General features: G+C 61.6%; 44 protein-coding genes and 3 pseudogenes. 19 read left to right on the forward strand and 28 right to left on the reverse strand.

The annotated features are described in order from the left end of the window. Positions 1-84: 84 nt before the first annotated feature. The 14 genes and pseudogenes from CKW24_RS14405 to pedF all read right to left on the reverse strand — a co-directional run. A pseudogene (locus tag CKW24_RS14405) lies at positions 85-269 on the reverse strand (TetR/AcrR family transcriptional regulator); the annotation flags it as partial. Positions 270-359: 90 nt separating this feature from the next. Then, positions 360-2087, reverse strand: a complete 1728-nt coding sequence (locus CKW24_RS14410) for a NahK/ErcS family hybrid sensor histidine kinase/response regulator (RefSeq protein WP_095168853.1) — start codon at positions 2085-2087, stop codon at positions 360-362. Beyond that, entirely contained in the window at positions 2071-3234 is a 1164-nt protein-coding gene (gene ercA / locus CKW24_RS14415) for an alcohol dehydrogenase-like regulatory protein ErcA (protein ID WP_095168854.1), read from the reverse strand. Before ercA ends, CKW24_RS14410 begins: the two co-directional genes overlap by 17 nt. Before the next feature lie 109 nt (positions 3235-3343). After that, entirely contained in the window at positions 3344-4486 is a 1143-nt protein-coding gene (pqqE, locus tag CKW24_RS14420; RefSeq protein ID WP_095168855.1) for a pyrroloquinoline quinone biosynthesis protein PqqE, read from the reverse strand. After that, positions 4464-4736: a pyrroloquinoline quinone biosynthesis peptide chaperone PqqD gene (gene pqqD, locus CKW24_RS14425; RefSeq protein WP_095168856.1), complete on the reverse strand. Its 273-nt coding sequence runs from the start codon at positions 4734-4736 to the stop codon at positions 4464-4466. Before pqqD ends, pqqE begins: the two co-directional genes overlap by 23 nt. Then, on the reverse strand, positions 4733-5485 hold the full coding sequence (gene pqqC, locus CKW24_RS14430; protein WP_095168857.1) for a pyrroloquinoline-quinone synthase PqqC: 753 nt from the start codon (positions 5483-5485) through the stop codon (positions 4733-4735). The genes pqqD and pqqC overlap by 4 nt, the downstream gene beginning before the upstream one ends. 91 nt (positions 5486-5576) lie before the next feature. Continuing rightward, a complete protein-coding gene (gene pqqB / locus CKW24_RS14435) occupies positions 5577-6491 on the reverse strand; it encodes a pyrroloquinoline quinone biosynthesis protein PqqB (RefSeq protein ID WP_095168858.1) in 915 nt (304 codons plus the stop codon). 55 nt (positions 6492-6546) lie between these two features. Beyond that, positions 6547-6618 carry a pyrroloquinoline quinone precursor peptide PqqA gene (gene pqqA / locus CKW24_RS14440; RefSeq protein ID WP_003253598.1) on the reverse strand — a complete coding sequence of 24 codons (72 nt, stop codon included), beginning with the start codon at positions 6616-6618 and terminating at the stop codon, positions 6547-6549. Positions 6619-6889: 271 nt separating this feature from the next. Next, on the reverse strand, positions 6890-8410 hold the full coding sequence (locus tag CKW24_RS14445; RefSeq protein ID WP_095168859.1) for an aldehyde dehydrogenase family protein: 1521 nt from the start codon (positions 8408-8410) through the stop codon (positions 6890-6892). Between the two features lie 139 nt (positions 8411-8549). After that, positions 8550-10325 (reverse strand): PQQ-dependent methanol/ethanol family dehydrogenase, encoded by a 1776-nt coding sequence (locus CKW24_RS14450; protein ID WP_095168860.1) that lies wholly within the window; start codon positions 10323-10325, stop codon positions 8550-8552. A gap of 151 nt (positions 10326-10476) precedes the next feature. Next, positions 10477-11409 (reverse strand): quinoprotein relay system zinc metallohydrolase 1, encoded by a 933-nt coding sequence (locus tag CKW24_RS14455; protein WP_095168861.1) that lies wholly within the window; start codon positions 11407-11409, stop codon positions 10477-10479. 16 nt (positions 11410-11425) lie between these two features. After that, positions 11426-12187: a quinoprotein dehydrogenase-associated SoxYZ-like carrier gene (locus CKW24_RS14460; RefSeq protein WP_095168862.1), complete on the reverse strand. Its 762-nt coding sequence runs from the start codon at positions 12185-12187 to the stop codon at positions 11426-11428. An 8-nt stretch (positions 12188-12195) separates the two neighbouring features. Further along, positions 12196-13071 carry an ABC transporter substrate-binding protein gene (locus CKW24_RS14465; protein WP_095168863.1) on the reverse strand — a complete coding sequence of 292 codons (876 nt, stop codon included), beginning with the start codon at positions 13069-13071 and terminating at the stop codon, positions 12196-12198. Positions 13072-13075: 4 nt separating this feature from the next. After that, positions 13076-13537: a cytochrome c-550 PedF gene (gene pedF, locus CKW24_RS14470; protein WP_095168864.1), complete on the reverse strand. Its 462-nt coding sequence runs from the start codon at positions 13535-13537 to the stop codon at positions 13076-13078. Between the two features lie 253 nt (positions 13538-13790). Between pedF and exaA the strand changes: the two genes are divergently transcribed. Both exaA and CKW24_RS14480 read left to right on the forward strand, forming a co-directional pair. After that, on the forward strand, positions 13791-15677 hold the full coding sequence (gene exaA, locus CKW24_RS14475) for a quinoprotein ethanol dehydrogenase (RefSeq protein ID WP_095168865.1): 1887 nt from the start codon (positions 13791-13793) through the stop codon (positions 15675-15677). Between the two features lie 81 nt (positions 15678-15758). Continuing rightward, a complete protein-coding gene (locus tag CKW24_RS14480; RefSeq protein WP_095168866.1) occupies positions 15759-16406 on the forward strand; it encodes a pentapeptide repeat-containing protein in 648 nt (215 codons plus the stop codon). Positions 16407-16560: 154 nt separating this feature from the next. Here the strand turns inward: CKW24_RS14480 and CKW24_RS14485 are convergent, their stop codons facing one another. From CKW24_RS14485 to CKW24_RS28445, 3 genes are read right to left on the reverse strand one after another with little or no spacing between them, the layout of a single operon-like run. Continuing rightward, positions 16561-17199 carry a response regulator transcription factor gene (locus CKW24_RS14485; protein WP_095168867.1) on the reverse strand — a complete coding sequence of 213 codons (639 nt, stop codon included), beginning with the start codon at positions 17197-17199 and terminating at the stop codon, positions 16561-16563. Then, the gene (locus tag CKW24_RS14490) at positions 17196-18458 is read right to left on the reverse strand and encodes a sensor histidine kinase (protein WP_095168868.1); all 1263 of its coding nucleotides are present in this window, start codon (positions 18456-18458) and stop codon (positions 17196-17198) included. The genes CKW24_RS14485 and CKW24_RS14490 overlap by 4 nt, the downstream gene beginning before the upstream one ends. A 2-nt stretch (positions 18459-18460) precedes the next feature. Continuing rightward, on the reverse strand, positions 18461-18583 hold the full coding sequence (locus tag CKW24_RS28445) for a hypothetical protein (protein ID WP_256585469.1): 123 nt from the start codon (positions 18581-18583) through the stop codon (positions 18461-18463). Between the two features lie 157 nt (positions 18584-18740). On the opposite strand from CKW24_RS28445, the gene CKW24_RS14495 reads away from it, so the two are divergent. The 6 genes from CKW24_RS14495 (at position 18741) to CKW24_RS14520 (ending at position 23841) form a co-directional block, all read left to right on the forward strand. Beyond that, positions 18741-19925, forward strand: a complete 1185-nt coding sequence (locus CKW24_RS14495; RefSeq protein WP_095168869.1) for an ABC transporter substrate-binding protein — start codon at positions 18741-18743, stop codon at positions 19923-19925. Positions 19926-19961: 36 nt separating this feature from the next. Next, positions 19962-20921 (forward strand): YVTN family beta-propeller repeat protein, encoded by a 960-nt coding sequence (locus CKW24_RS14500; RefSeq protein ID WP_095168870.1) that lies wholly within the window; start codon positions 19962-19964, stop codon positions 20919-20921. After that, positions 20918-21649, forward strand: coding sequence for an ABC transporter ATP-binding protein (locus CKW24_RS14505; RefSeq protein ID WP_095168871.1), 732 nt, complete (start codon positions 20918-20920; stop codon positions 21647-21649). Before CKW24_RS14500 ends, CKW24_RS14505 begins: the two co-directional genes overlap by 4 nt. Continuing rightward, the gene (locus tag CKW24_RS14510; RefSeq protein ID WP_095168872.1) at positions 21646-22437 is read left to right on the forward strand and encodes an ABC transporter permease; all 792 of its coding nucleotides are present in this window, start codon (positions 21646-21648) and stop codon (positions 22435-22437) included. The genes CKW24_RS14505 and CKW24_RS14510 overlap by 4 nt, the downstream gene beginning before the upstream one ends. A 123-nt stretch (positions 22438-22560) precedes the next feature. Continuing rightward, positions 22561-23118 carry a PQQ-dependent catabolism-associated CXXCW motif protein gene (locus CKW24_RS14515; protein ID WP_095168873.1) on the forward strand — a complete coding sequence of 186 codons (558 nt, stop codon included), beginning with the start codon at positions 22561-22563 and terminating at the stop codon, positions 23116-23118. A 57-nt stretch (positions 23119-23175) separates the two neighbouring features. Continuing rightward, positions 23176-23841, forward strand: a complete 666-nt coding sequence (locus CKW24_RS14520) for a response regulator transcription factor (RefSeq protein ID WP_095168874.1) — start codon at positions 23176-23178, stop codon at positions 23839-23841. A gap of 576 nt (positions 23842-24417) precedes the next feature. On the opposite strand, the gene pgm is transcribed toward CKW24_RS14520, so the two are convergent. From pgm to CKW24_RS14540, 4 genes are all read right to left on the reverse strand, one after another. Continuing rightward, the gene (gene pgm, locus CKW24_RS14525) at positions 24418-26061 is read right to left on the reverse strand and encodes a phosphoglucomutase (alpha-D-glucose-1,6-bisphosphate-dependent) (RefSeq protein ID WP_095168875.1); all 1644 of its coding nucleotides are present in this window, start codon (positions 26059-26061) and stop codon (positions 24418-24420) included. A gap of 110 nt (positions 26062-26171) precedes the next feature. Next, complete coding sequence (locus tag CKW24_RS14530) at positions 26172-27572, reverse strand: PLP-dependent aminotransferase family protein (protein ID WP_095168876.1); 1401 nt, start codon at positions 27570-27572, stop codon at positions 26172-26174. 105 nt (positions 27573-27677) lie between these two features. Next, complete coding sequence (locus tag CKW24_RS14535; protein ID WP_095168877.1) at positions 27678-29126, reverse strand: hypothetical protein; 1449 nt, start codon at positions 29124-29126, stop codon at positions 27678-27680. Positions 29127-29725: 599 nt separating this feature from the next. Further along, positions 29726-30748, reverse strand: a complete 1023-nt coding sequence (locus tag CKW24_RS14540) for a zinc-dependent alcohol dehydrogenase family protein (protein ID WP_095168878.1) — start codon at positions 30746-30748, stop codon at positions 29726-29728. Between the two features lie 267 nt (positions 30749-31015). On the opposite strand from CKW24_RS14540, the gene CKW24_RS14545 reads away from it, so the two are divergent. Both CKW24_RS14545 and CKW24_RS14550 read left to right on the forward strand, forming a co-directional pair. Next, entirely contained in the window at positions 31016-31930 is a 915-nt protein-coding gene (locus tag CKW24_RS14545; RefSeq protein WP_095168879.1) for a LysR family transcriptional regulator, read from the forward strand. Between the two features lie 172 nt (positions 31931-32102). Beyond that, a pseudogene (locus CKW24_RS14550) lies at positions 32103-32297 on the forward strand (integrase); the annotation flags it as partial. Here CKW24_RS14550 and CKW24_RS14555 read toward each other — a convergent pair. After that, entirely contained in the window at positions 32287-32850 is a 564-nt protein-coding gene (locus CKW24_RS14555) for a LuxR C-terminal-related transcriptional regulator (RefSeq protein ID WP_095168880.1), read from the reverse strand. The pseudogene CKW24_RS14550 and the gene CKW24_RS14555 overlap by 11 nt on opposite strands. Positions 32851-32996: 146 nt before the next feature. On the opposite strand from CKW24_RS14555, the gene CKW24_RS14560 reads away from it, so the two are divergent. Genes CKW24_RS14560 through CKW24_RS14570 form a run of 3 tightly spaced genes read left to right on the forward strand, consistent with a single transcriptional unit; the run spans position 32997 to position 37113 of the window. Beyond that, complete coding sequence (locus CKW24_RS14560) at positions 32997-34175, forward strand: acetyl-CoA acetyltransferase (protein ID WP_095168881.1); 1179 nt, start codon at positions 32997-32999, stop codon at positions 34173-34175. A 2-nt stretch (positions 34176-34177) separates the two neighbouring features. Continuing rightward, a complete protein-coding gene (locus tag CKW24_RS14565) occupies positions 34178-35719 on the forward strand; it encodes a class I adenylate-forming enzyme family protein (RefSeq protein WP_095168882.1) in 1542 nt (513 codons plus the stop codon). 59 nt (positions 35720-35778) lie between these two features. Continuing rightward, positions 35779-37113 carry an MFS transporter gene (locus CKW24_RS14570; protein ID WP_095168883.1) on the forward strand — a complete coding sequence of 445 codons (1335 nt, stop codon included), beginning with the start codon at positions 35779-35781 and terminating at the stop codon, positions 37111-37113. Between the two features lie 95 nt (positions 37114-37208). On the opposite strand, the gene CKW24_RS14575 is transcribed toward CKW24_RS14570, so the two are convergent. Both CKW24_RS14575 and CKW24_RS14580 read right to left on the reverse strand, forming a co-directional pair. Next, complete coding sequence (locus CKW24_RS14575) at positions 37209-38216, reverse strand: aldo/keto reductase (RefSeq protein WP_095168884.1); 1008 nt, start codon at positions 38214-38216, stop codon at positions 37209-37211. Positions 38217-38301: 85 nt separating this feature from the next. Then, the gene (locus CKW24_RS14580; protein WP_095168885.1) at positions 38302-38862 is read right to left on the reverse strand and encodes a PaaI family thioesterase; all 561 of its coding nucleotides are present in this window, start codon (positions 38860-38862) and stop codon (positions 38302-38304) included. A 57-nt stretch (positions 38863-38919) separates the two neighbouring features. Here CKW24_RS14580 and CKW24_RS14585 point away from each other — a divergent pair, with 57 nt between their 5' ends. Together CKW24_RS14585 and CKW24_RS14590 are read left to right on the forward strand one after the other, a co-directional pair. Continuing rightward, positions 38920-39375, forward strand: a complete 456-nt coding sequence (locus CKW24_RS14585) for a MarR family winged helix-turn-helix transcriptional regulator (RefSeq protein ID WP_095168886.1) — start codon at positions 38920-38922, stop codon at positions 39373-39375. Between the two features lie 198 nt (positions 39376-39573). Beyond that, positions 39574-40800, forward strand: coding sequence for a multidrug effflux MFS transporter (locus CKW24_RS14590; protein ID WP_095168887.1), 1227 nt, complete (start codon positions 39574-39576; stop codon positions 40798-40800). 142 nt (positions 40801-40942) lie between these two features. Here the strand turns inward: CKW24_RS14590 and CKW24_RS28260 are convergent. The 3 genes and pseudogenes from CKW24_RS28260 to CKW24_RS14605 form a co-directional block, all read right to left on the reverse strand. Further along, positions 40943-41317: pseudogene (locus CKW24_RS28260) on the reverse strand (transferase); the annotation flags it as partial. Between the two features lie 176 nt (positions 41318-41493). Continuing rightward, on the reverse strand, positions 41494-42687 hold the full coding sequence (locus CKW24_RS14600; protein WP_095168888.1) for a diguanylate cyclase: 1194 nt from the start codon (positions 42685-42687) through the stop codon (positions 41494-41496). A 111-nt stretch (positions 42688-42798) separates the two neighbouring features. Continuing rightward, positions 42799-43281 carry an Lrp/AsnC family transcriptional regulator gene (locus CKW24_RS14605; protein WP_095168889.1) on the reverse strand — a complete coding sequence of 161 codons (483 nt, stop codon included), beginning with the start codon at positions 43279-43281 and terminating at the stop codon, positions 42799-42801. 233 nt (positions 43282-43514) lie between these two features. Between CKW24_RS14605 and CKW24_RS14610 the strand changes: the two genes are divergently transcribed. Further along, complete coding sequence (locus CKW24_RS14610; RefSeq protein WP_095168890.1) at positions 43515-44555, forward strand: zinc-dependent alcohol dehydrogenase family protein; 1041 nt, start codon at positions 43515-43517, stop codon at positions 44553-44555. 44 nt (positions 44556-44599) lie between these two features. On the opposite strand, the gene CKW24_RS14615 is transcribed toward CKW24_RS14610, so the two are convergent. Next, a complete protein-coding gene (locus CKW24_RS14615) occupies positions 44600-45187 on the reverse strand; it encodes a TetR family transcriptional regulator (protein WP_177440653.1) in 588 nt (195 codons plus the stop codon). A 149-nt stretch (positions 45188-45336) separates the two neighbouring features. Between CKW24_RS14615 and CKW24_RS14620 the strand changes: the two genes are divergently transcribed. From CKW24_RS14620 to CKW24_RS14630, 3 genes are all read left to right on the forward strand, one after another. Beyond that, positions 45337-46437 (forward strand): alkene reductase, encoded by a 1101-nt coding sequence (locus CKW24_RS14620; protein ID WP_095168892.1) that lies wholly within the window; start codon positions 45337-45339, stop codon positions 46435-46437. A gap of 53 nt (positions 46438-46490) precedes the next feature. Continuing rightward, positions 46491-47279 (forward strand): SDR family oxidoreductase, encoded by a 789-nt coding sequence (locus CKW24_RS14625; RefSeq protein WP_095168893.1) that lies wholly within the window; start codon positions 46491-46493, stop codon positions 47277-47279. Between the two features lie 73 nt (positions 47280-47352). Continuing rightward, complete coding sequence (locus tag CKW24_RS14630; protein WP_095168894.1) at positions 47353-48351, forward strand: NADP-dependent oxidoreductase; 999 nt, start codon at positions 47353-47355, stop codon at positions 48349-48351. Positions 48352-48910 lie beyond the last annotated feature (559 nt).

Consider the following 48910-nt stretch of genomic DNA (forward strand, 5'->3'; position numbering starts at 1 on the left):
TAGCTGCTCAGGACCACCCGCGGATCGTCGAACATCTCGAAGCACAGCGCGTCCTGCTTCCACACTTCCAGCAAGTCGAAGAGCACCGCGCTGTAGAGTTCGGTCTTGGTGCTGAAGTAGTAATGCAGGTTGGAGCGTGGCAGTTGCACTTCCCTGGCGATGTCCGCCATCGCGGTGCTGCCAAAGCCTTTTTCGGCGAAGACTTTTTCCGCGGCCAGGAGGATTTTCTCGACGTTGCTGCGACGGATCTCGATCTTGTGATTGCCCATGGGGGCTCCCTGTCAGCGGCATTGTCCAAGACTAGCATTGGCGACACACGAAACGAAACGTGTACGCCCAGGGCCGCCAATGATTACCGCTCAACCCAGCAACTGGCTCAACACCGCGCGCAACTTGCCGGGCTTCACCGGTTTGTTCAGCAGCGGCGCATCGAGTTTCTGCAAGGATTGCCGGCATTGGTCAGTGCGGTCGGCGGTGATGATCACTGCCGGGATCACCTGCTGGAAATGCTCGCGCAAATGCCGCACCACCTCACAGCCCACTACCCCGTGGTCCAGGTGATAGTCCGCCAGAATCAACTCCGGAGCCTGGCCCATCAAGTTGCTCAGGGCCGAGCTTTCATCGGTGGCCGTGACCACTTCGCAGCCCCACTGCCCGAGCAACGCGCTCATGCTCTGCAGGATGCTCACTTCGTTGTCCAGCACCAGCAACCGTCGGCCCGGCAGCGGATTGCCGGTGCCCGCCTGGGGCACCGCGAGGCTGATGGGCAGAGGGATGTCGTCGGAAATCGGCACATCGATGCTGAACATCGAACCGCGTCCTGGCAAGGAATGCACCTGGACCCGGTAATCGAGGATCTTGGCGATCCGCTCGACGATCGCCAGCCCAAGGCCGACGCCCTTGCGGTCGGCCGCGCGGCCGACATCCAGTTGATTGAATTCGAGGAAGATCGATTCCAAGCGATCTGCCGCAATCCCACGCCCGGTATCCCAGACTTCCAGGCGCAACAGCGCGCCCCGCCGGCGAGCGGCCAGCAGGATGCTGCCCTGCTCGGTGTAGCGGCAGGCGTTGCTGAGGAAGTTGCGCAGGATGCGGGTCATCAGTCGCAGGTCGGTACGGATCCCGAAGTCACCCATGCGCACCCGCAAATTCAGCCCGGCGGCTTCAGCCACCGACTGGAACTCCGAGACCAGCGGGCCGAGCAATTCGTCGAGCCGATACAGGGCGACGTCGGGTTTTACCGCTGCCTGATCCAGGCGCGAGATATCCAGCAAGTCAGTGAGCAAATCCTCGGCCCCTTCCAGGGCCTGGTGAGTGCGCTCCACCAACACCTGCTCGACCTCGGGCAGATGCCGCTCGCGCAGGGTCGAAACCAGCAGCCGCGCGGCGTTTAGCGGTTGCAGCAGGTCGTGACTGGCCGCGGCCAGGTACTTGTCCTTGCTGTGGTTGGCGGCCTGGGCGGCGTCCCGGGCATCACGCAGGGCTTGCTCGATCTGCTCGCGCTCGGCGATCTGCTGTTGCAGGTTGCGGTTGGCCTCGAGCAATTCGTCGGTGCGTGCGGTGACCCGTTGCTCCAGTTGGTCATTGAGCTGTTGCAGGCGCTCCTGGGCCAGCTTGCGTTCGGTGATGTCGGCGACAAACCCTTCCACCAAGCCCTCCTGATCGGGCTTGAGCAACAGGTTCATCAGCACGTCCAGTGCGCTGCCGTCCTTGCGCCGCAGTTGGGTTTCGTAGCCCAGCAGGCTGCGCTCGCGCTGCAGGATCTCGCGGATCTGCTCCAGCTCGCGGGCGCCGCCGACAAACAGCGTGTCGGCCAGGTCCGTCAGGGAGAACAGGACATCCTGCGGGTCTGTGTAGCCGAGCATCCGCGCCAACGCCGGGTTGGCCGCACGCATGCCTTCCAGCAAGCTGGCCTGGAACACACCGTGCACGGCGTTTTCAAACAGCCACTTGTAGCGATTGCGCTCGGCTTCCAGCTCTTGCAGGCGCGCCGCCAGTTCCGGGTAATGACTCTTGCGGGCCGAGTGGTTGCCCAGCCCCAGCAGCCCGGCCAGCGCCTGTTGCTGCTGCTCAGAGGGCTTCGCCATAGACGACCTCGACATCCCGCTGACTGGACTCGCGCGGATTGGTGAGGATGCACGGGTCATCCATCGCGTGTTGCGAGAGAAACGGGATGTCCGCCGTACTGACCCCATGCAGGCCCAGGGTTTCGTGGAAACCGATGGCGTGCTTGAGCGCGATCAGGTGCTCCACCAGGCGCCCGCAGATCTGCCGGTGATTGAGGCCACGGCAGTCGATGCCAAAGGTCTCGGCGATCACCTTGAAGCGCTCCGGCGCCGAGCTGTAGTTGAACGCCACCACGTGCTCCACCAGCACCGCGTTGCACAGCCCGTGCGGCAGGTCGAGAAAGCCGCCGAGGCTGTGGGACATGGCATGCACCGCCCCCAGGATCGCATTGGAGAACGCCAGCCCGGCCTGCATGCTGCCGAGCATGATTTTTTCCCGCAGGGCGATGTCCGCCGGGTTGGCGATCATCTGCACCAGGTTGCCGTTGATCAGCCGCATCGCTTCCAGGGCGTGGGGGTCGGTCAGCGGCCCGTGCCCGGTGGACACGAAGGCTTCGATGGCATGCACCAACGCGTCAATGCCAGTACAGGCCGACAGGAACGGGTCCATGCTCAGGGTGGTTTCCGGGTCGATCAGCGACACGTCAGGCACCACCGCCTTGCTGACGATGGAAAACTTCATGCGCTCCTGCTGGTTGGAAATGATTACGAACTGCGACACGTCCGCCGAGGTGCCGGCAGTGGTCGGGATCAGGATCAGCGGCGGGCTGGGGACACGAATGGTGTCCACGCCTTCGAACTCGAGAATGCTGCGGCCGTGGGCGACCACAATGCCAATGCCTTTGCCGCAGTCCATCGGGCTGCCGCCACCGACCGCGACAATCACGTCGCAGTGATTTTCCCGGTACAGCTCGGCGCCGAGCATGACTTCTTCGACCCGCGGATTGGGCGACACGTCGCTATAGAGGAAATAATCGATGCCCTGGGCCTGCAGGCTGGCCTCGACATCGGCCACCCAGCCGGCGGCAATCACCCCCGGGTCGCTGACCACCAGTACCTTGCGGGCACCAAAGGTCTTCGCATAGTTGCCGACGTTGTGCCGGCAACCGGCACCGAAGATGATTTCAGGGGAAACGAACTTACGCAGTTGGCTGAGACTCTGGCTCATTGGAAAGCCTGTTTTTTATTGTTTTGAAAGGTAACAGCCACACTAACCGATCCGGTGGTGAATGCAATCAGACCATTGGGTACCCCCAGAGCGAACCAGATCTGACTATCTATCCGCGATAAATCAACCGTGAAGCCTTTTCGTTGCGCAGCGTCAGCGCCTCCATGCCCGGCCCGGGTGCCTCGGCTTCTTCCCGGGCCTTGAGGATCACCCCGTGGTGCGCCGACTTGCTGCACACCGGATCAGCATTGGCGGCGTCGCCGGTGAGCATGAACGCCTGGCAACGACAGCCGCCCAGGTCCTTGTGCTTTTCATCGCAAGAGCGACACGGCTCCTTCATCCAGGCATCACCGCGAAAGCGGTTGAAGCCGAACGAGTCATTCCAGATGTGCTCGATGCTGTGCTCGCGCACATTGGGGAACGCCACGGGCAACTGCCGGGCGCTGTGACACGGCAGCGCGGTGCCGTCGGGGGTGATGTCGAGAAACAGATTGGCCCAGCCGTTCATGCAGGTCTTGGGACGCTCCTCGTAGTAGTCCGGGGTGACGAAAATCAGTTTGCACGGATGGCCTTGCGCCTCAAGCCGCTTGCGGTACTCCTTGGTGATCGCCTCGGCGCGCTGCAACTGGTCGCGGGTCGGCAGCAGGCCCACCCGGTTGAGTTCGGCCCAGCCGTAGAACTGACAGGTGGCCAGCTCGACAAAGTCGGCCTCCAGCTCCAGGCACAGCTCGATGATCTGCTCGATGCGGTCGATGTTGTGCCGGTGCGTGACAAAATTCAGCACCATCGGGTAACCCTGGGCCTTGACTGCCCGGGCCATCGCCAGTTTTTGCGCAAAAGCCTTGCGCGAGCCGGCGAGCATGTTGTTCACCGCTTCGTCGGCCGCCTGGAAGCTGATCTGGATATGGTCCAGCCCGGCCACTTTGAAATCCCGCACTTTCTGTTCGGTCAGGCCAATGCCCGAGGTGATCAGGTTGGTGTAGTAGCCCATGTCCCGGGCGGCCTTGATCAGCTCGGCGAGGTCCTGGCGCACCAGCGGTTCGCCACCGGAAAAGCCCAGTTGCGCGGCGCCCATGTCGCGGGCCTCGCGGAATACCCGAATCCACTCGGCGGTACTCAGTTCCTCGCCGTGCCGGGCAAAATCCAGCGGGTTGGAGCAATAGGGGCATTGCAACGGGCAGCGATAGGTCAGCTCCGCCAGCAACCACAGCGGTGGACCGGGTGGCGTTTCACTCAATCCAGAATTGCGCATGGGCTACCTCCAGGAACGCCAGGACATCCTCGTCGATCCCCGGCACCCCGGGGAAACTGGCGCTCAATTGAGTAATGATCGCCGCCACACTGCGTTGGCCGTCCACCAGGCTGAGGATCTGCCCGGCGCTGGTATTGAGCTTGATCATGCCCTCGGGGTACAGCAGCACGTGACAGTCCTGGCGCGGTTCCCATTGCAGGCGAAAACCACGGCGCAGCACGGGTGCCTGTTCGTGTTTGATCAGGTTCACAAGGCGATCCCCCGGTGCCAGACATTGGCGCTGGTCACCGTGTGGTACGGCGGGCGCTCCAGTTCGTAGGCCAGGCTCATGGCATCGAGCATGCTCCACAGCACATCGAGCTTGAATTGCAGGATGTCGAGCATGCGTTGCTGGCCGGCGGCGGTGACGTAATGCGCCAAGGTAATCTGCAGCCCATGCTCGACGTCGCGACGGGCCTGCCCCAGGCGCGTGCGGAAATACTGGTAGCCGGCCGGGTCGATCCAGGGGTAATGCTGGGGCCAGGCGTCCAGGCGCGACTGGTGGATCTGCGGGGCGAACAGCTCGGTCAGCGAACTGCTCGCTGCCTCCTGCCAGCAGGCGCGCCGGGCGAAATTGACGTAGGCATCCACGGCAAACCGCACCCCCGGCAGCACCAACTCCTGGGACAGCACTTGTTCGCGGGTCAGCCCGACGGCTTCGCCGAGGCGCAACCAGGCCTCGATCCCGCCTTCGCTGCCCGGCGCGCCGTCGTGATCGAGCAAGCGTTGCAGCCACTGCCGCCGCACCTCGCGGTCTGGACAATTGGCCAGGATCGCTGCGTCCTTCAGCGGGATGTTCAACTGGTAGTAGAACCGATTGGCGACCCAGCCCTGGATCTGCTGGCGAGTGGCACGCCCGGCGTACATGGTTTGGTGGAACGGGTGATGGATGTGGTAATAGGCACCCTTGGCACGTAGGGCGGCTTCGAATTCGCTGGGGGTCATTGGCTGGTCAATCATTGTGCTTCTCCTGGCGGTTCGGTGAGGTCTGGGGGCATCGCGGGCAAGCCCGCTCCCACAAGGGTCCGAGTCAGCCTGCTGGCGAAAGGCCCTACAGGTCGATGTGCATGCCGTCGTAGGCCACTTCGATTCCGCGCCGCTCAAGCTCCGCCCGCTCGGCCGAGTCCGGGTCGAGGATCGGGTTGGTGTTGTTGATGTGAATCAGCACCTTGCGCTGGCGTGGAAAGCCCTCCAGCACCTCAAGCATGCCCCCCGGGCCGCTTTGCGCCAGGTGCCCCATCTCGCGGCCCAGGCTCTGGCCGACTTCGCACAGGCGCATCTCGTCATCGCGCCACAGCGTGCCATCGAGCAACAGGCAATCGGCGCGCTGCATCCAGCCGAGTAATTCGTCGTCGACCTGGCCCAGGCCCGGGGCATAGAACAACGACGCACCGCTGCGCCGGTCCTCGATGAACAGACCGATGGTGTCACCCGGCTGCGGGTTGCCACGATTCGGCGAATACGGTGGTGCGTTGCTGACCAACGGGATGGCCCGGAACTCAAGGTGCGCGCAAGCAGCGATGCTGAACGGCGCGCGGTCCAGGCCGATGGGTGACCACTGCAGGCCGCCGTTCCAGTGGGCCAGCATGTCAAACAAGGGAAACCCGCTGCTCAGGTCCTGATGAACCCGTTCGGTGCACCACACGGTGTGCGGACAGCCTTCGCGCAGGCTCAACAGGCCGGTGCAGTGGTCGATCTGGCTGTCCATCAGGATGATTCCGTTAATCGCCGTATCCCGCAGCCGGCGCGCCGGTTGCAGCGCGGGGAAACTTTCCAGCTGCGCGCGAATGTCTGGCGAAGCGTTGCACAGCAACCAGTCCACAGCGTTGTCACTCAGGGCAATCGAGGACTGCGTACGCCGTTGCGCACGCAGGCTGCCCGCGCGCACGCCAGCGCACTGGCGGCAATTGCAGTTCCACTGCGGAAAACCGCCACCGGCGGCGGAACCGAGGACACGGATGTGCATGGGCATTGCTCCAGAAGGCAGGCCCGGCCAACGCTATGGCTGGCCGGGTGGACAATCAACGGTTGGCGAAATACATCGTCACTTCGAAGCCAATGCGCAGATCGGTAAACGCGGGTTTAGTCCACATGGGTCATTCCTCTTCTTGTGCCGGGCGATTCCGGTACAGGCATTAATGCACGGGGCTTGAGGTGACCGAATGCTACTTTCGAAGGAGTTGGCGGGGTGATTTGGTAGGGGGTGTTGCGCAATTTTTCAGTAACACCTTCAGACCTGTGGGAGCGGGCGCCCGCTTGCGGCTTGCCCGCGATAGCGGTCGTACAGTTCAACATTGATGTTGAATGTGCTGGCCCCATCGCGGGCAAGCCCGCTCCCACAGGTTTTGTGTCGTGTTTAAGGAATCAGAAGAACCCCAGCGGATTGATGTCGTAGCTCACCAGCAGGTTCTTGGTCTGCTGGTAGTGGTCAAGCATCATCTTGTGGTTTTCCCGGCCGACCCCGGACTTCTTGTAGCCACCGAATGCGGCATGGGCCGGGTACAAGTGGTAGCAGTTGGTCCACACGCGGCCAGCCTTGATCGCCCGGCCCATACGGTAGGCGCGGTTGATATCGCGGGTCCACAGGCCGGCACCGAGACCGAACTCACTGTCGTTGGCAATCGCCAGGGCCTCGGCTTCGTCCTTGAAGGTGGTGACACCGACTACCGGGCCGAAGATTTCCTCCTGGAACACGCGCATCTTGTTGTGACCCTTGAGCAGGGTCGGCTGGATGTAATAGCCGCTGGACAGATCGCCCTCCAGACGCTCGGCCGCACCGCCAGCAAGCAGTTCGGCGCCCTCCTCCTGGGCAATCTGCAGGTACGAGAGGATCTTGTCGTATTGCTGCTCGGAAGCCTGGGCGCCGACCATGGTTTCGGTATCCAGCGGGTTGCCGCGCTTGATCTTGACGATCTTCTTCATCACCTGGGCCATGAACGGCTCGTAGATCGACTCCTGCACCAACGCCCGGGACGGGCAGGTACAGACTTCGCCCTGGTTGAAGAACGCCAGCACCAGGCCTTCAGCGGCCTTCTCGATGAACGCAGGCTCGGCATTCATGATGTCTTCGAAGAAGATGTTCGGCGACTTGCCACCCAGCTCCACCGTGCTCGGAATAATGTTCTCGGCGGCGCAATGCATGATGTGCGCGCCCACCGGGGTCGAGCCGGTGAAGGCAATCTTGGCGATGCGCTTGCTGGTGGCCAGGGCTTCACCGGCTTCGCGACCAAAACCCTGGACGATGTTCAGCACGCCGGCGGGCAGCAGGTCGGCGATCAGTTCGGCGAAGACCATGATCGACAGCGGCGTCTGCTCGGCTGGCTTGAGCACGATGCAGTTGCCGGCCGCCAGCGCCGGGGCGAGTTTCCAGGCGGCCATCAGCAGCGGGAAGTTCCAGGGGATGATCTGCCCGACCACGCCCAGGGGTTCGTGGAAGTGGTAGGCGGTGGTCAGCTCGTTGATTTCTGCGGCGCCGCCTTCCTGGGCGCGGATGCAACCGGCGAAGTAGCGGAAGTGGTCGGCGGCCAGCGGCACGTCGGCGTTGAGGGTCTCGCGCACGGCCTTGCCGTTGTCCCAGGTTTCGGTGACCGCGAGGATTTCCAGGTTCTGCTCGATGCGGTCAGCAATTTTCAGCAGCACCAGGGAGCGATCCTGGGCCGACGTCTTGCCCCAGGCATCTGCCGCTGCATGGGCGGCATCCAGGGCGCGGTCGATGTCGGCGGCGCTGGAGCGCGGGAACTCGGCGATCACCTCGCCGGTGACCGGCGAGGTGTTGGTGAAGTACTGGCCATTGATCGGCGCAACAAATTCACCGCCGATGAAATTGCCATAGCGCGGTTTGAAGGAAACAACAGCGCCTGGGGTACCGGGTTGTGCGTAGATCATGCTGGGCCTCTGTCTTGGTCAATGCCTGTCGGGCAAACAGGCGATGCACCGATAGTAGAGAGCCCCTCGTGCCAGACGTATGCGCCGTTGGCAGGGGGGCTCTCGTTATTTGGTACTGGGTTATGCGGTGAACTCCGGATCAATGCTTGGCGACGAGCTCCTTCGGCAACTTGAAGGTCCAGAGCATGCCGCCCTGGTTGAAGTCCTTGACCCGCTTGGCCACTTCGCCGCCCCACAGAGGTACGGCACCGCCCCAGCCCGAGAGCACCGAGACGTATTGTTCGCCGTCCATTTCCCAGGTCACGGGTGAGCCCAGGACCCCGGAGCCGGTCTGGAACTCCCAGACTTTTTCCCCGGTCTTGGCGTTGAACGCCTGCAGGAAGCCTTCCGGCGTACCGGTGAACACCAGGTTGCCCTTGGTGGTCAGCACCCCACCCCACAGCGGCGCGAAGTTCTTGTGGCGCCAGACTTCCTTGCCGGTTTTCGGATCAATTGCCCGCAGCACGCCGATGTAGTCTTCGTTCAGCGGCTTGATGGTGAAGCCGGCACCGAGGAATGCCGCGCCTTTTTTGTAGGCGATGCCTTCGTTCCAGATGTCCATGCCCCACTCGTTGGAGGGCACATAGAACAGCCCGGTGTCCTTGTTGTAGGCCATCGGCATCCAGTTCTTGGCCCCCAGGAACGCCGGCGCGACAAACACCGAGCTGCCCTTGGCCTCGCTGCCCGGAGCACCCGGTCGGCTGGCTTCGTTGTAGATTGGCCGGCCATTTTTATCCAGGCCCGTGGCCCAGGTGATCTTGTCGACAAACGGGAAGCCACGGATGAACTTGCCGTTGGTGCGGTCCAGCACGTAGAAGAACCCGTTGCGGTCGGCGGTGGCAGCAGCCTTGATCTCTTTGCCGCCTTCGTTGTAGTTGAACGACACCAGTTCGTTCACCCCGTCATAGTCCCAACCATCGTGGGGCGTGCTCTGGAAGTGCCACTTGATGGTGCCGTCGTCCGGGTTGAGGGCCAGGCGCGACGAGGAGTAGAGGTTGTCGCCAGGACGCAGGTGCGAGTTCCACGGAGCCGGGTTGCCGGTGCCGAACAGCAGCAGGTTGGTTTCCGGGTCGTAGTAGCCGCCCAGCCACGGCGCGGCGCCACCGGTCTTCCACAGATCGCCCGGCCAGGTCTTGCCCGCTTCGCCACCGGAAATGCCGTTCTCGACCGCCTTGCCGTCCTTGTAGACGTAGCCCATGTGACCTTCGACCGTTGGCCGGCTCCACAGCAGTTCGCCGTTTTTCGGGTCGTAGGCTTCGATCTTGCCCACCACGCCGAACTCGCCACCGGCGACCCCGGTGATCAGCTTGCCGTTGATCACCAGGGGCGCAGCGCTGATGGAGTAGCCTTCCTTGTGGTCGGCGACTTTTTTGCTCCAGACCACTTTGCCGGTGTCCTTGTTCAAGGCCACCAGCTTGGCGTCGAGGGTGCCGAAGAACACCAGGTCGCCGTACAGCGCCACGCCGCGGTTAATCACGTCGCAGCAGGGACGGATGTCATCGGGCAGGCGCGCATCGTATTGCCAGAGCTTCTTGCCGGTGCGCGCGTCCACCGCAAACACCCGCGAGTAGGAGCCGGTCATGTACATCACGCCGTCCTTGATCATCGGCTGCGCTTGCTGGCCACGCTGTTTTTCGCCACCGAAGGAGAATGCCCAGACGGGGCGCAGGTCCTTGACGTTATTCACGTTGAGGGTGTCCAGCGGGCTGTAGCGCTGACCCTGGACGCCCAGACCGTTGGTGACGATCTGCTCCGGGTTTTTCGGGTCCTGGAGAATGTCCTGGTCGCTGACGGCGGCCAGGACCGTGCCGGACAGCAGCATGGCGCTGAGCAGTGCACACAGGACGAAGGGTTGGCGACGTGCGGGTTGGGTCATGGCGGCTACCTCTGCGGTTTTTGTTATACCCGGGAAATTTTCCCGGTCTGGAGCAGATTCTTCAGCGCCACGACCCTGGCAACAATTGCCCGCAGTGTGGAGATTGTTAGTTCCTTGGTAGGGGGTCGAGCCCGTAGCCGATGCGACGGGGTTACGGGGTGGAGTCAATCCGCTGCATCTGCTCGCGCTCATAGCGCGGATACAAATGACTGACGCTGCGGATCAATTCATAGCGGCTCAGGTTGATGGCGGCGAAGCGCTCGGGGATCGGGCTGCGGATCATCTCGCCCATGTCGCTGCCGTTGGCGGCACCGTCACGCAGCAGTTGGTCGAGCCAGGCCAGGTAGTCGCGCATCTGCTCGAACGGACGCGCATCGCTGGCCACCGGGCCGTGACCGGGCACCACTTGCGTCCAGGGCAAACCCTGCAGCGTGGCAATGTCGGCCAACCACACCGACAACCCCGGGCTGTTGGGCGTGGTCAGGGCTCGCTGATAAAACACCAGGTCACCGGCAAACAGCACGCCGGTTCGCTGGTCGAGAATAGCCAGATCTGCGCCGGTATGCCCACCCAGGCTCAGCAGTTGCAAATCGTGATTCCCAAAACTTTTCAGCCCCGGCGCCAGGGTCTGGGTTGGCAGCACCACTTCGGTGCCGCGCATCCAGTCGCCGACCATCCGGTACATGTTCTCGGCCATGGCGTCACCCTGCTGTTGCAGGAGCTCGGTGGTCCCGGGCAAGGCGCCAATGGGCACATCACTGAACGCCTGGTTGCCCAGCACGTGGTCAGGATGGTGATGAGTCAACAGCAGCTGGATCACCGGCTTGTCAGTGACCGTTGCGATCGCCTTGCGCAGGGCCTCGCCGTAGCGTTTGGAGGGCCCGCTGTCGATCACCACTACTCCTTGGCGGGTGACGATGAACGCGGTGTTGACGATATTGCCGCCGTTGGCCTTGGCAAAATTGTCGGTGCTGCCCTCCAGCAGCCAGGTGTCTTCGGCGATCTGTCGCGGGCTGAGCACATAGTCGAGATCCGCCAGGGCCGGCAGGCTCAGCGACAGGCACAACAACAGCATCCAGCGCATCAGGTACTCCTTGGGCTCAGGGCAGGGTTGCGGAAAATTGGTTGCCGCTGTTGTCACGCAGCAGCAGGCGCGTCTGCCCTGCCCCTTCGATATCGAAGGCCAGACTGGGGTTTTCACTGACCGCAGGGAACAGCTCCAGGCGGGCCATGAGCTGGTCGTCCTGGTCACGCAGTTCAGCGTGGTTGAGGAAGAATTCCGGGATCCCGCCCACCATGCCGTTGTCCATCGGATGGGCTACCTGCAGGCGCAAGCGGCTGAAGCTGTCCCGCGGATAACGGCCACCGAGCACTTCGCCAATGTGTTCTTCCCAGCCTGGCTGGCTGCGCACCACACTCGGCGCCGTGCAGCCGCCACCCGCGGCGTCGATCAGGGTCGAGCCAACGTGCCACAGGCCGTCCCGAGTCTGCACCGCCGCGCGCAGGGGTGTGGCCTGCTCGATACGGATACGGATCGCCAGCCACGGCAGCACCCCGCCGAGCGGTTCGAAGTCGACGATCTTCGGCAACGGATTCAACTCGGCCCAGGCGAGGATTCTCACCACCTCGCCCTTGAATGCCCGGGCGTCGATTTCCAGTGGCACCTGGCGCGCATCCTCGGCAAACGGTGGCGCCAGCAGCTTGACCCGCTCATCGAACACGAACGGCGCATCGCCGAGCATCTGCTTGTGATAGAAGGCCCACATCACCGACGGCACCGGATCCTTCCCTGGGTCGACCGGCGCAGCCACCGCCAACAACGGCAGCCAGCAGGCCAACAGACAACTCGCTCGCCAGTTCATCGCAGCTCCTATTGATACATCTCGGGCACGTCGTAGCGCAGGCCGTAATGGCTATACAGGGCTTGCACCGCACCCTCGCGGATCAAACCTTCCAGCGCCTCTTCGACGGCGTAGGCCAGTTGACGGTTGCTCTCGTGCACCGCCATGCCGATTTCCCAACGTTGCTTGCCCATGTTCGGGTAGGCGTTCTCTGCCAGCGCCAACTGCGGGTCGGCGGCTTGGTGCAATTGCCAGTCGATCTCGCCGCGCATGGCCATGACCGCATCCACTTCTCCAGCCTGCATGGCGGCAAAGGCCTGCGGCACACCGGGATAGTGCCGGGTGTTTTTCGCCAGCATGCCGTTGAACACCGAGGTCAGGTAGAACGAGGGCACGCTGTCGACCTCGACCCCGATCGGCTGGTATTCGAACACCGCCACACTGGCCACCTTGTCCAGCCGCCGGCGGTCAAAAGCCACCTGCCACTGTTCGCTCTGGTACGGCCCGAACATCACCACATGGCCGTTTTCCAGCTCGCCCAGCTCATTGCGTTTCTGCGCGAAGTCGCGGTCGTAGGGCACGCGCATCATCAGGTCGGCCAGTTGCTGGTTGTGCAACGCACTGGCACGCCAGATGTAATCGCGCAGGTCGTCGTCGAGCTTTTCCCCGGCCGGCGCCCAGATCAGTTGCAGCTGCACGCCCAGAGCCTTGGCCAATGCCTGGGCCAGCTCCACATCGACCCCACGGGGCTGCCCGGCTTCCTCGAAGCTGTAGGGGGCAAAGTCCTTGTACACCGCCACCTTCAACTCCCCGGCGGCGATCATCTCGTCATACGTCCGGACCTGAGCCTGCGCCGCCGGGCAACACAGCAGCAGCGCACTGATCAACACCGCGAGCAGGCGCATGGGCTCACTCCTCGACGTGCACGCTATCCAGGTAGGTGCGTACCGCCCACAGGGCTTCCTGGCTCAGGTAGTCGGCCATCTTCGGCATGTACACCCGACCGTCACGCACGGCGCCGTGGCGCACGCGCTCGACGAACCATTCGTCCCCGGCATCGCCGGCGTCGAGCATGCGCAGGTCGGGGGCAATCCCCCCGGACTTGGCTTCCAGGCCATGGCAGGCGGCGCAGTTCTGGTTGTAGGCCGATGAACCGATGGCCACGGCCTTGTCGTGTTCCGGCGAAGTGCGGTATGGGTTCACTGCGGCCCAGCCATCGCCATCCAGCGTCACGCCGGCATCCTTGATCGGGGTCAGGCCCTGGGTCTCGACGGCTTGTGGCACCACGTTGCCGTGGGCCCAGGCCGAACCTGCACTGATAAAGCCGGCCAGCAGTCCGGCAACGAGCAAGGCGTTGCGTTTTGTTGTCATTGTTATGCCCTCAGGATTGCACGCAAAACCTCTTGGCAGAGGCTATGGCAGCCATCTTAGAAAGGCCTTGGCACAAGCCCCATGCTGCTTTGGTGGCCGCGCTCTACTCCCTTGGTAGTAGGGCTTGTGACGCACACCCAATTCATAGCCCGACCGGGAAGTCTTCCCGGCCACAGCGGGACTTTTTCCGTAGGCGCCACCGACACGGCGCAGCACCCTGTGCAGGCCAAAACCTCCACTGGGAACTGCAACCATGACAATAAGATCGCTACCCGCCCTTTCCCCCCTGACCCTCGCCGTGCAGGCCTTCCTGCTGGTAGGCGGCCTGTCCCTGGGCACCACCGGGTACGCTGCCACCGCCCCGACCAGCGCCAAGGTGAGCTGGGAAGACATTGCCAACGACCACCTGACCACCAAGGACGTGCTGCAATACGGCATGGGCACCAACGCCCAGCGCTGGAGCCCGCTGGCCCAGGTCAACGACCAGAACGTGTTCAAGCTCACCCCGGCCTGGTCCTACTCCTTCGGCGATGAAAAACAGCGCGGCCAGGAATCCCAGGCCATCGTCAGCGACGGCGTGGTGTACGTCACCGGTTCCTACTCCCGGGTCTTTGCCCTCGACGCCAAGACCGGCAAGCGCCTGTGGACCTACAACCATCGCCTGCCGGACAACATTCGTCCGTGCTGCGACGTGGTCAATCGTGGCGCGGCGATTTTCGGCGACAAGATCTACTTCGGCACCCTCGACGCGCGGCTGATCGCCCTCGACAAGAACACCGGCAAAGTCGTATGGAACAAGAAGTTTGGCGACCACGCCGCCGGCTACACGATGACCGGCGCCCCGGTGCTGATCAAGGACAAAACCAGCGGCAAGGTGCTGCTGATCCACGGCAGCTCTGGCGATGAATTCGGCGTGGTCGGCCAACTGTTCGCCCGCGACCCGGACACCGGCGAAGAAGTCTGGATGCGACCTTTCGTCGAAGGCCACATGGGCCGCCTGAACGGCAAGGAAAGCACCCCCACGGGCGATGTCAAGGCGCCGTCCTGGCCCAATGACCCGACTACCGAGACCGGCAAGGTCGAGGCCTGGAGCCATGGTGGCGGCGCTCCTTGGCAGAGCGCCAGTTTCGACCCGGAAAGCAACACTATCATCGTCGGCGCTGGCAACCCCGGGCCCTGGAACACCTGGGCGCGTACCTCCAAGGACGGCAACCCGCACGATTACGACAGCCTCTACACCTCAGGCCAGGTCGGGGTCGACCCGAGCACCGGCGAGGTCAAGTGGTTCTACCAGCACACCCCGAACGATGCCTGGGACTTCTCCGGCAACAACGAGCTGGTGCTGTTCGATTACAAGGACAAGGACGGCAAACTGGTCAAGGCCACCGGCCACGCCGACCGCAACGGCTTCTTCTACGTGGTCGACCGCAACAACGGCAAACTGCAGAACGCCTTCCCCTTCGTCGACAACATCACCTGGGCCAGCCACATCGACCTCAAGACCGGACGTCCGGTGGAGAACGAGGGCCAACGCCCGGCCAAGCCCCTGCCAGGGGAAACCAAGGGCAAGCCGGTGGAAGTCTCGCCGCCGTTCCTCGGCGGCAAGAACTGGAACCCCATGGCCTACAGCCAGGACACCGGGCTGTTCTACATCCCGGGCAACCAGTGGAAAGAGGAATACTGGACCGAAGAGGTCAACTACAAGAAGGGCTCGGCCTACCTGGGCATGGGTTTCCGCATCAAGCGCATGTACGACGACCACGTCGGCACCCTGCGCGCCATGAACCCGACCACCGGCAAAGTGGTCTGGGAGCACAAGGAGGCCTTGCCGCTGTGGGCCGGCGTGCTGGCGACCAAGGGCAACCTGGTGTTCACCGGCACCGGCGACGGGTTCTTCAAGGCCTTCGATGCGAAAACCGGCAAGGAGCTGTGGAAGTTCCAGACCGGCAGCGGCATCGTCTCGCCGCCGATCACCTGGGAACAGGATGGCGAGCAGTACATCGGCGTGACCGTCGGTTACGGCGGTGCTGTGCCGTTGTGGGGCGGCGACATGGCCGAGCTGACCAAACCCGTGGCCCAGGGTGGCTCGTTCTGGGTGTTCAAGATCCCGAGCTGGGATAACCCGACCGCCAAACGCTGATCCTCGCTACTGACACATACTTTGTAGGAGCGAGCGCCCGCTTGCTCCTACAGGGAAATCGGCACCTCCGAGAACCTTGCGATGAACTATCTACCTCTGCTGCTTCTCCTGAGCCTCACCGCCGCCCACGCCGACGACGGTGAGGACACCCCGCTGATCATCAACGGCTGCACCATCGCCGACCACAGCCAATGCCCCGGCGCCAATCTGCGTGGCGCCAACCTGAGCAACCAGGACTTGCGCAACATGAACCTCAGCGGCGCCGACCTGCGCGATGCCGATCTGCGCCACGCCCGCCTGGACCTCGCCAACCTGGAAAAGGCCCAACTGCAAGGCGCTAACCTGACTCGCGCCAGCCTGCAACAAAGCAACCTGCGCCTGGCCGACTTCACCGGCGCGACACTGCTGGCGGTCCAGGGCTGGGGCCTGTTTGCCCAAGGCGCGCAATTCCAGGATGCCAACCTGGGCGGCGCCTACCTGCAATTCGCCCGCCTGTCCGGCGCCAAGCTGCACAACGCCAACCTGCGCGCCGCCGACCTGGAAATGACCTGGCTGAGCAAGGCCGACCTGCAAGGCGCCAACCTCAGCGACGCCAACCTGCAGGAAGCCAAGTTCGGCGAAAGCAACCTGGCCCAGGCCAACCTCAGCGGCTCGCGCCAGCATTACGGCAACTTTCAGGATGCGAACATGGAGGGGTGTATCGGCTGTCCAACAACCTGGGACAAATGACTGGCTTTACCCACGATCTACGAACACCTGGCTCGTGCCCACAGTGGGATTTTTCGATAGCGGCAGATTTTGCATACGTCCACTAAACCCCTAGCAGCTGCCGAGCTTGCTCGCGATGGCGGTGTGTCAAGCGACATCGATGTTGAATGCTCCGTCAGCTAGCCACCCGCACCACCCCCATATCAATCCCCAGGTGCACCAGTTCGGCATGAGAGCTGACCTGCAGCTTGCTCTTGAGCAAGGTCAGGTGATTGGAAACAGTCTTGCTGCTGATGCTCAACTGCTCGGCAATCAGCCGTGCCGGGGTGCCTTTGGCGAGCATCACGAAGATCTCCAGTTCACGCTGGGTCATGCTTTGCAGGCGCGGATCGCTGGCGTCCTGTTGCGGGTGGCACGCCAACTGGGTAGCCAGGGGCTGCTCGATATAGGCGTGACCGGCGAGAATTCGGCGCACCGCCTCGATCAACACTTCAGGCGCCGAGCTTTTGGTCAGGTAGCCCGACGCCCCGGCATCGAGGGCCTGGCGCACCAGCGGCAGTTCATCGTGCATGCTGAAAAACAGCACCCGCAGTTGCGGCAAACGATGGCGCAGGCGGCGGGTGGTTTCCAGGCCACTGATGCCCGGCAGGCCAAAATCCATGATCACCAGGTTCGGCAGCGCCTCCTGGACCCGGCTCAACGCCTCCTCGCCAGTGGCCGCTTCGCGCACTTCGATCGCCGGCAACAACGCCCGCAACAGGCTGGCGTAGCCTTGGCGGACTACCGCGTGATCATCGACCAGCAAAATGTTCATGACACCTCCAAAGGCATGCTCAAGGCCAGCGCCCAACCGGCGCCGGGCTGACTGATGATGCGCAGTTCGCCGCCCAGGCAACGGGCCCGTTCGAACATTGAATACAGGCCGACACCCGGTTGCTGTGGTTGCTGAGCACCACGACCGTTATCGCGCACCAGCACCCGCAATCGTCCGCCGCAATGATGCAGGCGCACCCGCACCTGACTGGCGCCAGCATGACGGGCAATGTTGGTCAGGGCTTCTTGCAGCAGCCGATACAGATGGGTCTGGTGCGGTGCGGACAGCAGCGGCAGATCGGCGCTGACCCGCAACCGACAATCGATGCCCTGCCGGGTCTGCCACTGCTGCACCAGCAAGCCCACGGCCGCGCTCAACGGCAGGTGCTGCAGGACTACCGGATAGAGATCCTGGACCAGGGCGCGAAAGCCCTGCTGCAGGTGTTCGCAGTTGTGCTCCAACTCGCGCACTGTGCGCTCGATGGTCTGGGGCTGGTTCGCGACCAGGCGCAGCAGGCAGGCCTGGGCGCGAATCCCCGCCAGGTACTGGCCAAGATCGTCGTGCAGGGTCTGGGCCAAATGGGTGCGCTCCTGCTCCTGCACGGCCAACAGGGTGCGGGTCAACCGGGCATTGTCGGCATGGGCCTGTTCCAGGGCCTCGGTCATGCGGTTGAATTGCTGGGCCAGTTGGCGCGCTTCCGCCAGGCCGGTACCGCGCAGACGGACCTTGAGCTGGCCAGCGCACACTTGCTGCAAGGCCCGCAGCAACTCATCGAGCAGGTTCATGCCACGGCGTACCGCCCAGCGAATACTGACCAGGCTGACGAGCAACGCCAGGGCGCACAGGCCGAGCAGTTGCTGCACCGAGTCCCAGACTTCATCGAGTTCGTCCCGCGGGTCCAGGGCAATTTGTACCCGCCGGCCGTCGCGCAGATCAAGCAGATGGGGGCTGTGCAGGCGCTCGGCAAACAGCAGTCGGGCGAGCCAGGCATCCATTCCTTTGTGCACCGGAGCCTGTGCCGCCTCCCCCGACTGCAACCAGCGTACCCGCACGTGACGCAGGCCCTCGGTCAGCCGGGGCTGCAGGCTGACCGGGTCGCGTGCGGCGCTTTCGCTCAGATACTCGACCACCGCCTCTGCCGACTGCAGTTCCCGCTCGACATCTGCCAGCGCCTGATGCAGCAGCAAGCCCATGCACCCCAGGGTCACCAGGGCAAAAAAGCCGCAGACCCACAGGTTGATCCGCCACAGGGCCGACACGCCTAGCGCCCCGGTAGAGCGGGCATGACCCGCGCTGCGACCGGTTGCGGACCGTGCAGGCGGTCGACGCCGATCATGCTCAGGATCAGCAACAACGGCAGGAGCAGCGCCTTGAGAATTCGCATGATCAATCGCCTCCACTGAAATAGCCGTTATTGCCCATGCTAAAACCACGCCGCCTTGGCGCAGTTACTACCTTGGTACTGGCTGACTGGTACTTTCTGCATATTTCCCCCTGCTCGTGGGCTTCCTATGCTGGCGCTACCTGGAACGGAGTGCCCTATGCGCCAGCTTGCCCCCTACGCCCTGATCTACCTGCTGGCGATTGCCTGCGCCGCCGGCGTGGCGAGCCAAAGCCAGGCGGCGGCCCCACCGTTGCCGGTGCAGATCGGCTACCTGGGCTATCGCCCCGACCCGGGTCCGCTGTTGTCCAACGTGATTGGCGAACCGACTGACGCCGGCCTGCGCGGCGCCGAACTGGCGATCACCGACAGCAACAGCACCGGGCGCTTTCTCAACCAGAGCTACCACTTGCTCAGCGCCAGCGTCGTCACCCCGCAAGCCCTGCTGGACGCCGCCAAGGCCCAGCATGAGCAAGGGCTGCGGCTGTTTGTGGTCAACGCCCCGGCGTCCAGCCTGCGCCAGCTGAGCGCGGCATTGCCCGACAGCCTGCTGTTCAATGCCGGGAGTCCGGATGACAGTTTGCGCAGCACCGACTGCCTGCCCAACGTGCTGCACAGTCTGCCGAGCCGGGCGATGCTCGCCGATGCCCTGGGGCAATTGCTGGTGCAACGCAAATGGCAGCGGGCCTTGCTGATCGTCGGCCCGACCGCAGACGACCAGGCTTATGCCGCCGCCCTGCGGCGCGCCGCCAAGCGCTTTGGCCTGCAACTGGTGGCAGAAAAGGCCTGGAGTTTCGACAACGACCAACGCCGCAGCGCCCAGGCCGACATGCCGCTGTTCACCCAGACCGCCGAGTATGACGTGGTGCTGGTGGCCGATGAGCGCGGCGATTTCGGCGAGTACGTGCCCTACCAGACCTGGTACCCGCGCCCGGTCGCCGGCACCCAGGGCCTGACTCCCGTGGGCTGGCACAAGACCGTGGAAACCTACGGCGCCGCGCAGCTGCAAAAACGCTTCGAGGCCCTGGCCGGGCGCTGGATGAACGACCGCGATTTCGCCGCCTGGATGGCCGTGCGCAGCATCGCCAGTGCGGTGAGCAAACTGCGCAACGCCGACCCCATGGCGATCCGCGAGCTGCAACTCAGCGACCAACTGCCACTGGACGGCTTCAAGGGCCGCAAGCTCAGCTATCGCCCCTGGAATGGCCAGTTACGCCAACCCATCCCCATCGTGCAGCCCCGGGCGCTGGTCAGCACTTCACCCCAGGAAGGTTTCCTGCACCCCTTCAACGAAATGGACAGCCTGGGTTACGACAAGCCCGAGGTCAGTTGCCGCTTTCCCTGAAATTGCCCACCCCACAACAACCAGAAGGTATCCGCCATGCGCCGCACCCTGCTCTCATGCGCCCTGTTGCTCGCCGCCGGGCACGCCGCGGCCAGCACCGCCTGGGTCTCCAACGAGAAGGACAACAGCCTGAGCCTGATCGACCTGCAGACCCTGCAAGTCACCGACACCCTGCCCGTCGGCCAGCGCCCTCGTGGCCTGTTGCTGTCCCACGACAATAAGCTGCTGTACATCTGCGCCAGTGATTCGGACCGGGTCCAGGTGATGGACGTGGCGACCCGCAAGATCATCAAAGAGCTGCCTTCCGGCAAGGACCCCGAGCAGTTCGCCCTGCACCCCAACAACCGCTGGCTGTACGTCTCCAACGAAGACGATGCGCTGGTGACGGTGATCGACACCGAGACCGCCAAGGTACTCGGGCAGATCAGCGTCGGCGTCGAACCCGAAGGCATGGCCGTCAGCCCCGATGGCAAGTGGGCGGTGAACACCAGTGAAACCACCAACATGCTGCACTGGATCGACACCAGCACCCAGACCCTGGCCGACAGCACCCTGGTGGACCAGCGCCCACGATTTGTCGAGTTCTCCCCGGATGGCCAGCAGCTCTGGGCCTCGGCGGAAATCGGCGGCACCGTGACCATTCTCGAGGTGGCCAGCCGCAAGGTGCTCAAGACCCTGAACTTCCAGATCAAGGGCGTGCACCCGGACAAGGTCCAGCCGGTGGGGGTCAAGCTCAGCGCCGACGGCAAGTACGGGTTTGTCGCCCTCGGCCCGGCCAACCATGTGGCGGTGATCGACGCCAGGACCTTTGCAATCCTCGACTACCTGCTGGTGGGACGCCGCGTCTGGCAGATGGCGTTCACCCCGGATCAAAAACAGTTGCTGGCCACCAACGGCGTCAGCGGCGATGTCTCGGTGATCGATGTCGACAGCCTCAAGGTCGTCAAGTCGGTGAAGGTCGGGCGTTACCCCTGGGGCGTGGTGGTCACGCCATGAATGCCCTGGACGTCAGCGACCTGAGCTTCGCCTACGGTGCCCGCCAGGCGCTGAACCAGGTCGGCTTCAGTCTGGCACCAGGGCGTTTTGCCGCGTTGCTGGGGCCCAACGGCGCAGGCAAGTCGACCTTGATTGCCCTGCTCACCCGGCTCTATGACCTGCAGCGCGGCGAGATCCGGGTCGGCGGCCATTCATTGCGCGACCGCCCGCGTCCGGCGCTCAAGCAATTGGGCGTGGTATTTCAGCAAAGCACCCTGGACCTAGACCTCAGCGTCGAACAGAACCTGCGTTACCACGCTGCCCTGCATGGCCTGTCCCGGCGCCAGAGCAGCCAGCGGGTGGACGCCGAACTGGCGCGCCAGGGTCTGACCGAGCGCCGCAGTGAACGGGTGCGCGAACTCAACGGTGGCCACCGTCGCCGGGTAGAGATCGCCCGCGCCCTGCTACACGAACCGCGCCTGTTGCTGCTCGACGAAGCCAGCGTCGGCCTCGACCCGGCCAGCCGCCTGGCCCTCAACCAGCACCTGCGTAGCCTGTGCCGCGAGCAACAGTTGAGCGTGCTGTGGACCACCCACCTGCTGGACGAGGTGTCGCCCAGCGACGACCTGCTGATTCTCCATCAGGGTCGCCTGGTGGCCAGCGGGCAGGCCGCGGACTTGAGCCTGGAACATGGCGGCGACCTCGGCACGGCCTTCAACCGCCTGACCACCATGGGAGCCACCCGATGAACGCCTACTGGCAATGCTTGCGCGGAATCGTGCTGCGCGAATGGCTACGGTTCGTGTTGCAGCGCACGCGCTTTCTCAGCGCCCTGGTACGCCCGCTGTTGTGGCTGCTGGTGTTTGCCGCCGGCTTTCGGGCGGCGCTGGGCATCGCAATCATCGAGCCCTACGACACCTACATCCCCTACGAGGTCTACATCATCCCCGGTCTTGCCTGCATGATCCTGCTGTTCAACGGCATGCAGGGTTCGCTGTCGATGGTCTACGACCGGGAAATGGGCAGCATGCGCGTACTGCTCACCAGCCCCCTGCCACGGACCTTCCTGCTGTGCAGCAAGTTGCTGGCGACCGCGCTGGTTTCGCTGTTGCAGGTGTATGCCTTCCTGGCGATTGCCTGGCTGTATGGGGTGCGCCCGCCGGTGGCGGGCCTGCTGCTGGCCCTGCCGGCGCTGTTGCTGGTGGCGTTGATGCTCAGCGCCCTGGGGTTGCTGCTGTCCAATGGGATCCGCCAGTTGGAGAACTTCGCCGGGGTGATGAATTTCGTGATCTTCCCGCTGTTTTTCCTGTCGTCGGCGCTGTATCCGCTGTGGAAAATGCGCGACTCCAGCGAGTGGCTGTACTGGCTGTGTGCGGTCAATCCGTTCAGCCATGCGGTGGAGCTGGTGCGGTTTGCCCTGTATGAGCGGTTCAACCCCCTGGCATTGGCGGTGTGCGCCGGGCTGACGCTGCTGTTCGGCCTGCTGGCGGTGCTGACGTTCAACCCGCAGCATGCAGCGTTGCGCAAGGCAGGTTAGGCGGTATTTGCCAACAAAGGCGCAAAACTACTACTTTGGTACTGGTTTTCCTGTCTATCGTCGCATTCCCAAGGCACAACGACTGGCATGTAATAGGTTCATAACGATAAGGACTGAACCGCTATGCTGCGTGCCTGCCATCGCCTGTTGCGCCCTCCTCTCACTGCCCTGTCGCTGTGCCTGCTGCTGGGCGTGGCCCACGCCGACAGCCCACTGTTTTCCGCCCAGGGCTACCGCATCAGCCTGTACCGCAGTCCGACGCCCGACCAGGCGCCGGGCGCGAGTATTGTCGATACCGCCAGCCTGCAAACCCTGCTCGGCCAGACACCGCGTCCGCTGCTGATCGACGTCTACCGTCGGCAATGGCTGCATGAGCGTTTCATTGAAGACCAGCCCCACGAAAACCTGCCCGGCAGCCACTGGCTGGCCAACACCGGTGACGGCGATCTGAGCCCTGCCTGGCAGGCCTACTTTGCGCGTAACCTGCAAACATTGACCGCGGGCGATACCCGGCGTGCACTGGTGTTTTACTGCCGCTCCGATTGCTGGCTGAGCTGGAACGCGGTAAAACGCGCCGCAGCCTTGGGCTATCAGTCGGTGTACTGGTACCGCGACGGCCTGGATGCCTGGCAGGCAGCAAACCTGCCCGTGACCCTGGCCCAACCGGAGCCCTTTCCCTGACGTTGCACCCTTGCGTGTTGTTGCCACACCATAATCAAAATAACGAGGTGAAAGGCTATGTACAAAATTCTGATTGCCGACGATCACCCACTGTTCCGCGAAGCCATTCATAACGTCATCAGCGATGGTTTTCCCGGCAGCGAGGTGATGGAAACCGCCGACCTGGACAGTGCCCTGGCCCTGACCCAGAGCCATGACGACCTGGACCTGATCCTGCTGGATCTGAACATGCCGGGCATGCACGGCCTCAATGGCCTGATCAACCTGCGCAACGAAGCGCCGACCATCCCGGTGGTAATCGTCTCCGCCGAACAGGACAAGCAGATCGTCCTGCAAGCCATTACCTATGGCGCGGTGGGTTTCATCACCAAGTCCTCGCCCAGGGCGCAGATGACCGAAGCCATCGAGCAGATTCTCAACGGCAACGTGTACCTGCCGCCCGATATCATCCGCACGCAAAAAAGCAGCAGCCAGCGGCGCATGAACGACACCCCGAGTTTCCCGCCGGAACTGCTCCAGGCTTTGACTCGCAAACAGTTGCTGGTACTCGAACGGATGACCAAGGGCGAATCGAACAAGCAGATTGCCTACACCCTGGAAATCGCCGAGACCACGGTCAAGGCCCACGTCTCGGCCATCCTGCGCAAGCTCAACGTGCACAACCGGGTACAGGCGATCCTCAGTGCCGGGGACATCGATTTCGGCTCGTACCTGCGCCGCTGAGGCCCTTTGCGGGTTCGCGGTTGGGGCGTGTGGATCAAGATCAAGAGCTGCAGGCGAGCTAACACTCGGCCTGTTGAGTGGTAAGGGTGGGCGAGACGGCCTACCGGCCGGCCTGGCTTTTCCTGGTGTACGAATTTCCCATGAGCTAGCGCCCACAAGTTGGCTGTGGCGCATGCAAAATCTGCGAGCACCTCCAGACCCCCTGTGGGAGCGGGCTTGCCCGCGATGGGGCCGGCACAGCCAACATCGACGGTACCTGGCCCACCGCCATCGCTGGCAAGCCAGCTCCCACAGGTTGAGTGGGTGTACCCAGAATCTGCGAACACCCAGAACCACTGTGGGAGCGGGCTTGCCCGCGATGGGGCCAGCACAGTCAACATCGACGGTACCTGACCCACCGCTATCGCTGGCAAGCCAGCTCCCACAGGTTGAGTGGGTGTACCCAGAATCTGCGAACACCCAGAACCACTGTGGGAGCGGGCTTGCCCGCGATGGGGCCGGCACAGTCAACATCGACGGTACCTGACACACCGCCATCGCGAGCAGGCACGCTCCCACAAGGGTGGGAGCCGGGGTTCAGACGCTGATCGCGCCATCCACCAGGGTCTGGGCTTCTTGCACCAGTTGCTTGAGGTGATCGTCGCCAATGAAGCTCTCGGCATAGATCTTGTAGATGTCTTCGGTGCCTGAAGGACGGGCGGCGAACCAGCCGTTTTCGGTCATGACTTTCAAGCCACCGATGGCCTGGTCGTTGCCCGGCGCCTTGCTGAGGATGCTCTGGATCGCTTCGCCCGCCAGTTGGGTCGACTTGACCTGCTCCGGCGCCAGTTTGCCCAGCAGGGCTTTCTGTTCGGGGCTGGCCTTGGCGTCGACGCGCACGGCAAAGGGCTCGCCCAGCTCATCGGTCAGGGCACGGTAGGCCTGGCTCGGGTCGCGGCCAGTGCGGGCGGTCATTTCCGCTGCCAGCAACGCCGGGATCAGACCATCCTTGTCAGTGCTCCAGACGCCGCCATCCTTGCGCAGGAACGAAGCGCCCGCACTCTCTTCGCCACCAAAACCCAGGGAGCCGTCGAACAGCCCGTCAGCGAACCATTTGAAGCCCACCGGCACTTCGTACAGGCGTCGACCCAGGCGCTTGGCCACGCGATCGATCAGGCCGCTGCTGACCACGGTCTTGCCCACGCCCGCATCGGCACGCCACAACGGACGGTTCTGGAACAGGTAGTCGATGGCGACTGCCAGGTAGTTGTTCGGCGCCAGCAAACCACCGGAGGGGGTGACGATACCGTGGCGGTCATGGTCCGGGTCGCAGGCAAACGCGACGTCGAAGCGCTCCTTGAGGCCGATCAGGCCCTGCATGGCGTGGCTGGAGGACGGGTCCATGCGAATCTGCCCATCCCAGTCCACCGACATGAAGCGGAACGTCGGATCGACCTCGGTGTTCACCACTTCGAGGTTCAAGCGGTAGTGCTCGGCGATAGCCGACCAGTAGCGCACTCCGGCGCCGCCCAGTGGGTCGACGCCCAGGCGCAGATTGGCCCCACGGATTGCGTCGAAGTCGATCACATTGATCAGGTCGGCGACATAGGTATTGAGGAAGTCATGGCGATGGGTGGTGCTGGCCTTGAGCGCCTGCTCGTAGCTGATGCGCTTGACCCCGGCCAACTGGTTGGCCAGCAGCTCGTTGGCCTTGGCTTCGATCCACTTGGTGATGTGGGTATCGGCCGGGCCACCGTTGGTAGGGTTGTACTTGTAGCCACCGCTTTGCGGCGGGTTGTGCGACGGCGTAATGACGATACCGTCGGCCAGGCCCGAAGTGCGGCCGCGGTTGTAGCACAGGATCGCGTGGGAAATGGCCGGGGTCGGGGTGTATTCGTCATTGGCGGCGATCATCACGGTCACGCCGTTGGCTGCCAGCACTTCCAGGGCGCTGGCACCGGCCGGCGTCGACAGCGCGTGGGTGTCGATACCGACGAACAATGGGCCGTCGATGCCTTGGGCCTGGCGATACAGGCAGATCGCCTGGCTGATCGCCAGGACGTGCCATTCGTTGAAACTCAGCTCGAACGAGCTGCCACGGTGCCCGGAGGTGCCGAACGCAACGCGCTGGGTCGCCACCGAGGCATCGGGCCGACCGGTGTAATAGGCTGTTACCAGTCGCGGGATATCGACCAAGAGCTCTGCTGGTGCCGGCTTGCCCGCAAAAGGACTGAGTGTCATGCAAAACCTCTGAAAAAGAGTGGTTCAAGAATAGGCAGGGAGTTTACTGGCAGTTTGACTATAGAGCGACGATATCTATCCGCGCCAGGTCAGGATTATTTGCCCCTCGACTACTCCATCAACTCCAGCCTCAGGGCATCGCCGAGCATCGCCATGGTCGTGTCCAGATCGTGCTGGCCATTAAACGCATGGCTCAGTCGCACATGCTGCGAATGCAGGCCATGCAGGCTGAACAGCTCCCCCGGGGCAATCACCACACTCTGCTTGAGCATGCGCTGGAATACCCGGCGCATATCGACCGGACGCAGCGAGCGGGCCCAGAGGGTCGCGCCACCCGCGGGCTCGACGAAGTCCAGCGCATCACCCAGGCGCTCCTGCAGCAGCTGCACCATGCGGCTTTTGCGTTCACTGAGCAGGCGACGCAATACCAGCAGGTGCTGGTCGATGCGTCCACTGCTGTACAGCCGGGCAATGGCTTTCTGGCGGATCGGTGACAAGCGGAATGAGCGCAGCAAAAAGGTCCGCTGCAGTTCAGCGCTGAGCGGGCGCGACAGCAGGTAGCCGTAAGGCGCCTCGGGCCCCATGAGCTTTTCGAAGGTCGAAAACACGATCAAGCGCTCGGGATCGAGCAGGTCGCGAAAGCGCAACTCGTTCGGCTCGTGCCCGAGCTCGCCGTAGACATCATTCTCCAGGACCCAGCAACCGTGCTCCTGCAACAGGTGCGCGATGTCCTGGCGGTTGGCGGCCGGCATCAGGCTGCCCCTGGGCATGCTCACGCCGGAGGACAACAGCACCAGGCGCACTGTTTCGGTCGCCAACAGGTGTGCCAGCCATTGCGGGTCGAGCGAGCCATCCTCGCCGATCGGCAACTCGATAACCTGGACCCCGGCCGCCTGCAACAAGCGCAAGATCACCCAGTCACAGGGCGACTCCACCAGCACGGTGGCGCCCTTGAGCGCCAGCACCGCAATCAGGATCTCCAGCACGCCACGCAAATCGGCACCAATGTAGACATCGTCAGCGTGCCAGCAACGGATCGGTGATGTGGTGTAGCGCGCTGCCAACGCGGTACGCAGTTCCAGTTCGCCACAGGGTTGGGAGTGCGGTTGCTGCTGGCGCGGATATTGACGCACCAGTTCGCGCTCCAGTAGCAGTAACGGACTGTCCAGCGACTGCAGCAGGGCCGGCTCATCGGTGCTCATCACCAGCATGCCCGGGCGCCTGGCACTCACGTAGAGAGTTTCCAACAGGTCATTGCCGCCGCAGAACGCCGCGTTCAGCGACACCGGCAGTGCGTAGTAACCGGACTTGGCCACCGAGTACACCCGCCCTTCCTTCTCCAGCAGCGAGTAGGCGTACTGGATAGTCGAAATCGACACGCTCAGGCGCTCGGCCAGTTGCCGCAGTGACGGCAGCTTGATTGGCGTCTCGGCCTCCATTTCATTGATCAGGCAGGTCAGGTAGCGGTACACCGCCTGATAGGCAAAGTCGCTCTCTCTCTGCTCTTTCATGGACGCAGGCCAATCGCAGCAAGGGTCAGGGGCCGAGCCTGGGGCAGACACGCCTGGCCGCTGGTGTCGCGGCCCATGTAGTTCGAATCAGTCAAACCAGGCTCCTCAAGGTCGCGCTGACAGAGCATTGAGCGCGTGCACCAAGGCCCCGCCACTGGAGTCCGCAACGTCGGCCTCCAGCACGGGACACCGGCGATATAGCGTGCGCATCAGGTTGATCGGCAAGCCGCTGACATCCACCATCCAGTGCATCACCTGCTCCGGCGCGGCCTCGCCCTGCAATGCCTTGTGCAGCTCGCCAATAGCCACCAGCATGCCGGGATGGCAACGCCGCAGAAATCTCTCCAGACCCGCGCCCTGCCCGACAAAGGGCGCGAACAACAGGCACACCAGTTGCGCTTCGCACAGACCCAGGTTCTGCTGGAGTTCGGCGTTGGCCTCGAGGCGCCGCTCGGCCAATGCCGGGGGATTGTCGTAAAACGCCGAGGCCTGCTGGCAAACGGGCTCTGGTAGGCCTCTTTTACGCATGAGCAACAACCCGCGCTGCACGTACTGGGCAAATCCGCGCTCATACGGCTGGCCCTCCAGGTAGCTGGCCTGCAATCCACGACAATGGGCCGACAGCAGCGCGCTGGCGTAGTCGTTTTCCCGCAGGGCGACATCCGCTTCCTCCGCCTGCAGGCCGAGGAATTCGTTGAGCAACAGCCAGCGCTCTTGCGCGTTGCCCGTCACCAGGTCCTGGATATCGATAAAGGTGGTCCCGCGCCGCGCGTCAAAACCCGCCTGGGGTCGCCAGGCCACGGTTTGTTGCTCGGCATACAGCTCGCGGTAGCAATCGTTGTCCAGTTGTTCGAGGCTGCTCAGCAGGCCATCCATGCTCAGAGCCGGTTCTGCCAGCGTTGGCAAGCTGGCGCGCTGGGCTGCTCGGGCCAACCCGGCCAGGAACTGCCGCTGCTGACGTGCCGTTGCTCCGCCCACCAGCGCATCCACGCCACCCTGCCAGCGGCTCATCTGCCCATAAAATTCGCCGGTGGCCAGGTAGCCGTCATCACAGGCTTCATAAGGACTCCCCGGCTCTCGCGAATGGCCGAGCAACAACAGGCTGGTGCGATTCCATTCTCGGCCGGCGTCGGACAGCGCTGGTAAATGACTAAAGGGCAATACCTCACGGTTATCGACCATCAGCACCTCGACGCGCGGGTCATCGTAGACAAACAGCGCTGCATAGCTGCGCTGAATACTGTCCATGATCGCCGGCGTCGTCGAGCCCATGCGCAGGGTTGCCACCCGCAGGTGGAAGGTCGCTGGCGACCGGGCGGCGATGCTCAACTGCGCGGCACGCAGCAACGCCAGCGAGTAGCAGCTGTCCTGGCTACCGGAGTGGGCCAGCAGGACTTTGAAATGCTCGATTCTTTCCGGGCCGCCAGCCGCTACCAGTAAACGCTGGATCAAAAGTTGCAGTGCGGTGCGCTCTGCCCGGGAGAAGAAACTCAGCAGACGAGTCAGTACTTGGTGATAGACATTGTTCATCGCTGAATCATGCATGGTGCTCATCGTTATTTACCTGAAATTCAATAAGTCGGTATCAAAAGAACATCGCTCAACCGCTGTGGCAGTGATCAATCTCGATTGATTAGTGCGAGGTGTAATTATCGGCGATCAATGGTGGCATTTTGACTTCGGCAACTATTTGACACTATTGCCCTAACAGATTTAGCACGCCGGAAAGTTCGCCTGCGTGCGCCTGAATCAGGGGCTTTCAGGCAAATACGGCAAGGCCTAGGACAATTCCGACAACTTCCCACAGACAATGAGTACGCAAAACCAAGAAGCCATAACCCGGCAAAAAATACGCAACTAGTAGTTAGCTGCGCTACTTGCCAAACACCAACGCCCGGCGTGGGCGAGCAATGCGCCCGCCACCCGACACTGTTAATCGCGCTGACTAAAACAAAAGGCTCAGCCATGACTCATTCCTTGAGATGAAAGTGATCATTCAATTATCAGGGCTTGGATATTGATTAGAAGATACAGATCACAGACAAAAACCAGTTCAGTTGCTGAACAGGCTGTTTATCAGGGGAGTGGGTACGGCGTTTACCTGGGGCCATAACGCAACAGCCCGCTTTCGCGGGCTGTTTGTTGAGCTGATTTCAGGAGGGCTCGACCAGAATCGCCACTCGCTCGCGACACGGACACTCGTCCATATAGCGATGCGCCTCGACGAACTCGGCGAACGGGAAGACCCGGGTCTTGAGCGGCAGCAACACGCGGTCGGCGGTCAATTGGTTGATTTCGCGCAGTGCCCGTTGCAGCGCGGCCTGGTCCTGGACAATCCCCAGCTCTGGCTTGCCGGTGAAGTTACCGATGCAGTGCACGAAAAACTGAATGTTCTTCTGAAACGCTGCGCAGGCCGGAAATGGCGTCTGGTTGCCGCCTTGCAGGCCATACAGCACCAAGCTGCCCCGTGGCGCCAGGACGTCGCCCAGCAACGACATCTGTGGACCGCCCAGGCCGTCGAACACCACATCCACGCCACGATTGTCGGTGAGCTTGTTGATCTGCATGAGCAGGTCCTGCTCTTCGGTGACAATCACCTTCTCGGCACCCAGCGACAGCAGGTACTCGCGCTCTTCGGCAGTTTTGGTCGCGGCAATTACCCGCACACCCAAAGCCTTGCCCAGTTGCACAAAGGACGGACCGGCACAGTGGCTGGCGTCTGTCACCAAGGCAAATTGCCCGGGTTTGACCCGTGCCAGATCGGCGTAGGCAAAATAGGCGATCAGCAAGGGCGTGTAATGCACCGCCGCCTCGATCGGGCTCAGGACATCGGGATAACGGGTCAGCGCCGAACGCGGCAGCACGATCTGCTCGCCGTACACCGGGTAGTCATTGGGGCTTTCCGCCGGGAAGCTGGCCACCTTGTCGCCAACTATCAGGTCATCCACGCCTTCACCGAGAGCCGTGACCACGCCCGCCATCTCATGCCCCAGCCCGGACGGCAGCCGTGCATGGGACGATGCCAGGTTCTGCCGCCAGAGGATGTCATACCAGCTGACGCCTATCGCCTCGACACGCACCTGTACTTCACCGGGTGCCGGCAGAGCAGCCGCATGCTCTTCGCATTTGAGCACCTCGGCTGGACCAAACTTGTGAAAACGGATCGTGCGGGACATCGCAAACCTCGTCAAAGTAACCTCTAATGCCATGAACTTTATCCGGGCTTTGTGGCCAAGACCATCAGTGGCTATTAATAGTCGACATGCCTGTCATTGATTCCGCAGCTCCGGAAATCCGTCAATTAATCTAGAAAACCGAACCAGCATTGTGGGAAAAATGAATTACTCGGTGCAGAGTAACAGCCTTTCCCCGTAAGATTCATGCCGGTCATTGTTCTCATATGGCCGCTCTCGTCAAGCTTGCTGACTCTGCCAGGACTCCAGATGAATCGTAATGACCTGCGTCGTGTCGACCTGAACCTGTTGATCGTGTTTGAAACCCTGATGCACGAACGCAGCGTAACCCGTGCCGCCGAGAAGCTGTTCCTCGGCCAACCGGCCATCAGCGCGGCCCTTTCGCGCCTGCGGGGGCTGTTCGACGACCCTCTGTTCGTGCGCACCGGACGCAGCATGGAACCGACCGCCCGCGCGGTGGAAATCTTCGCCCTGCTCTCCCCTGCCCTGGACTCGATCTCCACGGCCGTGAGCCGCGCAGCCGAGTTTGACCCCGCTACCAGCACCACGGTATTTCGCATCGGCCTGTCGGATGACGTCGAATTTGCCCTGTTGCCCATGCTGCTCAAGCGCCTGCGCGCCGAGGCACCGGGCATCGTGCTGGTGGTGCGCCGGGTCAACTACCTGTTGATGCCCAATCTGCTGGCCTCAGGAGAAATTTCCATTGGCGTCAGCTACACCACCGACCTGCCGGCCAATGCCAAGCGCAAAGTGCTGCGCCGCAGCCAGCCCAAGCTGCTGCGCGCCGACACCGTGCCCGGTGCACTGAGCCTGGACGACTTCTGCGCCCGCCCCCATGCGCTGGTGTCGTTTGCCGGCGACCTCAGTGGCTTCGTCGATGAAGAGCTGGAGAAACAAGGTCGCAAACGCCACGTGGTGCTCGCCGTACCGCAGTTCAACGGCCTGGGCACCCTGCTGGCCGGCACCGACATTCTCGCCACCGTACCGGACTACACCGCCGAAGCCCTGACCGCCGCCGGCGGCCTGCGCGCCGAAAACCCACCGCTACCAACCCGCACCTTCGAGCTGCACATGGCCTGGCGCGGGTCTCAGGACAATGATCCGGGGGAGCGCTGGTTGCGGTCGCGGATTCAGATGTTCTTTGGCGATCCTGAGAGTCTTTAGGCGTCGTCTGGTAGGCTGTTCATCTGATCTTTTATTGATGAGAACAGCGCCGACCGCACTCTCTGCGAATCGATAGACCGGCCTGAGACTTTAAGCGGAGCGGTGAACATGCAGCCGATGAAAATTGGAGTGCCTCTCAGATATCACTGCCAACCCCGAAGATTGTCAGTTCAAGATCAAGCTCGAACACATCGCCACGATCATTACGCAGCTGCGTCGCCAGCGCAAAATGGCTAAGACTCGGCGCGGCTGGGTGGAGTGCAACGACGGCAGCGTTGCCGTCGCGATGCGCCTGCTGGTTCTGTTGCCGGGCCGCGCCGGCAAACTGGTGCAGATGCGCTGGGAGGACGTCGACTTCAATTCAGCACAATGATCTTTGACACCAACTCCGCGCTGTTCTTGGCCTGCAGCTTTTTCATCAGCCGGGCCCGATGGACTTCGACAGTGCGGTGGGAAATGTTCAATTTACGGCCGATTTCCTTGCAGGTCAGGCCGTTGACAATGTGCGCCGAGATTTCCCGTTCTCGCGGCGTCAAGTTGACCGTCGCGTGAAACACGCGGTCCATACGCTCGAAATGCCAGACCATCAACTGAAACGGATCATCCGGCGTCAGCGTGTAGCCATTGGCCCTGGCCCAGAACACTTCACCACTGTGATGCTGCATGAAGCGCTCATCGGAATAGGAGCCGTTCTTGCTGTGCTGTAGCCAGCTCAGGCTGCGTTCGCCTATGGCCTTGTAGTCGGCTTGGGAGGGATAGAGCTTGAGGATCAACTCGCCGATCAACTCGTCGCGCTGGAACCCGAACAACTCAAGAAATGCCACGTTGAGATCAAGCATGCTGCGGTTGCCGGTGATCACTTGGGGAGCCGGCGACACTTGAAACGCCAGCCGTTCAAGGTCTTCCAGTGGATCTTTCATCGTGCAGTCCTGCTGCTTTTTATGGGTATGAGCCCAGTATCGGTCAGTTCGGCTACTCACTCCTATACGTAGTTGCACGAAGTAGCGATCAGACTTTGCGGTGGGCCATTGTAGGGAACGCCTGCAATCGCAAAGGAAAAACAATAATGGCTAACCACACCGTTTCCATCGTCGCCGCCGGACACAGCCGTTTCGGTCGACTGAATGATTTGACCCTCGAAGATCTGATCGTGCAAGTCACCCACCAAGCGCTCGCCGATGCGGCCGTCGATGCATCTGAGATCGACGCAATTTTCCTCGGACACTTCAATTCGGGCATGGTCCCTGACGGTTTTCCGGCTTCCCTGGTGCTGCAAGCGGACCCTGCGCTTCGCTTCAAACCCGCCACCCGTTGCGAAAACGCCTGCGCTTCAGGCTCAGCCGCCATTCAGGCCGGGATCAATGCGATTCTCTCGGGCTCGGCAGACTTGGTATTGGTGGTTGGCGCTGAAAAAATGACCGCCAACAGCACTGCACAGGTGACCAAGGCCCTGGCCGGTGCGGGCTATCAGAATGATATCGAGGAATCCGGCTTCAGCTTCCCGCAGTTGTTTGGCCTGGCGGCGCAGCACTATCAACAGCGTTACCACAGCCCGCTAATGTCGATGGCGAAGATTGCCGCAAAGAACCATGCCAACGCATTGAGCAATCCCCTGGCACAGATGCATAAGGCGATGAGTTTCGAGCACTGCAACACGGTGTCCGAGAGCAATCCGTACATCGCCGAGCCGCTGCGCCTGACCGATTGCTCGCTGATCACCGATGGTGCCGCGGCCATCGTGTTGGCCTCGGCCAAGCGCGCCAAGCAGTTTCGTCGCGAAGTGCTGATTCGTTCGATGTCCCAGGTCAACGACTTCCTACCCATTTCCCAACGCGATCTGTTGGCCTTCGAAGGTCCGCAGCGAGCAATTCAGAACGCGTTGCGCAGCGCGGATGTGCCGTTGACCGAGATCAATTTCGCCGAGGTCCACGACTGTTTCACTATCGCCGAATTGCTGATCTACGAAGCCATGGGGCTGGCGCCGAGAGGCCAAGGCCATCGCGCGCTGGATGACGGCATCGTGCAGGCCGGCGGGAGACTTCCGGTCAACCTGTCTGGCGGGCTCAAGGCCAAGGGTCATCCCGTGGGCGCCACGGGCGTGTCGATGCACGCCATGGCCTTCCGACAACTGACCGGACAGGCCATCGGTATCGCTGTACCCGACGCCGAATTCGGACTGCTGTTCAACATGGGCGGAATGGCCGTGGCCAACTACGCCTCGGTGCTTCAGGCACGGAGAGCATAGCCATGAACATTGCCAATTGGCTGAATGACGCAGCCCATCGCTGGCCGATGCGTCCTGCGTTGTTCGAAGGTGCTCGACAAGTTGCCGATTACCAGCAGTTCTCCACAAACGTGCGGCGGCGGGCCATGACGCTCAGCGAGCAACACGGCATTCAGCCCGGCGACCGCGTCGCCCTCTTCATGAAAAACTGCTGTCAATACCTGGAACTGCTGTACGCCATCTGGTGGGTCGGCGCGGTTGCGGTGCCGATCAACTGCAAACTGCATCGCAACGAAGCCGGCTGGATCGCCGACAACGCACAAGCGCGGCTGATCTTTACCGACGACGGCACGCTGTTTGACCAGGCCCAGTTACCTGAAGGGTGCAGGGAATGGGTTGGGCTGAACGACATGATCGAATTCTCGATTGAGTTGCTGCCGACCAACACTCCGGTCCCACGGCATGCCGATGATCTGGCCTGGTTGTTCTATACCTCGGGGACCACCGGGCGCTCGAAGGGCGTGATGTTATCCCACGGTAACTTGATGGCGATGTCGCTGTGTTACCCGATCGATGTCGACCCGGTGCACGAAGGTGATTCGGTGGTGTACGCCGCACCTATGTCCCACGGCGCCGGACTGTACAACTTCATCCATGTGCGTTGCGGCGCACGGCATGTGGTGCCAGTGTCTCGCGGATTCAAAGCGGTCGAGTTGTTTGAACTGGCCACTTCACTTGGCAATGTGACGCTGTTCGCCGCGCCGACCATGGTCAAGCGCATGGTCGAGCAGGCGCGCCAGCAAGGGTATGCCGGTGAAGGCCTGAAAACCATCGTCTACGGTGGCGCGCCGATGTACCTGGCGGACTTGCAGAATGCCGTGGACACCTTTGGCCCTCGGCTGGTGCAGATTTACGGCCAGGGTGAAAGCCCGATGACGGTCAGCGCCCTGCCCCGGGAACTGATCGCTGATCGCAACCATACGGATTGGGCACGCCTGGCATCGTCAGTGGGACGGGCGCAATCGTGCATCGAGATTCGCATCGTCGGCGCTACGCGCGAAACCCTTGGCACCGGGCAGCCCGGAGAAATTGCGGTGCGCGGGGCAACGGTGATGCACGGTTACTGGCGCAACGACGCCTCGACGCGCGAGGTCCTGGTGGATGGTTGGCTGTTCACTGGCGACATCGGCTACCTCGACGCGCAGGGTTATCTGACCCTGACTGACCGTTCCAAGGACGTGATCATCACCGGCGGCAGCAACGTGTATCCGCGTGAGGTGGAAGAGGTGCTGGCAGCACATCCGGGCGTATTCGAAGTGTGCGTGGTGGGCGAGCCGGATGCGCAATGGGGCGAGTCGGTAGTGGCGTTCGTGGTCGCCCGTGACCAGAGCAGCCTGGATGAAGGTCAGCTCAACCACTGGTTTATCGAGCGTATGGCGTCGTTCAAGAAGCCGAAGAAATACCTGTTTCGCACCGAGCTGCCAAAAAACAGCTACGGAAAAATCCTCAAAACCGACCTGCGCCAATGGCTCAAGGAGGCCGCGAGCGTTGCTACATCCCAGTGAAACGCCTGTTTTCCATCAATAGAAATTTCCATCAATAAAAACAAGACAGGAATACGACGATGGCTACTCAACAACACAATCTCGCCCGGCAGCGCCGCCGCGCGTTTATCGGTGCGACGTCCGGGCACCTCATCGAATGGTATGACTACGGCGTGTATGGTTTTCTGGCGGTGTACATCGGCCAGGCGTTTTTCGTGTCGGATGACCCCGCCACCAGTTTGCTCAGCAGCTTTGCCGCGTTCGCGTTGAGCTTCTTCATTCGGCCGTTGGGCGGCCTGTTTTTCGGCCCGCTGGCCGACAAGATCGGCCGTCGCAAAACCCTGATTACCGTACTGTTCATGATGGCTGGCTCGACCTGTTTGCTGGGTTTGCTGCCCACTTACGCGTCCATCGGCATCGCGGCCCCTATCCTGCTGGTGCTGATCCGCTGCGTGCAGGGTTTCTCGGCCGGAGGCGAAATTGGCACCATCACCAGCTTCATTTCCGAGTACGCGGGCCCTGGTCGACGCGGGTTCTCCACTTGCTGGCTGATGGTGACGGCCGTGCTGGGGCTGGTGCTGGGCGGTGCTGTCGCCAACGGGATGACCTGGGTGCTCGGCGCCGAAACGATGCAGGCCGGAGCCTGGCGCATTCCGTTCCTGATCGCGGGCCCCATGGGCCTGATTTCGATGTACATCCGCCTCAAGCTGGAAGACAGCCCGGAATTTCTGGCGCTGCAAAAGGCCGGGGAAACGTCGAAGGCACCCTTGCGTGAAGTCTGGCAGTGGAAGCGGGCAATTACCTTGGTGTTTTTCATCATCACCTTGCACAGTTCAATCTTTTACCTGGTGCTGACGTTCGCCTCGACCTATATGTCACGCATCCTGAAATTCGACAGCGGCACCACATTGTTTTACGTGTTCATCGCCAGCCTGTCGGCGGCCCTTGTGATGCCGCTGGGGGGAGCGTTCACCGACAAGTACGGGCGTAAACCATTCCTGATGGTAGTCGGGGTGTTGGCGACGCTGGCGATGTACTGGTTCTTCAAATCCGCGCCGGACGCGACGCCGGCGACGTTTTTCCTTCCGTTGATGGCGGTGGCGATCACCTTCGGGCTGTACGCCTCGTCGACCTACGCAACCATGAGCGAACTGTTGCCAACGCGTATCCGCTCGACCGGCATCGCGGTGGCCTACAACGTTCCGGTGGCCGTATTCGGCGGCAGCGCGCCGTTTATTTCAACGTGGTTGATCCAGCAAACCGGCGACATTACCTCACCGTGGTATTTCTACATTGGCACTGGTGTGATGTCGTTGATTGCCCTGACGGCGCTGCGCAAAGAAGATTTTGTAGCCGGCTCGGGGGTGGTGCAAGCACGTTCGAAGGCTTGCGAGGGTGCACAGGATTTTGTGTAGCTGGCGGGGGCGATTCGGGCTCCGCTTAAAACGAATAACGGCCCCCAACAGAAAATCCAGGTGCACCTGAGTGGGTATGTCGAGTATCGAATACATCAGGCAACGGCGTGACTTGCATTACCCGTAGCCCAGGGAATGGGCGTCCTTGCCGTCGCCGAAGGAAGCAGACTGCTAACGGCGTCAAGGCGACTGATCTGCTGCGCCGACAGTTCGACCGACAGTGCACCAAGGTTGTCGGTCAACTGGGTAACTGACCGAGGGCCGATGATGGGAACCGAACCATGTGTACCCGCCCAGGCGATTGCGACCTGCCCTGGGCTGACACCAAGTTCGTCAGCGACCGCGATCACTGTATCGAGCACCTTAGTGCGATGCTCGCTGTTCTCCGGTTGAAAAACCTTGCCACCCAACGCCTCGGCACGTCCCTTCTCCCCGTTGCGATACTTGCCGGTCAGCATGCCCCCGCCCAGTGGGGACCAGGTGACGATTCCGAGCCCCAGCGCATGAGAGGCTGGAAACAAATCAGCCTCAGGTTCACGCCGAACCAAGCTGTGCTCGAACTGCGCTGCGGCGATCGGCACTGCATGGGTGAGTTCGGCGAGGGTGACTGCCCGCGACAGCCGCCATGCTGGGAAGTTGGAGAGACCGGCGTAAAGAATCTTGCCCGCCCGCGCGAGATCCTCGAACCCTCGAACGATTTCTTCGGCAGGTGTGACATCATCCGGCCAATGCGCCCAGTAGAGGTCTATGCGATCAGTGCGCAGACGTTTCAAGCTTGCCTCCACCGAGGCCACCATCGCCTTGCGACTGTTGCCGGTGACAAGCCGGTTAGCGTCTGGTTGTGCGCCCGTGGAGTATTTGGTCGCGAGTATGAAGTTCTCGCGCCGCCCCTCCAGCAGGGTGCCGAGCAGCTCTTCTGATTGCCCAAACTGGTAAACGTCTGCGCCATCGATAAAGTTGCCGCCCGCTTCGACGTACGCGTTGAAAATCGCCTTGCTGGTATCCTGATCGGCGCCATGGCCCCAGCCAGTACCGAAGTTACCCGTACCAAGAGCTACCTGTGAAACCTGCAAGCCCGTCTTGCCGAATGATAGGTATTTCATGTTTTCTCCGTTAATCACATCAGGTGCCTTTCAGCGCGCCGCCGCCGGTGCCGATCGGCGTCCGGATCGGGTCCAAACATCGATCTCAGCCGCGGCCACCAGCGCTCATCGAAGGGGTTTTGGGGTGATCGAAGATCAGGCATGTCGTGGTGGCGTGCGCGTATAGCCTTCCATCAGGGCCGACGATCCGCCCCTCGGCCGTGGCGACCTGGCTCCCGACATGAATCACCTTGCCCTCAGCACGCACCAACGGCACCGCATCGGTCAAGGCACGCACCACATTAAGCTTCAGTTCAAGCGTGGTATAGCCTTTGCCTACCGCCAGCGTTGTATGCACGGCGCAGCCCACCGCAGAGTCCAGTAGCGTTGCGAACCAGCCGCCGTGCACGGTGCCCATAGGGTTGTAATGCCTGCGCCCGGGCCGACCCTGGAAGACAGCCACGCCGGGCTCCATGTACATCGGCAAAAAGTCGAGAGTGTCTCCGATAGGTGGAGGGGGCAACTCCCCGGCAAAGATCGCCTCGAAGACTTCCATCCCCGTGAGGCTCAAAGCTTGCCCTCTGGGCATCGCATCAGGCGCCTGAAGACGATCACGGACGGCCTGCTCCTCCTCAATCCATTGCGCAACAACCTGATCGACATCCATCAGTGGCTCCTTGTTGGTATACTTGTATATGCAATAGTTGTAGGTGCAATATACCGCATGAATAAACCGATCAAGCCACAAGGATGCACCAACCTTAAGCTTCGCCAGCTCACACGCATGGTGACGCGCCACTACGACCACTATGTCGCAGAGACCGGGTTGAAAAACACGCAGTACGCGCTGCTATCGCATGTCGTCAAGCTAGGGCCAATTCGTCCCGGTGATCTGGCAAAGCGCATGCAGATGGATGCTTCGACATTGACCAGAAACCTTCAGCCTTTGGCGGCCCAAGGCTTGCTGAAGGTCGGTGCAGGCGATGATTCGCGCAGCCGTCTTGTCGACGCAACCGAGGCTGGACACGCGAAGCGAGCTGAAGCACAGCGCGCCTGGAAGCTCGCGCAAACAGCACTCAACGAACTGTTGGGCATCGAGCGCGTCGCCGCATTGCACGATCTTCTGGATGCCTGCATCGAATGCCTTGGCGACGACGCGGATGACACCGCAGGGGACTGATTTTTTCGGCCGCGTACTTGAACCTGAAAGCCCTTGAAAATAAAGAAGCCAGCGGATTCAAATCCATGACGACAACTTTTGCCCACTCTTCAAGCCAGGTGGCCGATGTCAAAACTACATCCTTTGCCTATCGACAGGTTGGCCTCCAAGGCGACGCTACCCACGTTGTTTTTATACAGCCGGCAGCGGAGGTGACGCATGGAGGCTAAAGGCACATTGGCGGTTATCAGCGAGCAATCTCGACCCTTGAGCCAGCCGCTGACCGGGAGAACTGTGGCGTTGCTTGCAGGTTTAGCGGCTATCAGCATGCTGTCCACGAACATCATCCTGCCGGCGTTCCCCGTCATCGGTGAAGACTTGGGGGTAGACGCTCGCGAGCTTGGCCTGACGCTGTCCAGCTTTTTCATCGCCTTCGCCCTGGGTCAGTTGGTGGTCGGGCCACTGGCTGACCGCTACGGGCGCAAGAAGCTGGTGCTGGGTGGACTCGCGATCTTCGTGGTGGGCACCGTCATTGGAGGCCTCGCCACCACGCTCGATACGCTAATTGCAGGGCGCGTGATCCAGGCATTGGGCGTGTGCGCCGCCTCTGTGTTGTCGCGCGCAATTGCGCGGGATCTGTTTGAGGGAGAGGCGCTCGCTCGTGCCTTGTCGCTGACCATGATTGCCACCGCCGCAGCGCCAGGTTTTTCCCCCCTGGCTGGGAGCGTGCTGTCGGTCACGCTTGGATGGCGGGCAATTTTTATCCTGGTAGGGCTAGCGGCCATAGCGCTCGCCTTTTGCTACGTTCGCGGCCTTGGTGAAACCCACCCAGCCGACCGACGCTCGCCGCATTCAGCCAAGAGCGTCATGCAAGCCTATTGGCGATTGACGCTCGATAAGCGCTTCATCCTGCCAGCCCTTTCGATGAGCCTGCTGATGAGCGGACTGTTCGCGTCGTTCGCCGCCGCCCCCGCTATTTTGATGAAAGGGATCGGCCTGACGTCGTTGCAGACAGGCCTGTACTTCGCCTGCACGGTATTCGTTGTGTTTGCTGCTGGCATGGCGGCACCGCGCCTGGCGCACCGTTACGGCCCGAGACTCATTACCACACTCGGTATTGCCTGTGCCGTGACAGGCGCAGGGCTACTCCTCGCAGGCCCGTCCGATCCGAGCCTTGGGTGGTATGCCCTTTCAATGGTCACGTTTCTTTGGGGCATGGGCCTGGCCAATCCACTGGGCACAGCCATCACCATGGGTCCTTTCGGCAAGGAAGCCGGGATGGCTTCCGCCCTGCTGGGCTTTTGTTCCATGGGGGCGGCTGCACTGACTACCTGGCTGGTATCGGTATTAACATTTGCGCCGGTCACGGCACTGGGCGGTGTGCAGACGACCCCCTGCCTGATCGCGCTTGCGCTGTTCCTTCTACGGGGCAGTCTCGCGAAATAACCGCGAAGTTGCCGAGGCCTTAGCAAAGGCGACCATCAAGCGTTAAGTTCTCCACTCGCTTCGAGTAAGGCCCCGGCGCTGCAGCATTCACGATAGCGAACATGGGCAGCTCTAAAGTTGGCGCTGCTTAGTCGTAGGCGAACTGGTCAATCAACGAGTCGCCGACAAAGTTGAAATGTGCCAACTTGCTTCCACCAAGCATGAAGCTGCTTTTTATTTCGCAGCTTGGGCCAACAATGCAATTGCTGCCGAGGTAAACGCCTCCACGTAGGTAAGCGCCCGCCGCTACAAATGATCCTTCGCCGATGATGATCGCGCCTTTCAGCACCGCCCCTTGCTCGACAACGGCACTCTCGTGGATGGCACAGTTTCCATGGCGTCGATAACCCGCGCCAAGGCCTGCCAGCAGGGCCAAAACCTGGTTTTCGCAGTCTTGAGAAACCATCCAAGCGGCAGGGGGTACCAAGCCCAGCAAGGGCCAACGAGCAATAAACGTACTGATCTCAAGTAGCTTCATAGAAATTCTTCCGGTACAGGTAAGGTTCGGGTATCCAGGCTGCTGACGCTAGGACCATGGAGCCCCCCTAAAATTCAAGTGCACTCCGTGCTTGGGTTTACTGGACTTACCTATCATCAAGCCTAAAGGCTGGTCGCCCCGAATGGAGCTAACTAATTGGCGGCCTGCGTTCGCGTTCAGTGCTCAACGACATTCACGCAGTTGGGTTTACCGTGATGCACATTCGACGGTGCCAAACACAAGGTATTACGCCCCTGCCCCTTGGCTTGATAAAGCGCTGCATCCGCACGTTCAAGCAGGCTTGCCATGCTGTCATCGTCATTTGGCACCACGCAGCACACCCCCACACTGATGCGCAATGAGATGGTTGCCTCACCGAACCGAGCCGGTGACTCAGCCACCGAAGCGCGCAACTCGTCCAGAACCGCCACAGCGCTTTCGGGGCTGGTGCGGGGAAGCAACAGCAGAAACTCCTCACCGCCATAACGGCCAATACTGTCGGACTCACGAATGCGCTGGGTGAGATGGTTGACGCAGTGGCAAATCACCTCATCACCCGCCAGGTGTCCATGCACATCATTGATCTGCTTGAAATGGTCGATATCTACCATCGCCACCGCCAGGTAGGAAGCGTCTCGACGCGCGCGTTCCAGCTCATTGGAAAACTGCTCGAGGACGGCTCTACGATTGAGAATCCCGGTCAATACATCGCGTAACGCCAGGCGCTGGAATAACGACTCACTGCGCTCTTTGGCAAGCAGCACCAACCCGAGGGAAATCATCATCGCGGTGAACGTGCCGATACTGACTGAGATGGTTTGCTTGAGGTTACTCACGTCATAACGCATCTCGGCAGCACCGCCGCCGAGGATGGCTACCACCCGCATGCCCAAACCGATCAGGCTGATACTCGAGCCGATGATCAACAGCATGCGCGCACGCCCTTGAGCGGGGACGTAGCGGCGCGTCCAGTAGATGATCAGGCCGCACTGCACCATCAACACCAGCGTGGCGGCGAGCATGCGCGGCTCCAGGGTGTCGATCAGACTCGCCATCAATACCAACATCAATGCAGCCAGCGCGAAGATCTGCCACCAGGCGACGGGCAACTCGACGATCCGAAATACACTGGCCCCGTAGAAAGCCAGGGCCACCGCCAGCAATGTGTTCGCCACCCCGTAGGTCAACCACAACGGGGCATGGCCGTATAAGGTGTATCCAACGTAAGCCAGGGCATGTGCTAGCAAACCAAAGCCAATGGTCAGCAAGCCGTCACGCTGGTTGAACTGGCCGACCAATATCAGACAAAACGCCATGATCGTAGCTACTAAGGCGACACAGGCAAAAAGCGTGGGGGTATGGGCAATCATGAAGTCTCACCAGGCGATGTCAGGAGCAGCTCTGGTCGAGTCTAGTTGAGTAGCCGGTCAGTTTGTCGAACACATCGATCATCAACGTCAGGGCGCCTGTCCTACCAGCATTCAGATGCTCAAGAGCTCGGTGACGGGCAGTCGATTGGTGGTCTTCATTTCACGCAGGGAAAGGTTTGAGCGAATACTTGAAACGCCAGGGAGCTTCCTCAGGACTTTTTCGACAAAGCGGCTGTAGCTATCCAAGTCCCGTGCAACCACCTCAAGTAGAAAGTCCGCCTCGCCCGTGGTGTTGTGGCAACTCAATACCTGTGGGGCCGACTGGATAATCTTTTCAAATAATGCGGTGGCTTCTTCGCTGTGATCAGTGCACGAGATCTGCACAAAAGCGGTAAGGCCTAGCCCTAGTTTCTTGCGGCTGAGTATGGCTTGGTATCCCTCGATAACGCCGCACTCTTCAAGCCGCCTCTGCTTGCGCCAACAGGACGCTTCGCTGAGGGAGAGTTGCTCGGCCAGCTTGACATTCGACAGCTTACCGTCTCGCTGCAGACGTTCTGATATTGCAAGGTCCGCCTTATCAAGTTGCTCAAGCATGAAATAACTCCTCATATTCAGATCGATAAATGAAGGTTAATTTCAGATCTTGCACTCCGTCAATTGCAACTTGAAGGGTAATTTCAAGGCGTTTATTCATAATGGAGATGCCTGGTTCGTGATGCTTCGAAGCGCGTCGAGGGTGAAAAACAACACCAGGCCGAATGACTCAGCACGGGTAGCCGGTTGAGTCCGCATCTGTCGCATCGCCCAACCCAACATAGGGAACTTGAATGAAAGCAGTCGTCTACGAAGCGTTTTCCAAGCCGCCGCGCCTGATGAACGTGGCAGATCCGTCTCCGGAACGGCATGGTGTGGTTATCCAGGTTCTTGGCACAGGTGTATGCCGCAGCGACTGGCATGGCTGGAAAGGTCATGACCCCGACATTGAACTGCCGCATGTGCCGGGTCATGAGCTCGCGGGCATCGTGGCCGAGGTGGGAAAAGACGTCACGCGATGGAAGGTCGGCGACCGTGTGACCGTGCCGTTCGTGGGCGGGTGTGGTGCTTGCGCAGAGTGCAACAGCGGCAATCAGCAGGTGTGCCACAAGCAGTTCCAACCTGGCTTCACTCATTGGGGTTCTTTTGCCGAGTACGTCGGCATCCATCAGGCCGATCTGAACCTGGTCTCATTGCCTGAGAGCATGGAATTCGCTACCGCCGCAAGCCTGGGTTGTCGCTTCGCCACCTCGTTCCGTGCAGTCGTTGACCAAGGCAAGGTCAGCGCCGGCCAGTGGGTAGCGGTTCATGGTTGCGGAGGAGTCGGCCTGTCTGCGGTGATGATCGCCCACGCCATCGGCGCGAACGTGATCGCCATCGATATTTGCGAGGAAAAACTCGAACTGGCACGCGCGCTAGGCGCTGTCGCCACCCTCAATGCCCAGTGCGTCGCGGACGTCACCGAAGCCGTGCTGGAAATCACCCAGGGTGGTGCCCACGTATCGCTGGACGCCTTGGGTCACCCCACCACCTGTTTCAACTCCATCAACAACCTGCGTCGTCGCGGCAAACACGTCCAGGTGGGGCTGATGCTCGCTGATCACGCCACGCCGGCGGTCCCCATGAGCAAGGTGATTGCGCACGAACTGGAGATCTACGGTAGCCACGGCATGCAAGCGCATCGTTATGACGCCATGCTCGAGATGATCACTTCAGGCAAGCTGGCGCCTGAAAAACTCGTGGGTAAAACCATCAGCCTGGAGCAGTCTATCGACGCGTTGACCAATATGGATCGGCTCGAGACGGCTGGTGTAACCGTCATAACCGAGTTTTAACCCGTGACGCCAGCCGAAGCCGCGCTGCAGAGCGCGGCTTTCCCCTACTCTGTCTCCACCTCATTGAGCGACAACGAAGCAAACATTTGCGCGCGGCACACCTCCAGGATCTCATCCGCCAGGGCGGAGTCATCCGGGCAGGCACGCGACAAAACAATCGCACCGACCGCACGGGACAGCAGGTCGATCATCTTCTTTCTCCCCTCATCCGCAGCGGCATCCGGCCTCGTCGGGTATTTCTCCCCCAGTGTCTGCAGGGTGTGCTCGATCCCTTCGGCAAACGTCGCTTTCAAATCATCCGTTTGACGCGCCGCGTCGCCACACAACGCCGCCATGGTGCAACCCGTGCCGCGTCCATCGCGATGTTCGCGGGTCACATAGACGTCGATGAAGCCCGCAACATCGAGCGTTTCAGCAGCCGCCAGGGATTTGGAAAGGCTGCAAGCCGAGGCTTCGGCCATCAGGTCGGCTTTCGAAGCGAAATGCTTGTAGAACCCGCCGTGGGTGAAGCCGGCGGCCGCCATGAGATCCGCCACACCGACGCCGTCGAAGCCGCGTTGACGAAACAGCTCAGAGGCCGTTTCAACGATGTGCTCCCGATTGGCCTGCGCCTGGGCCTTGGTCACTCTCACGTGCAATACCTCATGTGCATTGGGAAGTCATGCCCGCAATGATACATAGATGTTGGTCATAATCAAAACCATTGACAGTTTAGATTTCGATCATCATCCTAATTGCACGCACCACCGACCTCCATCAACGGGCACGGAAGACATACCAGATGAGCGACCAGAATCTGTTCACCCCCTACACCCTCGGCACCCTTACGCTGTCGAACCGTATCGTCCTCGCGCCACTGACCCGCAACCGCGCAGGCGCAGGCTTTGTGCCAAGCCAGTTCGCGGCCACCTATTACAGCCAGCGCGCGAGCGCAGGTCTGCTGATCAGCGAAGCGACGCAGATCTCCCAGCAAGGCCAGGGCTATCAGGACACCCCCGGGATCTACACGCAGGCGCAAATAGAGGGCTGGCGTGAAGTGACCACTGCCGTCCACGCCAAGGGCGGAAAAATCTTCCTGCAACTTTGGCATGTCGGCCGCGTGTCGCACGTTGACCTACAGGAAAACGGCGCCGCCCCCGTCGCCCCTTCGGCAGTGCGCGCCGCGACAAAAGTATTCGTCAACAACCGCTTTGAAGACGTCAGCGAACCGCGCGCACTGGACATCAACGAACTACCGGGGATCGTCGCCGACTTTCGCCAGGCCGCGGCAAACGCTGTCGCCGCCGGGTTCGATGGCGTAGAGATTCACGGCGCCAACGGCTATCTGCTGGATCAGTTCCTCAAGGACAGCGCCAACGTGCGCACCGATGCCTACGGCGGTTCGATCGAAAATCGTGCGCGCCTGTTGCTCGAGGTGACGGCCGCCGTCGTCGATGAAATCGGCAGGGATCGTACTGGCGTGCGCTTGTCGCCGGTGTCGCCAGCCAATGGCGTTTCCAGCAGCGATCCGCAGGCGCAATTCGATTACGTCGTCGATCAACTCGCCGCCCTCGGCGTGGTGTACCTGCATGTGGTCGAAGGCGCGACCGGTGGCCCGCGTGATGTGGCGCCCTTCGATTTCGGCGCCCTGCGCCGGCGTTTCAAAGACACCTACATCGCCAACAATGGTTATGACCTGGACCTGGCGACTTCGCAGGTCGCCGCAGACCAGGCCGATCTGATCGCGTTCGGGCGCCCGTTCATTGGCAATCCGGACCTGGTGGAACGCCTGCGCAGTGGCGCGCCATTGTCCGCCTTCAATCCCGCCACCCTCTATGGCGGCGGCTCGGCGGGCTACATCGACTACCCGACATTGGCTGAATCAAACGCCAGCGCAAGCTGAGCATCAGTGATCGCGCTTGCTGTCATCACCCATCCTGCAAGAGATATGACCCCATGAGCACTCGTCCTACTGTTCTTATCACCGGCGCCTCCACCGGCATTGGCGCCGTCTACGCCGAACGTTTCGCCGAACGCGGCCACGACCTGGTATTGGTCGCCCGCGACCAGGCTCGCATGGATGCACTGGCAGCCCGGTTGCGCAGCACACACCAGGTCGCCATCGATGTCATTCCAGCGGACTTGACCCAACTCGGCGACCTGACAACCGTGGAGTCCCGACTGCGCGACGACGCCCGTATCGGCATCCTCGTCAATAATGCCGGTGCAGCGCTGTCCGGCCACTTCATCGAGCAAAGCACCGAGAGCATTGCGCAACTGGTCGCCCTCAACACCACGGCACTGGTGCGACTCGCCAGCGCCATCGCCCCGCGCCTGGCCAAGACCGGTGATGGTGCAATCATCAACATCGGTTCGGTGGTGGGCCTTGCGCCAGAGTTCGGCATGACGGTCTACGGTGCGACCAAGGCGTTTGTGCTGTTCCTCTCGCAAGGCCTGAGCCTGGAACTTTCGCCTCGGGGCGTCTATGTGCAGGCCGTGCTGCCGGCCGCCACCCGCACGGAGATCTGGGATCGCTCCGGCGTCGACATCAACACCTTGAATGAAATCATGGAAGTCGGCGACCTGGTGGATGCCGCGCTGGTCGGTTTTGATCGGCGCGAGCCGGTGACTATCCCGCCGCTGCAGGAAGCTGAGCGCTGGGATGGCCTGCAGACCGCACGCCAGGGCCTGCTGCAGCAGATCCGCCAGTCTGCGGTTGCCCAGCGCTACCAAAACCCGGCGTGATTGTTTTGTAGCGAACGGCAACGCCGCAAACCCTGCGCCCACCCCTATTGCAATCGACAAGAGCCACACAACGATGAAGGCATTTTTAATTGATCGCTATGGCAAGCACACCGGGCGCATTGGCGAAGCGCCCGCCCCCACGGTGGGCGCCGAGGATGTGTTGATCGAGGTGCACGCCAGCAGCGTCAACGTGCTGGACTCGAAGATCCGCAAAGGCGAATTCAAACTGATCCTGCCCTATGCATTTCCGCTGATACTGGGCAATGACCTGGCGGGCGTGGTGGTGGAGGTTGGCTCGCAAGTGACGCGTTTCAAACCGGGAGACCAAGTCTATGCTCGCCCGCCCGAAGCGCGGATCGGGACGTTCGCTCAATTGATCGCGGTTAACCAAAACGCGATCGCCCTGAAACCTGCCAATACCAACATGGTGCAGGCCGCGTCCATCCCCTTGGTCGCGCTGACGGCCTGGCAAGTGCTGGTGGAAACCGCACAACTGCAACAGGGCCAGAAAGTGCTGATCCACGCTGGCTCCGGCGGTGTCGGCAGCCTCGCCATCCAACTGGCCAAACACCTCGGCGCCTTTGTCGCGACCACCACCAGCACCCGCAATGTCGAATGGGTGAAGGCGCTGGGGGCCGATGTGGTGATCGACTACAGCCAGCAGAATTTCGAAAGTGTCCTGCACGACTATGACCTGGTGTTGAACAGCCTCGGCGCCGACGTACTGGAGAAGTCACTCAAGGTCCTCAAGCCCGGTGGTCAACTCATTTCCATCTCCGGGCCACCCACTGCGCAGTTCGCTCGGGAGCAAGGGTTGTCCTGGCCGCTGCAGCAAATCATGCGCCTGCTGAGCCTGGGTATTCGGCGCAAGGCACGCAAGCAGAACGTCAGCTACGGGTTCGTGTTCATGCGGGCCAATGGCGCCCAACTGCAACACATTACCGAGCTGGTTGAGGCCGGAATCATCAAGCCTGTGATTGACCGCTGTTTCGACTTTGAATCCACGGCCGAGGCCTTGCAGTACGTCGAGCTGGGACGCGCCAAGGGTAAGGTGGTAGTTATCCTCAAATGAACAAGGTGCCTAGCGATGAATCGACCGCAGACACTGCGCAGCCTTTGCCGCTTCAACCGTCATCGCCCGTGGTGACGCCGCCAGAGTTGCGCAAGCAGCAACCGGACGTTGTGCCCGTTGAACCGCCTGTAATCGTTTGGCGCAGCTTGATGCTTGAGCAGTAGGACGCCCCTCAAGACTTGGGCTTTCCTGACACTAGCGTAGGTATCTTCACAACTGTGGTGCGACTTTCCATCTGTGGAGAGAGAGACCTGCTTGGGTCTTGAGCTCTGGGCCTCTGGGGTGTTGGATTAGACCGCGTACATATCCATTTTTGCGGTAACGGCCTCCTATGGTTCCGCTTTTACAGCGGCTCACTTTTGGAGGAGCCCAAAAGTAAGCAAAAGGCTCTTGCCCCACCACTCGGCACCTCGCTTAGGCTCGGTGTTCCCTCACTCCGGCTTGAATCCGTGGGCCGCCGCCACGCGCCATCCATGGCGCGGGGCGGCTAACCCGGCGTCCTGCCGGGTTACCCACGGCTTCAAGCCTGCGTTCGGCCAGCGTGGTTAACGGGGCGCCC

The organism is Pseudomonas sp. Irchel 3H3 (assembly GCF_900187635.1).
Lineage (GTDB): Bacteria > Pseudomonadota > Gammaproteobacteria > Pseudomonadales > Pseudomonadaceae > Aquipseudomonas.

Excerpts from the sequence above, each read along its gene's own strand:
- pqqB (WP_095168858.1), bottom strand. The coding sequence starts at position 6,491 with ATGCACATCCGTGTCCTCGGTTCCGCCGCCGGTGGCGGTTTTCCGCAG.
- CKW24_RS14520 (WP_095168874.1), top strand. The coding sequence starts at position 23,176 with ATGTACAAAATTCTGATTGCCGACGATCACCCACTGTTCCGCGAAGCC.
- CKW24_RS14545 (WP_095168879.1), top strand. The coding sequence starts at position 31,016 with ATGAATCGTAATGACCTGCGTCGTGTCGACCTGAACCTGTTGATCGTG.
- CKW24_RS14560 (WP_095168881.1), top strand. The coding sequence starts at position 32,997 with ATGGCTAACCACACCGTTTCCATCGTCGCCGCCGGACACAGCCGTTTC.
- CKW24_RS14465 (WP_095168863.1), bottom strand. The coding sequence starts at position 13,071 with ATGCGCCTGCTCGCGGTGTTGATCAGTGCGCTGCTGCTGTGTTGCCCG.
- CKW24_RS14500 (WP_095168870.1), top strand. The coding sequence starts at position 19,962 with ATGCGCCGCACCCTGCTCTCATGCGCCCTGTTGCTCGCCGCCGGGCAC.
- CKW24_RS14605 (WP_095168889.1), bottom strand. The coding sequence starts at position 43,281 with ATGCTTGAGCAACTTGATAAGGCGGACCTTGCAATATCAGAACGTCTG.
- CKW24_RS14535 (WP_095168877.1), bottom strand. The coding sequence starts at position 29,126 with ATGAGCACCATGCATGATTCAGCGATGAACAATGTCTATCACCAAGTA.
- CKW24_RS14600 (WP_095168888.1), bottom strand. The coding sequence starts at position 42,687 with ATGATTGCCCATACCCCCACGCTTTTTGCCTGTGTCGCCTTAGTAGCT.
- CKW24_RS14570 (WP_095168883.1), top strand. The coding sequence starts at position 35,779 with ATGGCTACTCAACAACACAATCTCGCCCGGCAGCGCCGCCGCGCGTTT.
- pedF (WP_095168864.1), bottom strand. The coding sequence starts at position 13,537 with ATGACAACAAAACGCAACGCCTTGCTCGTTGCCGGACTGCTGGCCGGC.
- CKW24_RS14455 (WP_095168861.1), bottom strand. The coding sequence starts at position 11,409 with ATGCGCTGGATGCTGTTGTTGTGCCTGTCGCTGAGCCTGCCGGCCCTG.
- pgm (WP_095168875.1), bottom strand. The coding sequence starts at position 26,061 with ATGACACTCAGTCCTTTTGCGGGCAAGCCGGCACCAGCAGAGCTCTTG.
- CKW24_RS14610 (WP_095168890.1), top strand. The coding sequence starts at position 43,515 with ATGAAAGCAGTCGTCTACGAAGCGTTTTCCAAGCCGCCGCGCCTGATG.
- CKW24_RS14410 (WP_095168853.1), bottom strand. The coding sequence starts at position 2,087 with ATGGCGAAGCCCTCTGAGCAGCAGCAACAGGCGCTGGCCGGGCTGCTG.
- CKW24_RS14495 (WP_095168869.1), top strand. The coding sequence starts at position 18,741 with ATGCGCCAGCTTGCCCCCTACGCCCTGATCTACCTGCTGGCGATTGCC.
- CKW24_RS14575 (WP_095168884.1), bottom strand. The coding sequence starts at position 38,216 with ATGAAATACCTATCATTCGGCAAGACGGGCTTGCAGGTTTCACAGGTA.
- CKW24_RS14555 (WP_095168880.1), bottom strand. The coding sequence starts at position 32,850 with ATGAAAGATCCACTGGAAGACCTTGAACGGCTGGCGTTTCAAGTGTCG.
- CKW24_RS14620 (WP_095168892.1), top strand. The coding sequence starts at position 45,337 with ATGAGCGACCAGAATCTGTTCACCCCCTACACCCTCGGCACCCTTACG.
- CKW24_RS14515 (WP_095168873.1), top strand. The coding sequence starts at position 22,561 with ATGCTGCGTGCCTGCCATCGCCTGTTGCGCCCTCCTCTCACTGCCCTG.
- CKW24_RS14625 (WP_095168893.1), top strand. The coding sequence starts at position 46,491 with ATGAGCACTCGTCCTACTGTTCTTATCACCGGCGCCTCCACCGGCATT.
- CKW24_RS14565 (WP_095168882.1), top strand. The coding sequence starts at position 34,178 with ATGAACATTGCCAATTGGCTGAATGACGCAGCCCATCGCTGGCCGATG.
- exaA (WP_095168865.1), top strand. The coding sequence starts at position 13,791 with ATGACAATAAGATCGCTACCCGCCCTTTCCCCCCTGACCCTCGCCGTG.
- CKW24_RS28445 (WP_256585469.1), bottom strand. The coding sequence starts at position 18,583 with ATGCGAATTCTCAAGGCGCTGCTCCTGCCGTTGTTGCTGATCCTGAGC.
- pqqE (WP_095168855.1), bottom strand. The coding sequence starts at position 4,486 with ATGCGCAATTCTGGATTGAGTGAAACGCCACCCGGTCCACCGCTGTGG.
- CKW24_RS14530 (WP_095168876.1), bottom strand. The coding sequence starts at position 27,572 with ATGAAAGAGCAGAGAGAGAGCGACTTTGCCTATCAGGCGGTGTACCGC.
- CKW24_RS14480 (WP_095168866.1), top strand. The coding sequence starts at position 15,759 with ATGAACTATCTACCTCTGCTGCTTCTCCTGAGCCTCACCGCCGCCCAC.
- CKW24_RS14485 (WP_095168867.1), bottom strand. The coding sequence starts at position 17,199 with ATGAACATTTTGCTGGTCGATGATCACGCGGTAGTCCGCCAAGGCTAC.
- pqqC (WP_095168857.1), bottom strand. The coding sequence starts at position 5,485 with ATGATTGACCAGCCAATGACCCCCAGCGAATTCGAAGCCGCCCTACGT.
- CKW24_RS14445 (WP_095168859.1), bottom strand. The coding sequence starts at position 8,410 with ATGATCTACGCACAACCCGGTACCCCAGGCGCTGTTGTTTCCTTCAAA.
- CKW24_RS14580 (WP_095168885.1), bottom strand. The coding sequence starts at position 38,862 with ATGGATGTCGATCAGGTTGTTGCGCAATGGATTGAGGAGGAGCAGGCC.
- CKW24_RS14585 (WP_095168886.1), top strand. The coding sequence starts at position 38,920 with ATGAATAAACCGATCAAGCCACAAGGATGCACCAACCTTAAGCTTCGC.
- CKW24_RS14630 (WP_095168894.1), top strand. The coding sequence starts at position 47,353 with ATGAAGGCATTTTTAATTGATCGCTATGGCAAGCACACCGGGCGCATT.
- CKW24_RS14510 (WP_095168872.1), top strand. The coding sequence starts at position 21,646 with ATGAACGCCTACTGGCAATGCTTGCGCGGAATCGTGCTGCGCGAATGG.
- CKW24_RS14460 (WP_095168862.1), bottom strand. The coding sequence starts at position 12,187 with ATGAACTGGCGAGCGAGTTGTCTGTTGGCCTGCTGGCTGCCGTTGTTG.
- CKW24_RS14540 (WP_095168878.1), bottom strand. The coding sequence starts at position 30,748 with ATGTCCCGCACGATCCGTTTTCACAAGTTTGGTCCAGCCGAGGTGCTC.
- CKW24_RS14505 (WP_095168871.1), top strand. The coding sequence starts at position 20,918 with ATGAATGCCCTGGACGTCAGCGACCTGAGCTTCGCCTACGGTGCCCGC.
- ercA (WP_095168854.1), bottom strand. The coding sequence starts at position 3,234 with ATGAGCCAGAGTCTCAGCCAACTGCGTAAGTTCGTTTCCCCTGAAATC.
- CKW24_RS14450 (WP_095168860.1), bottom strand. The coding sequence starts at position 10,325 with ATGACCCAACCCGCACGTCGCCAACCCTTCGTCCTGTGTGCACTGCTC.
- CKW24_RS14590 (WP_095168887.1), top strand. The coding sequence starts at position 39,574 with ATGGAGGCTAAAGGCACATTGGCGGTTATCAGCGAGCAATCTCGACCC.